This window comes from Streptomyces sp. NBC_01454 (genome assembly GCF_036227565.1).
GTDB lineage: Bacteria > Actinomycetota > Actinomycetes > Streptomycetales > Streptomycetaceae > Streptomyces.
Genome location: NZ_CP109460.1, coordinates 1,704,333 through 1,760,346, shown reverse-complemented (window position 1 = coordinate 1,760,346; position 56,014 = coordinate 1,704,333). Strand labels below are relative to the sequence as shown.

The window sequence follows — 56,014 nt, the reverse complement described above, 5'->3', positions numbered from 1 at the left end:
AACGGCTTGTTACCGCCTTTCCGGATGGCGAACGCAGAATACACGATGGCCGGTCTTTTGCGCCGTGAAAAATGTAATTGCCGCTTCCGGGGCCCTGACGTGCGAATTCTCCGGAGAAATTTTGGGGAATTGTTTTCCGGTTTATCTCGGCGGAAACTTCCATCGTCACATGCCCGCCTGGAGGGCCGCTCGGATTCCGCTGGAGTCGCGGGCTCGCCACCTCGATCGGGCGCCGGTGTCGCGCCGGGCGCTCTTGCCGGCGGGCCGTGTGCTGTGCCTGCGTGCCTGGTCGGCGCCGGTCGCACGGACGGGTGGCGGAGTCCGGGGCGGATTGAGGCAGGAGAGGGTGCGGAAGGGGCTGATGCGCGCCCCTGTGGCTCGCTCGTCAGGGCGCAGGGCGCGGGACGAGAGGAGGGCCGGCCCCGGCCCCCGCCTCAACCTCCCGTCGGTGGGGGCGCCGTGCTGCCGCGGGGGACGAGTTCGGTGGGCAGGACGATGTGGCGTTCGTGGGCGCCGTCGGAGTCGTCGATCACCGAGCGGGTGAGGCGTATGGCGGTGCGGCCGAGTTCCACGGCGGGCTGGGCCAGCGTCGTCAGACCCAGCACTCCCGCCATGACGTGGTCGTCGAACCCCATCACCGAAACCTGCCCCGGAACCGAGACGTTGGCCGCGCGCAGGGCCGCCAGCAGCCGGAACGCCAGATCGTCGGTCTCGGTGAACAGCGCGGTCGGCGGGGCCTGGAGGCTCATCAGCCGCCCCACGGCCGTGGCCATGCCGCTGCCCTTCCAGCCGGGCACGCTCATCACCAGGGAGGGGTCGTGCTCCAGCCCGGCGTCGGCGAGGGCCCGCAGATGCCCGGCGAGCCGGTTCTTGCTGCTCCAGGCGAAGCCGGTCTCGTCGAAGGTCTGGAGGAAGGCGATCCGCCGGTGGCCGAGGTTGATCAGATGGCGGGTGCCGCGCAGTGCGGCGTCCTCGTCGTCGACGTAGACACTGGGGCGCCCCGGTGCGTGCTGGCTGACGAACACCAGGGGCATCCCCAGATCGTCCAGCCGGGCGCGTTCGGCGGGGGTGAGCGCGAAGCTCACCACGAGGAGGGCGTCGGCGTTGCGGCGGGCGGGCAGCCGGTCGAAGAAGTCGGCGCGTTCGTGTACATCGCTCACGCTGTAGACCAGCAGGTCCAGGCCCGCCTCGCGCAGCGCGGGGGCCATGCCGGACAGTGCCGAACTCAGAAACCACGAGGCCAGGTTGGGCATGAGGACGGCGACCCGGCCGGTGCGGCCGGTGACGAGACTGGACGCACTGCGGGTGATCGCGAACGAGAGCTCGCGGGCCGCCGTTTCGACGCGGGCGCGGGTCGTGTCCGAGACGGTGGACAGCCCGCGCAGCGTGCGCGACACCGTGGACACCGAGACCCCCGCCCGATGGGCCACATCGGCCATCGTGGCCTCGCTCCGAGCTGAGGACATGCCGGGACGCTAGCACAAAATCGCGATGACAGCGTTGCCAAGAGGATCGCTCGCGAAATCTGTTGTTCACCACCCGTTGACCTGGCGACAAGGCCACTTCTAGCCTGCAAGCGCTGTCATCGAAGTCAGCCAAGACGTGAGGAGCACTCATGGCCTTGCGCCGCAGAACCCTGCTCGCGAGCGGTCTCGCCCTCGGAGCCGGGTTCACCAGCGGTTGCGCGGGCAAGTCCTTGGACACCCTGTTGACCCAGGCTGCCCACACTCCGCGTACCCCGGCCACTCTCACCTGGTGGGTGTCCGAAATCCCCGCCCGGAACGGTCCGGTGGTGGCCGACCTGATCATTCGTGCCTTCCAGCGCCGCCATCCGAACATCCGTGTCCGGAAGTCGAACGCCCTGAGCACCACCGACGCCAATCGCGCCGCGGTCACCACCCAGCTCGCGGGCGCCTCACCCACTCCGGACGTCTATCTCGGCGACACCACCTGGCCCGCCCAGTTCGGCGCCAACTCCCTTGCCCTGCCGCTGCAGAAACTGCTGCCCAAGGACTTCTGGGCGGACTATCCGCCGGCGCTGCGCAGGGTCAGCGAATACCGCGGTGCCGTCTACGCGCTGCCCTTCTTCACCGACAGCGCCTTCCTCTTCTACCGGAAGGACCTGCTGGCCAAGCACGGGCTGCCGGTGCCCCGTACCTGGGAGGAGTTGCTGCGCACCTCCCGGAAGATCCAGCGGGCCGGTGACGCCGCCTACGGCTTTCTCTGGCAGGCCAATGTCTCGGAGTCGCTGACCTGCAATGTCGCCGAGTTCCTGGCCGACGCCGACGCCCCCGTACTGGATCACGCGGGCGGTGTGGCGCTGAACGGGCCGGGCGCGGAGCGGGCGTTCGCGCTGATGCGGCAGTTCACCGAGACCGGCGTCTCGCCCTCCACGGTCACCACCTACGTGGAGGCGGACTCGCAGGACGCCTTCGTCGGCGGCCGCGGCGTCTTCCTGCGCAACTGGTCCTACGCCTGGGGCAACGCGGCCGACCGCTCGGTCTCCAAGGTCGCGGGCCGGGTCGGCGTGGCCCCCCGGCCCGGCTTCGACGGCGGCGGCCCGCCCGGGGTGAGCTGCGCCGGCGGCTGGAGCAACTTCGTCAATCCCAACTCCCACCACCTCGGGGCCGCGGTCACCTTCGCCCGCTTCTGCGCCGGCGAGGAGGCACAGATGATCCTGCTGAAGAACGCCGGGGTGATCCCGGCCCTGCAAGAGGCGCTCACCAGACCCGAGGCCCACAAGGTCGGCGACCCCACGCTCACCATGGCGCACGAACTGCGCCTGGTCGCCCGCCCGGTGCAGACCCCCTACTACTCCCAGGTCAGCAAGGCCCTCTACACCCAGGGCAATGCGGTGACCGGCGGCCGGACCTCCCCGGCCCGGGCCGTGCGCGCGGCCCGCGACGACATCCGGACCGCACTGGAAGGCAGGGCCCTGTGACCGCCGTGCCCTCCGCCGCGACCGCGTCGCGGGACACCGCCCCCGAGCCGGCCGGCCCGCGGAGCACACCGGCCCCGCGCGACGGCGGTCCGGCCCGTACGAGCCGGCGCCGCAAGGCGCGCACCGGCTGGGTCTTCGCCTCGCCGGCGCTGCTCACCATCGGCGCGGTGACGGTCTTCCCGGTGCTCTTCTCCGTGCTGCTGAGCTTCGCCGATGTCCGCCTGGAATACGGCGGGTTCCGCATCGAGTCCCTGACGGGTGACCACTACGCCGCCGTGCTGAGCAGCCCGGAGTGGCGCGAGGCGCTCCTCTTCACCTTCGGGTTCACCGTCGTCACCGTCGTGCTGGAGCTGGTGCTGGGCACGGTGGCCGCGCTCGTACTGGACCGGCTGGGCGCCGCCCGCGGCTGGGTGCTCGCCGTGCTGCTGCTGCCCTGGGCGCTGATCAATGTGGTCGCCGCCCAGCTGTGGGGATATCTCTACAACGGCACCTACGGCGGACTGACCTGGTTCTTCGAGCAGTTGCTCGGCCACCAGCCGGACATTCTCGGGCAGCCCGCCTCCGCCATGGGCGCCATGGTGGTGGTCGATGTATGGAAAACCACGCCCTTCGTCGCCATTGTCGTCCTCGCCGGGCTGATGCTGATTCCCGACGACGTCTACGAGGCAGCAGAGATCGACGGGGCCAATGCCTGGACCACGTTCTGGAAGGTGACGCTGCCGCAGCTGCGCCCGATCATGGCCATCGCCGTGCTCTTCCGCATCCTGCAGGCCTTCGGCATCTTCGACCTGCCCTTCGTGCTGACCCAGGGCGGCCCCGGCACCGCCACCCAGTCGCTGGCGATCCTGGGCTACAAGACGCTCTTCCAGAATCTCGAAATCGGCCGGGGCGCGGCGGTGGCGACCACCACCGCGGTCATCGTGATCGGCTGCTGTCTGCTCTTCCTGCGGCTCTTCAAGGCCCAGGCCGACGAAGGGGGGCGGGGATGAGCCGCCGCGCACCGGCGTCCGGCATCCGCCGGTACCTCAACGTCGTCAATCTCGGCGGTCTGACGATCGTCGTGCTGTCGACGCTCCCGCTGTACTGGATGCTCGCCTCGTCCTTCAAGGGCCCGGGGGAGATCAGCGCGGCCCCGCCGTCGCTGGTCCCCAAGTCGCCGACGCTCGGCAACTACGCCGAGGCGTTCGTCCGCAACGGCATCGGCCGCTATCTGCTCAACAGCGTGCTGGTGGCCTCGGTGTCGACGGTCCTCGTGCTGGGGCTGTCCTTCTTCGCGGGGTACGCCCTGGCCCGCACCCCGCTGCGCGGCCGCGGCCCCCTGATGACCGCGCTGCTGATGCTGTCCGTCTTCCCGCCGATCGCGCTGGTCGTCCCGCTCTTCCTGCTGGAGCGGCAGGCGGGGCTGCTCAACAGCTACGCCGGTCTGATCGTGCCCTACGTCGCGCTCAACCTGCCGTTCGCCATCTGGATCATGCGCAACTATCTCGTCGGCATCCCCCAGGAACTGGAGGAGGCGGCCACCGTCGACGGCGCGGGGCCACTGCGCATCGTCCTGACCGTCATCGCCCCCCTCGCCAGGCCGGGGCTGTTCACCGCGGGCATCTTCACCTTCACCGCGACCTGGTCGGAGTTCCTGCTGGCGCTGACCTTCAACAGCGAGGACGGCCACCGCACCGTTCCGGTCGGCATCGCCCTGTTCACCAGCCAGTACACGGTCCCCTACGGGACGCTCTTCGCGGGGGCCGTCGCGGCCACCCTGCCGATCGGCATCCTGGTCCTGATCTTCCGCCGCTCGATCGTCTCGGGCATGACCTCGGGGGCGGTCAAGGGGTGAGCCCCCGGCCCGGGGACCGGCGCCGCCGGTCCCGCCCCGCCCCACCGCGCCCGGCGCCGCACCGCGCCGTATCCCGTCACGCGTCCGCCACAGCAACCGCCACCGCCACCGCACCGAAGGGTATCCACGTGACCGCACAGCACCTCGGCTCCGACAGCAACACCACCGACTGGTGGCGGCAGGCCGTCGTCTACCAGGTGTATCCGCGCAGCTTCGCCGACTTCGACGGCGACGGTCTCGGTGACCTCCCCGGCGTGACCTCCCGGCTGCCCTACCTCGCCGACCTGGGCGTGGACGCCGTCTGGCTGAGCCCCTTCTACCCCTCACAGCTGGCCGACGGCGGCTATGACGTCGCCGACTACCGCGACGTCGACCCCCGGCTGGGCACCCTCGACGACTTCGACGCCATGGTCGCCGAGGCCCACCGCCTCGGCATCAAGGTGATGGTCGACATCGTGCCCAACCACTCCTCCGACCAGCACGTCTGGTTCCAGGAGGCGTTGCGCGCCGCCCCCGGGTCCGCCGCCCGGGAGCGTTACGTCTTCCGCGAGGGCCGGGGCGAGCGGGGCGAGGAGCCGCCCACCGACTGGGTCTCCTGCTTCGGCGGCCCGGCCTGGACCCGGCTGCCCGACGGCTGGTGGTACCTCCACCTCTTCGCCCCCGAACAGCCCGACTTCAACTGGGACAACCCCGAGGTCCGCGCCGACTTCCGGCAGACCCTGCGCTTCTGGTCCGACCGCGGCGTCGACGGCTTCCGGGTCGATGTGGCCCACGGCCTGGCAAAGGATCTGGCCGCGCCGCTGCGCAACATCGGAGGCGTGGAGAGCTACCGGCCACAGGACCTGCCCGAGGACGGCAGCCACCCCTTCTGGGACCGGGACGAGGTGCATGACATCTTCCGCGAGTGGCGCAAGGTCTTCAACGAGTACGACCCGCCCCGCATCGCCGTCGCCGAGGCCTGGGTGCGCAACTCCCGCCGCACCGCCTACGCGACCCCCCAGGAGCTGGGCCAGGCCTTCAACTTCGACTTCCTCAAGGCGAAGCTGGACGCGCCGGAGCTGCGGGCCTCCATCGACCTCGCGCTCGCCGACGCCCGGGCCGCCGGCGCCACGGCCACCTGGGTGCTCTCCAACCACGACGTGATCCGGCACGCCTCGCGCTACGGCCTTCCGGACGGCCGCGACGAAGAAGCCTGGCTGCTCTCCGACGGCCAGGAGCCGTCGCTGGACCGGGACTTCGGGCTGCGCCGGGCGCTGGCCGCGACCCTGCTGATGCTGGCGCTGCCCGGTTCGAGCTACGTCTACCAGGGCGAGGAACTGGGGCTGCCCGAGGTCGCCGACCTGGCCCGCGAGAGCCTCCAGGACCCGGTGTCGGTCCGCAGCGCGGGCCGGCTGAAGGGGCGTGACGGCTGCCGGGTGCCGCTGCCGTGGCGGCGCGAGGGCAGCTCGTACGGGTTCGGCAGCGGCGGCGCATGGCTGCCGCAGCCCACGGGCTGGGGCGAGTTGTCCGTCGAGGCCCAGCAGGGCGTGGCCTCCTCGCCCCTGGAGCTGTACCGCGCGGCGCTGGCCACCCGCCGCCGGCTGATCGCCGATGAGGCGCTGGAGTGGGCCGACGACGCGGCGGCCGCCGACCCGGGGATACTCCACTTCCGCCGCTCGGGCGGCTGGGAGTGTGTGGCCAACCTGTCGGACGAGCCCCGGCCGCTGCCGGCCGGCGAACTGCTGCTGTCCTCCGCACCGGTCACCGGCGGTCAGCTGCCGCCGTGGACCACGGTCTGGCTGCGCACCGCGGCCGGCTGACCGGCACACCGTGCGGGACCGGTCAGGCGATCAGCGCCGTCCGGTCCCCGCGGGCCCGCTCCACGACCGCGTCGTCGTAACGCCGCAGCAGCAGCCGGGCCAGCTCGGGCGCGGCCCCCAGGACCGGCGCCAGCGCATCGGCACCGGCCTCACGGGCCCCGGCGGCGATCCGGTCCGGCAGGAAGCCGGGGGCGATGACGTACGGGGCGACGGCCACCCGCTCGATGCCCTCGGCGCGCAGCTCCCGCACGGCATCGGCCGTGCGGGGAAGGGATGCGGAGGCGAACGCAGGTCGCACGGCACACCATCCGGCGGTGCGCCGCCACTCCCGCGCGGTTTCAGCGAGCACTGCGCCCGCCTCCGGGTCGGAGGAGCCCGCCGAGGCCAGGACGACCCCGGTCGGGCGGGGGTCGCCGGGCCGCACCCCGGCCTGGGCCAGCCGGCGCTCCAGCGCGGCCGTCAGCAGGGCGGAGGGGCCGAGCACTGCCGCCTGGCGGAGGCTCAGCAGGGGCAGCCGCGCTTCCGCCTCCCGCAGCACCGCCGGGATGTCGGACTTCGCATGGAAGGCCCGGGTGAGCAGCAGCGGCAGCGCCACCACCTCCCGCACGCCCTGTCCTCGCCCGCCGGCCCGCTCCCACGCCGCGGCCTCGGCCGACAGCCGCTCCAGCAGCCGCGGCACCCGGGGCGCACAGAAGTCGAGATAGCCGACCTCCACGCGCAGCCCCGGCCGCAGCGCCCGCACCCGCGCGCAGAGCGCGGAGACGGTCGCCGGGTGCCGCGGGTCGCGGCTGCCGTGGGCGATGACGACGAGCGTGGGGCGCGGGTCCATGGGTCAGCCCTTGACCAGCAGGCCGCGGCTGCGCAGCACCCGGCGCTCGATCGGGGCGAAGATCAGCAGCTCGATACCGATGCCGACGATCAGGATCAGCAGGATCGCGGCGAGCACCCAGGACATGTCCTGGAGCTCACGGCCCTGTTCCAGCAGCTGGCCCAGGCCGGTGCCCAGATCCGGCGCGTTGACGATGAGTTCGGCGGCCATCAGGGAGCGCCAGGAGAACGCCCAGCCCTGTTTGAGTCCGGCGATGTAGCCGGGCAGTGCGGCCGGCAGCAGCACATGCCGTACCCCGGCGAGCCCGGTCGCGCCGATGGTGCGGCCGGCCCGCAGGGAGAGCGGGGAGATCTGGTCGACGCCCGCCACCAGGCCGTTGGCGATGGACGGGACCGCGCCGAGCAGCACCACCGCGTAGATCGTGGCGTCGCTCAGCCCGAACCAGATGATCGCGGCCGGGACCCAGGCCACCGAGGGCAGCGACTGCAGACCGCTCAGGATCGGCCCGATGGCCGCCCGAACGACCTTGACCTGGGCGACGATCAGCCCGAGCACCGTACCGATGGCGACCGAGGCCACGAAGCCGAGGGCGCCGCGCGAGACGCTGGTCCACACGAAGCTCAGCAGCGTGCCCTCCAGCCACTTCTGCCGGAGCGAGCCGAACACGTCCACGGGGCTGGGCAGCAGATAGTGCGGCTTCAGCTCGAAGTGGTAGGCGAGCTGCCACAGGCCGAGCACGATGACGACGGCGACGACGGGCGGCAGCGCCTTCGCGGCGGCGGCCCGCAGCCACGGCTGCCGGTCGACGACCCGCGATTCGAGGGCGTCGAGCCCGGCCTCCAGACCGGCGAGGTCACCGGTGGTGTCGCCGCCCGCGGGGGCGGCGGCGGTGGTGGCGGCCGCGGTGCCCCCGCCGTCCGGGGTGGTGGCGGGGTCCTCGGTCTCAGTGCTGGCCATGGCGGCGGATCTCCCCCCGGAGCTGTTCGGTGATCTCGACGGACAGGTCGGCGACCGCGGCGTCCTCGATGCGGCGCGGCTGCGGGATGTCGACCTGCCACTCGCGGGCGATCCGACCGGGCCGGGAGGACAGCAGCACCACCCGCTCGGCGAGCCGGACGGCCTCGCGGACGTTGTGGGTGACGAAGAGGACCGAGAGGTGGGTCTCGCGCCAGATGCGGGTCAGTTCGTCGTGCAGGACGTCGCGGGTGATCGCGTCCAGCGCGGCGAACGGCTCGTCCATCAGCAGCAGCTGGCTGTCCTGGGCGAGCGCCCGGGCCATCGCGACGCGCTGGCGCATCCCGCCCGACAGCTCGTGCACCCGCTTGCCGTGGGCGCCCTTGAGCCGGACCAGTTCCAGCAGCCGCTCGGCCTTGTCCCGGCGCTCCGCGCGCGGCACCCCGCGCAGCCGCAGCGCCAGTTCGATGTTGCGGCCCGCGGTCAGCCACGGGAACAGCGCGTGTTCCTGGAACATCAGGGCCGGCCGGCCGCCGGGCGTCTCGATGGCGCCGGCGGACGGCGCGTCGAGACCGGCCACGAGGTTGAGCAGGGTGGACTTCCCGCAACCCGAGGCCCCCAGGAGGCAGACGAATTCGCCGGGCGCCACATCGAGGGTGATGTCGTCCAGGACATGCTGCTGGGCGCCGCTGCGGCCGAACGACTTCGAGACATGGTCGATGCGGGCCGCGTACGGAACGGTGGTGCCTGTGTCCGCCGTGGCGGGCTGCTGGGTGAGCGTGGTGGTCGTCATCGGTGTCACCTCCTGGGGAGTGCGGTGCTGCGGGCTACTTGCTGCCGAGTCCGGCATCGTCGACCGGCTTCTTGCCCTGGGATGTGAGCACCTTGTTCAGCAGCGTCAGGTCGTAGATGCCCTTGAGGTCGGGCTTCTTCAGCAGGCCCGCCTTGACCGCGTGGTCGGCCTCCTGCTGGAGGGTGGCGGCCAGCGGGTCGTCGGTGATCTGGACGTTTCGGAACGCCGGGTCGATGACGTTGCCGGGCAGCGCCTTGCCGGCGATGTCCGGGGAGGCGAGCTTGTCGTTCAGGTCCTTCTTCGCCTGGGCGGGGTGCGAGCGGATCCAGTCGTTGGTCTTGACCGAGGCACGCAGCACCGCCTCGACGGCCTTCGGGTGCTGCTTCAGGAACTTCTGCGAGACGATCATGTTCGTGATGACGAACTTGCCGTCCTTCCACAGCTTCTTCTCGTCCAGGAGCGTCTTGCCGCCCTCGGCGACGAGCTTGGCGGCGGTGGGCTCGGGCACCCAGGCGCCGTCGATGGAGCCCTGCTGGAAGGCGGTCGGCGTGACCTTGTTGTCGGTGCGCTGGACGGTGACATCGCCCTTGCCGGTGGTGGGGTCGACCTTGTAGCCCTTGCCGCTCAGGTAGTTCAGCAGCGCGACGTCCTGGGTGTTGCCCAGCTGCGGGGTCGCGATCGTCTTGCCCTTGAGATCGTTCAGGCTCTTGATCTTCTTGGGGTTGACCACCAGCGACACCCCGCCGGAGGCCGAGCCCGAGATGATCTTCAGGCTCTTGCCGTGCGACTTGGCGTAGCCGTTGATCGCGGGGGAGGGGCCGATCCAGCCGATGTCGATGGCGCCGGAGTTGAGCGCCTCGATCTCGGCGGGGCCCGCGTTGAAGACCGAGGACTTCACCTCCGTGCCGCCCAGTTCCTTCTGGAACCGGCCGCTCTGGAGGCCGATCAGGGGGGTGGCGTGCGTGGTGTTGCCGAAGAACCCGATCGTCACGTGATCGAGCCCGTCGGTCCTGGGTCCCTTGGGGGCGACGCCGGCCGCTGTGTCCTTCTTGGCCTCGGAGCCGTAGCTGCAGGCGCCCAGCGCCCCGACCAGCAGCGGGACGGTGACAGCGGCCGCCAGCAGGCGGTGTCGAATGGCAGACACGGAAGGTGTTCCTCTCGGAGGGCCGGGTCGGTGTGCCCCTACGGCACGCCCGGCAGAGCGAAGGATCTTCGGGGGAAGGGGAGGGGGAAGAGGGAGAAGGGGACGGCGGGAGCGGAGCGGTACGTCAGCGCACACATCGGCCGACTCCGCCCTGCCCGCTGCCCAGGGCGCCGCTGCCGATGCGGCCGCCCTCCTTCGCGAAGGTCGAGAACACGTCCTGGAGCATGCTCAGAAGTCCCATCCCTCATCGCCGGCGCCGTCAGCGCCGTCGTCGGCCCGCACGGCCCCGGCCGCCGCCTGCGTGAAGGCGTGGCCGGCCATCCCCGCGGTCAGCGTCGTGCCGTCCGCCGGGTCGATCAGCAGGAACGAGCCGGTGCGGCGGGAGTCGGCGTAGGCGTCCAGGGGAAGCGGCTCGGCGGTGCGCACGAGGATCCGGCCGATGTCGTTGGCCACCAGCTCACCGGGCTCCGGGTGCGGGGAGAGGTCGTCCAGCGTCAGCCGGGACGGGATGTCCTTGACGATCGCCTTGACCGTGCGGGTGGCGTGCTTGAGCAGCACCCGGTCGCCGACCTTCAGCGGCCGGTCCGCCACATGGCAGATGGTCGCTTCGATGTCCTGCGAGACGGCCGGCGCGGTGGCCGTCGGGGCGATCAGGTCACCGCGCGAGATGTCCAGGTCATCGGCGAGCCGGACGGTGACCGACTGCGGCGCCCAGGCCGCGTCCACGCTCCGGCCGAGCGCGTCGATCGCCTCGATGGTGCTCGTGCGGCCCGAGGGGAGCACGGTGACGGCGTCGCCGACGCGCAGCACACCGGAGGCGATCTGGCCCGCGTAGCCGCGGTAGTCGGGGTGCTCGGCGGTCTGCGGACGGATGACGTACTGCACCGGGAAGCGGCCCGGGTCATCCGAGGGGTCGGCGACGACGGACACCGTCTCCAGGTGCTCCAGCACCGTCGGGCCGCCGTACCAGTCCATGTGGGCGGACGGCGCCACGACGTTGTCGCCGGCCAGCGCCGAGATCGGGATCGCGGTGATCTCCGGGACACCCAGCGAGGCCGCGTAGGTCGTGAACTCCTCGGCGATGGCGGCGAAGACGGGCTCGGCGTAGTCGACCAGGTCCATCTTGTTGACCGCCAGCACCACGTGCGGGACCCGCAGCAGGGCGGCGACCGCGGCGTGCCGGCGGGTCTGCTCGACCACGCCGTTGCGGGCGTCGACCAGCACCACGGCCAGTTCGGCGGTGGAGGCGCCGGTGACCATGTTGCGGGTGTACTGCACATGCCCGGGGGTGTCCGCCAGGATGAACCGGCGCCGCGGGGTGGCGAAGTAGCGGTAGGCGACATCGATGGTGATGCCCTGCTCGCGCTCGGCGCGCAGTCCGTCGGTCAGCAGCGCCAGGTCGGGCGTGTCCTGCCCGCGGCCCAGGGAGGCGCGTTCGACGGCCTCCAGCTGGTCGGCGAGCACCGACTTGGAGTCGTGCAGCAGCCGTCCCACCAGCGTGGACTTGCCGTCGTCGACGGATCCGGCGGTGGCGAACCGCAGCAGCGAGGCGGCACCCGCGTCGACGGCGTCGATCGCGCCCGGGTTCGTGGTCGTGCTCATGGTTAGAAGTACCCCTCGCGCTTGCGGTCCTCCATGGCGGCCTCGGACAGCTTGTCGTCGGCCCTGGTCGCGCCCCGCTCGGTGAGCCGGGACGCGGCGATCTCCGCGATGACCGCCCCGATGGTGTCCGCGTCGGAGTCGACGGCACCGGTGCAGGACATGTCGCCGACGGTGCGGTAGCGCACCCGCCGCGTCTGAAGGCTCTCGCCGTCCTTCGGGCCGCCCCACTCACCGGGCGCCAGCCACATGCCGCCGCGCCCGAAGACCTCGCGCTCGTGGGCGTAGTAGATGGCGGGCAGTTCGATCTTCTCGCGGGCGATGTACTGCCACACGTCCAGCTCGGTCCAGTTGGAGAGCGGGAAGACCCGCACATGCTCGCCGGGGGAGTGCTTGCCGTTGTAGAGCTGCCACAGCTCGGGGCGCTGCCGGCGCGGGTCCCAGCCGCCGAACTCGTCGCGCAGCGAGAACACCCGCTCCTTGGCGCGGGCCTTCTCCTCGTCCCGGCGGCCGCCGCCGAAGACCGCGTCGAAGCGGCCCTTGTCGATGGCGTCCAGCAGCGGGACCGTCTGCAGCGGGTTACGGGTGCCGTCCGGGCGCTCGCGCAGCTCACCGCGGTCGATGAAGTCCTGCACGGAGGCGACGTGCAACCGCAGACCGTGCCGCTCGACCGTGCGGTCGCGGTAGTCGAGGACCTCGGGGAAGTTGTGCCCGGTGTCGACGTGCAGCAGCGAGAACGGCACCGCGGCCGGCGCGAACGCCTTCAGCGCGAGGTGCAGCATGAGGATGGAGTCCTTGCCGCCGGAGAACAGGATCACCGGCCGCTCGAACTCGCCCGCCACCTCGCGGAAGATGTGCACCGCCTCGGACTCCAGGGCGTCCAGGTGGGAGAGTGCGTACGGGTTGTCGGCGTCCCCGGCGCTCTCGGTCACGGCAGTGACGGTCGTCATGCGACGCCCCTTTCGGTGAGCAGCGCGTGCAGCGCCGCCGCGGACTCCTGCACGGTCTGGGTGTGCGACTCGATGCGCAGATCGGGCGACTCGGGAGCCTCGTACGGGTCGTCCACGCCGGTCAGCCCGGAGATCTCGCCGGCCGCCTGTTTGGCGTACAGGCCCTTCACATCCCGCTCGGAGCAGACGTCGACGGGGGTGGCCACATGCACCTCCAGGTAGGCGGTGCCCTCGGCCTGGTGGCGCTTTCGCACCGCCTCCCGGCTGTCCGCGTACGGCGCGATCACCGGCACCAGCGCCTTGACGCCGTTGCTGGCCAGCAGCTCGGCGACGAAGCCGATGCGCTGGACGTTGGTGTGCCGGTCCTCGCGGCTGAAGCCGAGGCCCGCGGAGAGGAACTCGCGGATCTCGTCGCCGTCGAGCACCTCGACACGGTGGCCCTCGCCGCGCAGCCGGCCGGCCAGCTCGTGCGCGAGGGTCGTCTTGCCCGCGCTCGGCAGCCCGGTCAGCCAGATCGTGGCGCCCGTCATGGATATCTCCTGATGGTCCGTCATCCGTGCAGCCCGCACTCGGTCTTGTTGCTGCCGGCCCAGCGGCCGGCTCTGGCGTCCTCGCCCTGCAGCACCTGCCGGGTGCAGGGCGCACAGCCGACGGAGGCGTAGCCGTCCATCAGCAGCGGATTGGTGAGCACCCCGTGCTCGGACACATAGGCGTCCACATCGGCCTGCGTCCAGCGGGCGATCGGTGAGATCTTGACCTTCTGCCGCTTGGGGTCCCAGCCGACGACGGGGGTGTTCGCCCGGGTCGGCGACTCGTCCCGGCGCAGCCCCGTCGCCCAGGCGTCGTAGCCGGCCAGACCCTCTTCGAGGGGCTGGACCTTGCGCAGTGCGCAGCACAGGTCGGGGTTGCGGTCGTGCAGCTTCGGCCCGTACTCGGCGTCCTGCTCGGCCACGGTCTGCCGCGGCGTCAGGGTGCGGACGTTGACGTCCATCACCTCGGCGACCGCGTCCCGGGTCCCGATCGTCTCGGGGAAGTGGTAGCCGGTGTCCAGGAAGACCACATCGACGCCTGGCCGGGCCCGTGCGGCCAGATGCGCGACGACCGCGTCCTCCATGGAGGAGGTCACACAAAAGCGCGCGCCGAAGGTGGCGGCGGCCCATTGAAGGATCTCCAGGGCCGGGGCGTCCTCCAGTTCGCGGCCCGCCCGCTCGGCGAGCTGCTGAAGATCGGCTGCGGTGGTGGCGGTGGTCACGACTCACCTCCGTGGGGTGCGGCAGCGGATGTGCCGGTCGGCCCCTGGGCCAGCAGACCCAGGAACGACAGCCGGAACGCCCGGCTGCACGAACGGCATTCCCAGGCGCCATGGCCCTCCTCGGAGGGCTGCAGGTCCTCGTCGCCGCAGTAGGGGCAGTAGAAGGGCGCGGCACGCTCGCTCACTGGGCCTCCCGCTCAGCCACGGCGCGCTCGGGTGCGCCGGCTTCCCTCGTCACTGCTCGTTCCTTCGTCACTGCGCGGCTCCTCACTCCAGCCGGCGCCGCGCGCCGAGGCTCGCTCACTTCAGCGCTCCTTCTTCCGCACGGGCCGCCCACTGGGCGAACCGCTCGCCGTCGGTGCGCTGCGCCTCGAAGGCGCGCAGCACCCGCTCGACGTAGTCGGGGAGTTCGTCGGCGGTGACCTTCAGCCCGCGGACCTTGCGGCCGAAGCCGGGCTCCAGGCCCAGCGCGCCGCCCAGGTGCACCTGGTAGCCCTCGACCTGGTTGCCCTCGTCGTCCAGGACCAGCTGGCCCTTGAGGCCGATGTCGGCGACCTGGATACGGGCGCAGGCGTTGGGGCAGCCGTTGAGGTTGATGGTGACCGGCTCCTGGAAGTCCGGCATCCGGCGCTCCAGTTCGTCGATGAGCCAGGAGCCCCGGCCCTTGGTCTCGACGATGGCGAGCTTGCAGAACTCGATGCCGGTGCAGGCCATCGTGCCGCGCCGGAACGGCGAGGGGGTGACCTGGAAGTCCAGCGCCTCCAGCCCGGCGACCAGGGAGTCGACCTGGTCCTGCGCGACGTCGAGGATGAGCATCTTCTGCTCGACGGTGGTGCGCAGCCGGTCGGAGCCGTGGGTCGCGGCCAGTTCGGCGATCTTGGTCAGGGTGGTGCCGTCGACCCGGCCGACGCGCGGGGCGAAGCCCACGTAGAAGCGGCCGTCCTGCTGCTGGTGCACCCCGATGTGGTCGCGCCAGCGGGAGAGCGGCTCCTCGGGCGCGGGCCCGTCGGTCAGCTTGCGCTCGAGGTACTCGTCCTCCAGCACCTGGCGGAACTTCTCCGGGCCCCAGTCGGCCATCAGGAACTTCAGCCGGGCGCGGTTGCGCAGGCGGCGGTAGCCGTAGTCGCGGAAGATGCCGACGACGCCGGCCCACACGTCGGCGACCTCGTCCAGCGGCACCCAGGTGCCCAGGCGCTGGGCCAGCTTCGGGTTGGTGGACAGGCCGCCGCCGACCCAGAGGTCGAAGCCGGGGCCGTGCTCGGGGTGGACGACGCCGACGAAGGCCACGTCGTTGATCTCGTGGACCACGTCCTGGACGGGCGAGCCGGAGATCGCCGTCTTGAATTTCCGCGGCAGGTTGGAGAATTCCTTGCTGCCGATGTAGCGCTCGTGGATCTCCTCGACGGCCGGCGTGCCGTCGATGATCTCGTCCGCCGCGATGCCGGCCACCGGGGAGCCGATGATCACGCGCGGGCAGTCGCCGCAGGCCTCGGTCGTGGACAGGCCCACGGCCTCCAGCTTCTCCCAGATGGCGGGGACGTCCTCGATGCGGATCCAGTGCAGCTGGATGTTCTGCCGGTCGGTGATGTCCGCGGTGCCGCGGGCGTACTCCTCGGAGACCTCGCCGATGGCGCGCAGCTGGGCCACGCTCAGCCGTCCGCCGTCCACGCGCACCCGCAGCATGAAGTGCTTGTCGTCCAGCTCCTCGGGCTCCAGGATCGCGGTCTTGCCGCCGTCGATCCCGGGCTTGCGCTGGGTGTACAGGCCCCACCAACGCATCCGTCCGCGCAGGTCGGTGGGGTCGATGGAGTCGAATCCGGCCTTGGAGTAGATCGTCTCAATGCGTGTCCGCACATTGAGACCGTCGTCGTCCTTCTTGAACTGCTCGTTGCCGTTCAGCGGGGTGTAGTGGCCCACGGCCCACTGGCCCTCGCCGCGGTGGCGGCCGGCCTTGCGGCGGGTCGTGGCAGCTGCGGGCGATTCCGGGGTGGCGGCCATGGATGTCTGTCCTTCTGGGCGGGCTCAAGGAGGCGGACGGGGATGCCGGACACCCGTCCGGCCAGCGCAGACACACCGAAGAGCGGCGCGTGGCGACGCGTCGGTGAGGGCTGCGGGACAGGGGGTGTCAGTGCGTCCGCGACAGTGGGGACGGTGGTCGGAGATACGGTGGTGCTGAGTGCTGCCAAGGACCGAAGGCCCTGGTGAATGCGACCTCAGCCCGCCCGACAAATGGCGCTGGACATGCGGCCGAGGTCGACGTGCCGCCGACTCACCAAGGCAATTCCAGCTCGAGACATGACGGAAGCCTGTCACGCCGTTCTCCGGCCAGTCCACCGCCATCCAAAATCTGGACAACTCTGTCCCGCATGGCGAGACAGTGTGCTGCCGGTCACTTCCCGGCGGTCGCGCCGGCCGTGAGCGGGCCCGCGCCGGGCCACGGGCCGGGGGATGCCACGTCGGGTTCGTCGGCCACCGTGGTGTCGTACACCCGGAAGCCGCGCCGCAGGTAGTTGGCCTTCGCGTGCCGGCCGTCCTTGCTGCAGGTGTGCAGCCACACCCGCTTCGTCGGGGCCGCTTGCGGCCACCGCTCGGCGAGGTCCCAGGCCCGCTCGATCCCGTACGCGAGGAGCAGTCCGCCGATCCGGCGCCCCCGGAAGGCCGGGACGAGCCCGAAGTAGACGATCTCCACGGACCCGTCCGGGCCCGCCTCCAGCTCGATGAACCCGGCGGGGGTGCCGCGCTCGTACGCCACCCAGGTCTCCCTGCCCGGGCGCCCGACGTACTCCGCCCAGCGGGCGTACGGCCAGCTCAGCCGGTCCGTCCAGCTGATGTCCCCGCCGACCGCCGTATAGAGGAAGCGGCTGAACTCCGGCGACGGCACCTCGGAGCGGACGATCCGGACGCCCTGCTCGGGCGGCGGCCCCTCCACGGAGGCCAGATCGGCGCGTGAGGTCTGCTCGAGGTACCAGGTGGTGACCGAGATGCTCATGCGGTCAGCACATCACACCGGGACCGGGCCCGACCACGGGCCGGGGGAGGGGACGGGAAGTGCCTGCCCGGGCGGGCGGGAGCGCGTCCGCATCATGAGAGCTGCGCCCGCCGGCCCCTGGCTGCCGCCCGCCTACGCGGTCCCCGTCATCCGGGCGAAGACCACCACGTTGCCCGCGTAGCCGGAGCCCGCCGCATAGGTGCCGCCGCAGGTCAGCACGCGCAGCTCGGGCCGCCCGGTGGTGCCGTAGACCTTCCGGGCGGGGAACTTCCGCTTGTCGAAGACCTGGATCCCGTAGACCTCGAAGACCGCGGTCCGGCCGTCCTTGCGGGTCACCCGGATCGTCCGGCCCTTCTCCAGGGCGCCCAGCCCGTAGAACACCGCGGGTCCGCCGGCGCTGTCGACATGCCCCACCAGGACTGCGGTGCCGTTCTCCCCCGGGGCCGGGGCGCCCGCGTACCAGCCCGCCAGCCGGGGCTCCCCGGCCGGCGGCGCCTCGATCCAGCCCTGCCCGTCCAGACCCAGCGGCATCAGCGGTGCCGACACCCCGAGCGAGGGAATCGCCACCCGGGAGGGCGCGGAACGGGGCAGCGGCCGCGGCGCCGGGCCGGTGGGCGGGAGGTCGCCGGGGAAGAGCGCGCTGCCGTCCGCCGGCTGCGGCGGCCCGTCCGCCTCACCGGACAGCCCCTGGCGCACCATGCCGAGGCCGATCAGCCCGGCCAGGGCCAGCACGCCCCACCGGGGCCGGCGCGGTGCGGCCGGTTCCCCGGGCGCCGCGTCGGGCGGGCCTGCCGGGCTCATCGCTCACCTCCCGCGGCCGCGCGCCCCGCGGTCCGCAGTCGGCACGCTAGGCGCGCCCGCGGGCCGGCGGCGAGCGCAGCCGGCCGAACGGGTGGCGGGCGGCGGCACCTCGACCGCCCCGGCCCCGCGGCACGCCGCTGCACCGGCTACGGGCCCCGAACACCGCACCGGCCACTACGCTCCGCACACCGCGTCGGCCAGCCGCTCGACCTGGTCCGGGTCCGGGGACCAGCAGTAGAGCATCACTTCGTCCGCCCCGATCGCCCGGTACGCGGCCACCGCCGCGCCGATCTGTGCGCCGGTGGTGAGCAGCCCGTCCACGACGTGGTCGGTGTAGCTGCTCGGCCGGTAGTACGCGCGCAGTTCCCGGCGGGCACGGTCGATGACGGGCGGCCCGCCGAGCGCCACATTGACCTGGGCCGGCAGCCGCGGCCGTCCCGTACGCCCGGCCCAGGACCAGGCTTCCTCCACGGCGCGGAACATGCCGTCCATGTGCGCGGGCGGCAGGGCGGCGCCGAGGAAGCCGTCGCCGTAGCGGGCGACGCGCTCCCGCACGGCGGGCACGAAGCCGCCGAACAGCACCTCGGGCCCACCGGGCCGCGCGGGCGCGGGACCGACCGGGCCGACTTCCGCGGAGAGCGGCTCGCCCGACCAGAGCCGCCGCAGGGTCGCCATCTGTGCGTCCGGCCGCCGGCCGCGGGTGCGCCAGCGTGATCAGCGGTTCGGGGTGGTGGAACACCAGCCGGTCGAGCACGGCGACCGTGGTGAAGGGGCTGGCTTCGGCGCGCCGGGCCCAGCTGAGCAGCTGTGCGGGGTCGCCGAGGGGAAGGCCGAGGCCGACGGACATGGGGTCCTCCGGAAAGACGTGCGGGCATGACGGATCTCGGTGTCGCCCACTCGTCCTCTTCCGCGCGCGGTGGCGCGGGCTGCTCCCGTTCTGCGACGTCCTTCTGGAGAGCTGCGGTATGAGTGCAGCCACCCTAGGAGAGGGGAACGCACGTCCGCCCCCGAATTTCCGTCCCGGCCCCGCGCCGCCCGGCTCACCCCGGCCCCGCGCCGTCGGCTCCTCCCCGCCCGCCCGCTCACCCCCGGCGCGCCGCCGCCACCGCGGGCGCCGACGACTGCGGGAGCAGATGTGCCCGCGCCGCCGGCAGCCGGAGGTCCACCTCCACCCCGTCCGCGAAGCGGTACGGCCGGTGCGTCAGCACGCTGCCGAGATGGCGGCGCAGCCGGGACAGTTCGGCCCGCACCGTGACCGCGCGGCTCGCGTCGCCGAACAGGTCCCGGGCGAGTTCGGCGGCGCTGCGCCCCCGCGGATGCGCGGCGAGCACGAACAGCAGCTCGGCATGGCGCGGCGTCAGCTCGTGCGTCCAGCTGCCGGCCGGGCCGCTGACCGTGAGTGCCGGGCCGTCCGGCCCGCCGACGTCCAGCACCACCCGGCTCGGCGCGAGGTCCCGCTCCCGGCCCCCGACCCGGATCAGCCAGCCGCCGGGCAGCGGCTCCAGCGCGCACCTGCCGTAGCGCGGCAGCCACAGCGGCCCGGCCTGGGGCTCCTTGGGCAGCGCCACCCGGTCCGGCGGTGTCAGGCCGGTGACCCCCACGACCCAGCCGCTCGGGTCGACGGCCAGCGCCCGCCCGCCGAACCGGGCCAGCACCGGCGCCGCGCTCGACCGCAGCCGCTCCAGGGACAGCTGGTGGCGGGTGCGCAGCTCGCCCTCCGCGAGCCGGGCGACCGCGGACACCAGGGAGAGCGTCGTGGGGTGGAAGGAGGGCGCCGGACCGCTGATGTCCACCGTGCCCAGCAGCCGCCCGTCGCGCGGATCGTGGAGCGGCGCCGCGGCACATGTCCACTGCTGGTGGCTGCGGACGAAGTGCTCCGCGGAGTGCACCAGCACCGGGCGGCGGGCCACCAGTGCGGTGCCGATGGCATTGGTGCCGACGACGCCCTCGCTCCAGTCGGCGCCCTTGTCGAAGCCCAGCCGGTCGGCCATCCGGCGGACCGGCGCACTGCCCTCCCGCCACAGCACCCGGCCCTCGGCGTCGGTGACGACCATGATCTGCTGCGCGGCGTCGGCGGCCGGCAGCAGCCCCTCGTGGAGCACCGGCAGCACCGCCGTCAACGGGGACGCCTGCCGGCGGTGCTCCAACTCCGCGACGGACAGCGGGTTTTGCGGTCGGTCCCGGTCCGGGTCCACGCCCGAGACCAGCACCCGGCGCCAGGATTCGCCGATCACCGCGCGGGGTGCGGCGAGCGGCGCGCCGCCCGTCGCCTCGCCCGTGAGCGCGGCCTCGTGGACCGTGGCGAGGCGGCGCGCGGTGGCCCGGACATCACGGTCCGGCCGGATGGCGCTGTCGATCCGTCTGTCGCTCACGCTGCTCTCCGTCGTGCACTCCTGCGGGCGCCGCCCGGCGTGCCGTCATCGGGCCGTCCTGGGCGCACCATTGTTCCGGTCCGCCGCTACGCACTGCAACGCTTTGCAACCGTTGTGACCCCTGATGCCCACCGGGGAATCTGTTGTCGGCGGCCGATGGCGCCTCGCCACCGCGGGCTCGCCGGTCACCCGTCGGAGACCCCGCCGGTTGTCGCCGGGACTCCATCGGCCGCCGCACGATGTCGGCACGGTGCGGGAGGGGCTCACCATGGTGTCCGCCGCTCCGCGCCTCGTGGTGATCGGTGCGCACGAAGGGGTGCGCGTCGTGCGCGCCGTCCGGCTGGCGGGCCACTACGGGGTCCCCCGGCTCCCCGCGACCGACCTGCTGAACCAGCGTCAGCCGCTGCCCGCCGGCGGCTATGTCCTCGACAGCGCCCCGCACCTCCTCGACGAGGCGAACGGCATCGGCTCGCTGCGCCCCGCGCTGGCCTTCGCCGACCTCGTCGTGCTGCTGCGCGGCGCGGAGTGGACCGGCGCGGACGAGTCCTGCCGGGTGCTGCGCTACTACGAGGCGCGCGGGATGCTGGCCGCCTTCGCGCCGGAGGCGCCGGACGGCGACCTCATCGTGGCGGTGGACGCGGTGCTGCGCGGGCGCACCCAGGACCCGTCGGACGGGCCGCCGGACGGCCCCTGAGACCGGGAGCGGTGCCGAGTCGGCGCGGCACCGCTCCCCGACCGTCGCGGCGGCGGGTCACCGCCGCGGTCAGCCGCCGGTCTCCGGCCGGGCCCGCGCCACCACCGCCGCGAGATCCAGCGTGTGCGGCAGCGTCCCGAACGCCGCGCCCGCGTCGCCGCCGAGCCGGGAGGCGCAGAAGGCGTCCGCGACCTCGGGCGGCGCGTGGCGCACCAGCAGCGACCCCTGGAGCACCGTCGCCATCCGCTCCACCAGCCGCCGGGCCCGGGCCTCGATCCCCTCCAGATCGGCGAGTTCGGTGAGCATCGCCCGGATCGCCCGGTCCAGCCGGTGGTCCGCGCCGCGCGTCGTCCCGATCTCGGTCAGGAACGCGTTCAGCGCCTCGGGTTCGCGCCGCAGGGCCCGCAGCACGTCCAGCGCCTGGACATTGCCGGCGCCCTCCCAGATCGAGTTGACCGGTGCCTCGCGCAGCAGCCGCGGCAGCCCCGACTCCTCCACGTAGCCGTTGCCGCCCAGACACTCCAGCGCCTCGGCCACCAGGGGGGTGCAGCGCTTGGTCACCCAATATTTCGCGGTCGGCACCGCCAGCCGCAGGAAGTGCCGGTCCTGCTCGGTGCCGCCGTCGTACGCCGCCGCCAGCCGCAGCGCGAGGGTGGACGCCGCCTCCGACTCCAGCGCCAGATCGGCCAGCACATTGCGCATCAGCGGCTGGTCGGTCAGCCGGCGGCCGAACGCCTCCCGGTAGGCCGTGTGGTGCGTCGCCTGCGCCACCGCCTGCCGCATCAGCGCCGCCGACGCGGTGACACAGTCCAGCCGGGTGGCCGCGACCATCTCGAGGATCGTCGCCACCCCGCGGCCCTCCTCGCCGACCCGGCGGGCCCAGGTCCGCCCGTCGAACTCCACCTCCGCCGAGGCGTTCGAGCGGTTGCCGAGCTTGTCCTTGAGCCGCTGGATGCGCAGCGCGTTACGGCTGCCGTCCGGCAGCACCCGGGGCAGCAGAAAGCAGGTGAGCCCTCCCGGTGCCCGGGCCAGCACCAGGAAGGCGTCCGACATCGGCGCCGAACAGAACCATTTGTGCCCGGTCAGGACGTATTCGCCCGGTGCGTCCAGCGGCTCGGCGCGGGTGGTGAGGGACCGCACGTCGCTGCCGCCCTGCTTCTCCGTCATGGCCATCCCGGCCAGCGCCCCGCCCTTCTCGGCGACCGGCCGCAGCTCCCGGTCGTAGATCTGCGAGGTCAGCAGTGGCTCCCACTCGGCCGCCAGCTCCGGCTCGGCACGCAGCGCGGGCACCGCCGCATGGGTCATCGACAGCGGACAGCCGTGCCCCGCCTCGGCCTGGGTCCACACCAGGAATCCGGCGGTGCGCCGGACATGACCGTCGGGCCGCGACCAGGCGGCGGTCAGCCCGGCGGTGACGGCGTGGCCGAGCAGCCGGTGCCAGGCCGGGTGGAACTCCACCTCGTCGATGCGGTGGCCGTAGCGGTCATGGGTGTGCAGGACCGGGGGGTGGGTGTTGGCCTGCTCGCCCCACTGCCGGGCCTGCACGGAGCCGGCCGCCCGGCCCAGGGTGTCCAGTTCCTCGCGTACCTCGTCGAGCCGTGCCGCGGCGACGTGCCGGGTGATGCCCTCGGTGAGGACCGGGTCGCTCGCGAAGACGTTGTATCCGACCAGCGGCGGGGGCTGGTTCGTGACGGTGTGAGTGGTGACTGCCATGCCGGATACGGTAAGGAGGTGCAGCCGGCAAACGAACCAACCGAGCGGCCCGCGGGGCGCCTGACCAAGGCCCGTGCCCTCTACCGCAATGTCTCCAAGCGCCGGCTGGCCTGGCTTCTGCTCAAGGACACCGTTGGCTCCTGCATGAAGTACCGCGTCACGGGACTGGCCGCCGAAGCCGCGTTCTGGAGCCTGCTGTCGCTGCCCCCGCTGATCCTCGGCCTGCTCGGTGTGCTGGGCTACACGCAGGCGTGGATCGGGAACGACACCCTCAACGACGTCCGCCGGCACATCCTCGCCGGCGCCGGCACCGTACTCTCCAGCCGCGGCGTGAACGAGATTGCCCGGCCGCTGCTGCACGATGTGTTCACCGGCCGCCGCCCGGACGTCATTTCCATCGGCTTCGCCATCGCCCTGTGGTCCGGCTCCCGGGCGATGAATGTCTTTGTCGACACCATCACCATCATGTACGGCCTCGACGGCCGCCGCGGCATCGTGCGGACCCGGCTGCTGTCGTTCGCGCTGTACCTCGCCGCGCTCGTCGTCGGCGCCGTCGCCCTGCCGCTGATGGTCGCCGGCCCCGACACCGTCGTGAGCTGGCTGCCGGCCGGCGAACAGATCATCCGGGCGCTGTACTGGCCGGTCGTCCTGCTCCTGTCGGTCGCCTTTCTGACCACGCTTTACCACGCGTCCGTACCGGTCCGTTCGCCCTGGCCCGAGGACATTCCCGGCGCGGTGGTCGCCCTCGGCATGTGGGTGCTCGGCAGCTTTCTGCTCCGCCTCTACCTCACCTCGACGGTCGAGGGCCCCACGATCTACGGCTCGTTGGCCGCACCGGTCGCGGTACTCCTGTGGATCGGGGTGTCCGCCTTCGCGGTGCTGGTCGGCGCCGCGATGAACGCCTCGCTGGACCGCGTGTGGCCCTCGGTCGCCACGGCCGCGGCCCGCGAGGAGGCCGCCCGCCGGCTGGAGGCCAAGGCGGCGGCGAAGCCGGGCGCGGGCGAGCGCGGGAAGGGCGCGGGCGGCGGCGAGCGGCGCCGCGACGGCGGACGGGACGAGGCCGGCGGCGAGGAGCCCGGTACCGACGAGGGCCACGGCAGCGGCGGCCGGCGCGACGGCTGAGCCGGGCGCGGCGCCCTACCCCCGGCCGCCCCGGACCAGGACCCGGATCACTGTTCCTCCCGGTGGCGGACCAGCAGCATGGCCGCGTCGTCGTGCAGCGGGCCCTCGGCGTGTTCGACGAGGTCCTCGCGCACCGCGCGCAGAGCGGCTTCCGGATCGGGGTCCTTCAGCAGGGCGGCGCGCTCGTCGAGGGGGTAGAAGCGGCCCGCCGCGTCGCGGGCCTCGGTGACCCCGTCGGTGTAGAAGAGCATCTGGTCACCGGGGGCGAACGGCACCGTGTAGGGGGCCGGCGCCCCGGCGCCCGGGAGAGTGAGGCCCAGCGGGAGGGCGCGGTCGGGCGGGGCGGCGAAGGCGACCGTGCCGGCGGGGCGGACCACCAGCGGCGCCGGATGCCCGAAGTTCAGCAGCGTGGCCTGCGGACCGTCACCGATCTCGGCGAGCACCGCGGTGACGAACCGTTCGCCCGCCAGATGACGGTTCAGCGCCCGCTCGACCCGCTCCCCGACGGCCGGCAGATCCGGTTCGTCGTGCGCCGCCTCCCGGAAGGCGCCCAGCACCACAGCCGCGCTCTCCACGGCCTCCAGGCCCTTGCCCTGCACATCGCCGACGATGATCCGGACCCCGGCGGGCGAGGTCACCACCTCGTACAGATCGCCGCCTATCCGGGCCTCGGCCACCGCCGAGGTGTAGGAGACCGCGATCCGCAGCGGCCCCGCGCTGCGCGGCACCGGCCGCAGCAGGACCCGCTGGGCGACCTCGGCGATCGAGCGGACGCTGGCGAGTTCCGCCTCGCGGCGCTGGCGCATCACCGCGGCGACCACGCCGGCCGCGGTCACCCCGGCCACCGACAACAGGGCGGTCAGCCCGCGCCGGCTCTCGAACAGGCCGCTGTGGACGCCCAGACCGACGCAGAGCACGAACGCCGTCAGCCCGACCACGGCGGTGCGCCGCCAGCCGCCGACCAGCCCGGCGAACGCCGGCCCCAGGGACACCAGGGGGAGGAACCCGACCCCCGGGCCCGCGGTGAGGTCGACCGCGCTGACCACGGCCATGACCGTGTAGGGAAGCGCGGCCAGCACACGGGAGCCGGTGCACTGCTCCCCGTTCTCCACGGCCAAGGTGTTCTCCGACGGTGTCATATGAGGTGAGCGGGCAGGGGACCGCCGGCCGTCGACCGTTCGCACTGTCCGGAAGCGTCCCCCGACCCCCGGCCTGAGCATATGCAGCATATGCCGTACCGAAATACCTCGAATGCGCCCTGTTACCGAATCGCAGTGGCCGGACGCGACCGCGCCGCGGGGACGCGGATCTTACGGACCCATGACACGGCGCTCCGTGCACGGGCCGGAAGGCCCCCTGCCGCTTAGCGTGATCGGCATGCGTGTATTGGTCACCGGCGGTGCCGGCTTCATCGGATCGCAGGTCGTCGAGGCACTCCTCGCGCGCGGACACGAGCCCGTCGTGCTCGACGCGCTGCTGCCCTCGGCGCACCCCGAGCCCCCGCCCGCACACCCGCAGGTGCGGCGGATCGTCGCCGACGTACGGGACCGGGCGGCCGTCGACGCGGCGCTCGACGGGGTGCGGGCGGTCTGTCACCAGGCCGCGATGGTGGGCCTGGGGAAGGACTTCGCGGACGCGCCCGACTACGTGAGCTGCAACGACCTGGGCACGGCGGTGCTGCTGGCCGCGATGGCCGCGGCCGGCGTACGGCAGCTGGTGCTGGCCGGGTCGATGGTGGTCTACGGGGAGGGGCGCTACACCTGCCCCGTCCACGGCACGGTGCGCCCCGGGCCTCGGGCGGAGGCCGAGCTGGCGGCGGGACGGTTCGAGCCGCGCTGCCCGCGGTGCGGCGCCCAGCTGCGGCCGGGGCTGGTCGGTGAGGACGCGCCCACCGACCCGCGCAACGTCTACGCGGCGACCAAGCTCGCCCAGGAGCATCTGGCCGCCTCCTGGGCGCGCGCGTGCGGCGGCCGGGCCGTCTCACTGCGCTACCACAACGTCTACGGGCCGGGGATGCCGCGCGACACCCCGTACGCGGGGGTGGCCTCGTTCTTCCGCTCGGCGCTGGCCCGCGGGCAGTCGCCGACGGTCTACGAGGACGGCGGCCAGCGGCGGGACTTCGTCCATGTGCGGGATGTCGCTGCGGCCAACGCGGTGGCGCTCGCGGCCCTGCCGGACCGGGCGCCGGGCACGCTGACCGCGTACAACACCGGCAGCGGAGTGCCGCACACCGTCGGGGAGATGGCACAGACCCTGGCCGCGGCGTGCGGCGGGCCGCCGCCCGTGGTGACCGGGGAGTACCGGCTGGGCGACGTACGGCACATCACCGCGTCGTCCCGGCGGATCTCCGAGGACCTCGGCTGGCGGGCGCTGACCGGATTCACCGACGGCATGGCGGAGTTCGCCCGCGAGGGGATGCGGGCGGCCCGGCCCGCGGCGTCCCCGCTGTCCACGCCGTCCACGCCGTCCGCGTGTCCCACGAACCCGATGTCCTGATGTCCCGCTTCCCAGCTGTAGGTGACGGCATGACCCACCCCCCTTCCCACGACCCCCGGCCCGGCTCGGTGGATGTCGTACTGCCCTGCCTCGACGAGGCCGCCGCACTGCCGTGGGTGCTGGCCCGCATCCCGGCCGGCTGGCGGGCGATCGTCGTGGACAACGGCTCCACCGACGGCTCGGCGGAGATCGCCCGCGGCCTCGGTGCCACCGTGGTGCACGAGCCGCGCCGCGGCTTCGGTGCCGCCTGCCACGCCGGACTGCTGGCCTCCGACGCCGACATCGTCTGCTTCTGCGACTGCGACGCCTCCCTCGACCCGGCGCTGCTGGCCCCGTTCGTCCGAGCCGTGCGCGACGGCGCCAGCGACCTGGTGCTCGGCCGCCGTCGCCCCGAGTCATCCGGCGCCTGGCCGCTGCACGCCCGGCTCGGCAACGTCGCGCTGGCCCGGATGCTGCGCCGGCGCACCGGACTGCGGCTGCACGACCTCGGCCCGCTGCGCGCCGCGCGGCGCACCCAACTGCTCGGCCTCGACCTGACCGACCGCCGCAGCGGCTACCCCCTGCAGATGGTCGTCCGGGCCGCCGACGCCGGCTGGCGCGTCGAGGAACGCGAGGTGCCCTACCTGCCGCGCACCGGCCGCTCGAAAGTCACCGGCACCTGGCGCGGCACCTGGCACGCGGTACGCGACATGCGCACCGTCCTGCGGCAGCCGCCGCTGACCACCCGTACCGAGGAGACGGTCCGATGACCGAGCCCACAGCGCAGGCGGTGCCACCGGGGCCGACGACGGTCCTGGTCATCGCCAAGGAACCGGTGCCCGGCCGGGTCAAGACCCGCCTCACCCCGCCCTACACCCCGCAGCAGGCCGCCGGGCTGGCCGAGGCCGCGTTGTACGACACTCTCCAGGCCGTCCGTGCGATGCCCGCCCGGCGGCGGGTGGTCGTCCTGGACGGCCGCCCGGGGAGCTGGCTGCCGGCCGGCTTCGACGTCCGGCCGCAGTGCGCCGGCGGTCTCGACGAGCGGCTCGCCGCGGCCTTCGCCGGCAGCACCGGCCCCACCCTGCTCATCGGCATGGACACCCCGCAGGTCACCCCCCAACTCCTCGCCCCGGCACTGGACATCGGTGCCTGGGACGACTGTGACGCCTGGTTCGGGGCGGCCGACGACGGAGGGTTCTGGGCGCTCGGCCTGGCCGCCCCCGACCCCCGGCTGCTGCGCGGCGTCCCGATGTCCACCGACCGCACCGGGGCCGCCCAGCGCGCCCGGCTGACCGCCGCCGGACTCCGGGTGCGGGAGCTGCCGCCGCTGCGCGATGTCGACACCGCGGCCGATGCCGCGCAGGTCGCGGCCGCGGCACCGGACGGACGCTTCGCCGCCACCCTGGCCCGCCTGACGGGAGACACCGGACGATGAGCACCGCCGTACCGCCCACCACCCGCACCGACCGCCCACACCCCGTCTCCTGGGGAGCGGACCCCTACGCCGACGCCCTGCGCAACGGCCGCGGCCCGCTGTTCCTGCGCCGCACCGACGGCTGGCTGCTGCCGCTGGAGGTCGAGCGCTGGTGCGCCCGGCCGGACGCCGCCGATCTGTCGGCGCTGCGCCGCTGCGAGGGCGCCGTCCTCGACATCGGCTGCGGTCCCGGCCGGCTGGTCGCCGCGCTCCTGGCCCGGGGCCGGCGCGCGCTCGGCATCGACGTCAGCGCCGCGGCGGTGGCCCGCACCCTGGCGACCGGCGGTGCCGCGGTGCGCCGCTCGGTCTTCGACTCCCTTCCGGACGAGGGGAGTTGGGGCACCGCGCTGCTGCTCGACGGCAATATCGGCATCGGCGGCGACCCCGGCACGCTGCTCGCCCGCAGCGCCGAACTGGTCGACCGGGGCGGCCTCCTCATAGTGGAGACCACCCCGGCCGACGTCGATGAACAGGTCCGGGTCCGGGTCGAGGGCGGCCCCCACACCCCGGGCGGCGCACCCCGGACGCCGGACGACACCTTCCCCTGGGCCCGGGTGGGCACCCCGGCGCTGCTGCGGTACGCGGCAGCCGCCGGGTGGACCCTGGTCGAGCAGTGGACCGTCACCGGCCGGGTGGATCAACTGCCGGCCGGTGAGCGCTGCTTCGTCTCCCTGCGCCGCCGGGCCGTCTCCCGCAGCCGCTGCTGAACCGTACGGCCCAGCAGCCACAGCGCGGACAGCGCGAACAGCCCGGCGGTGAGCAGCAGCCACCGCGCCAGGAACTCCCCGCCGGGCAGCGCGGTCGTGGCCTCGTAGTGCGCCACCCAGGTGGGGTCCGTCGACCCCGCGATCAGCGGGAGCCACACCAGCAACAGCAGCCCGGACACCGCGGCCGGGACCCGGACGTACCCGGTCCGGGCCCGGTGCCGGGCCTGCGCCGTCAGACAGCGGACCAGCACCCGGTCGGCGGCCGCGTACAGCGGCAGCAGCACCAGGTCGTGCAGCAGCGCCGCCCCGGCGAACCACACCAGCACCAGTGGCCACTCTCCGCCGGCCAGCAGCCGCAGCCCCGCATAACCGGCGAGCGCGAACGAGGCCAGCATCAGCAGCAGATGCAGCGGCCCCTCGCCGTACCGCGGCCGGCGGCGCGGCGCGCCCCGTACCCCGGCTCCCCGCGCACGCCCCACCACGAGCCGCTCGCGCATCCTCACCACTCCCCGAACGTCAGTCGCGAGACCCACTTGGTGCTGAGCACACCGGGTGCCGCCGGGACGATGATCCGTGCCGGATAGCCGTGGTCCGCGGACAGTTCCGCACCGCCCACCCGCAGCGCGAGCAGGGAACGCGGATCGCGCACCTGGTTGTCGCGCAGCGCGGCCCGGCGGAACGCCCCGTGCAGCTGGAGCGATTCGACCAGCACTCCGGGCGGCTCCGTACCGTGCCCCACCAGCGCGGCCAGGTCCCGCAGCCGCACCCCGCTCCAGAGCTGGTCGTCGGTCGACCAGCCCTCGACGCAGGCGATCGGCAGGGCCGCCTCGTGCTGGGGCAGTGCCAGCAGGTCGGCGCGGCCGAGCCGCACCCGGCGCCCGCCGCCCTCGATCGTCAGCCGCCAGTCGTCGCCGGTGTCCCGGGCCCGGATGCCGACGGCCGCCGCGGTCTTGTTGATCTGGAAGGCGTTCGGGCCGCTGCCCGGATCGCCTGCCCCGTGCGGCGCCAGCAGGGCCGTGCGCCGCCACCATCCACCGATGCTCTGTCCGGCCGTCGTCACGAACAACGCCAGCGAACCGGCGCCGATCAGCCCCAGCGCACCCCGCCGGGACACGGTCGGCCGGTCCGGGCGGGCCGCCACCAGCCCGGTGTCGTCGGCCGCCGCCTTCGGGTCGCGGCGCTCACGCAGCGCCCGCACGGTCCGCGGCAGCCGCAGGACCACATGGGCGGCGAACGCCCCCATGAACACCCACGCGCCGTAGAAGTGCAGCGGATAGAAGGAGCCCGGGAAGAGGTACTCCAGCTGAACGTTGAGCACCCCCGTGACGAACTCGAACAGCACCCCGCCGACGAGCAGCAGCAGCGAGATCCGCTCCAGCGCATGGCCGACGGAGCGCACCGGCGGCAGCGTGAACAGCTTGGGTATCACCGACCACAGCTTCGCCAGCACCACGGGCACCAGCGTGATGCCCACGGTGACGTGCAGTCCCTGGGTGAGGCGGTAGAGCCAGTGCGGACCGGTCGGCCAGGGGAAGAGGTAGAAGCCCAGCAGGCCCTTGGTGGGTGTTTTGTCGTTGAGGCCGCCGGCCAGATCCGGGTTGTACGCGGCGTACGACAGCAGACCGGTCACGAACAGCAGCGTGATGCCGGCCAGCAGAACGGTGCCGAGCACCGCGGTCAGCCACGGTCCGCGCAGCGGACTGCGCCAGAACGACGGCGATGTCGGGGGAGTGAAAGGGGGATGGGCACCCATGGTGTGTCCTCGGCGGTCGGTGCGACGGCGGTCCGTCGCGCGGGAACTGTCCGGCGGATAACGGCCGGACGACCTGCTGCCGACGGTATGCCGCGACCGGGGCGCCCAGGGGGCCGTGACGGATGACGAAACTCTGACGTCGTCGGGGACGCGCCGCGGGGGCCGGGAGAATCTGACGGAACGGTGACGCCCTGGCCGCCGAACGGCCCCAGCCGCCCGCCGGCGCTTAGCGTGCGGCTGTGAACTCCCGTGTGACCACCGAAGAACGCGCCCCTCACCGCGCCGATCTGCGGGCCGCCGCGGCCGGCGCCCTCCTCGTCGTGGCCGCCGCCGTCGTCGGCACCGTCATCGAACGGACCCAGGGCAGCCTGCACGTCAGCTGGCCCCCGCTGTACGCCTCATGGTTCCCGCACCTGGGCCCCGGCACCCCGGCCGCGCTGGCCGTGGCCGCCGCCGTGATCCTCCACGGGCCGTCCCTCGCGGCCCGGCTGCCCTGGCGCCGCCTCGTCCTGGTGGGCTGGGCCGCCGCCATGGCCTGGACCTGGTCGCTTGCGCTGATCGACGGCTGGCAGACCGGCATAGCCCGCCGCCTCACCACCGCCTACGAGTATCTGACCGTCATCCACCGCTTCGACGAACCCGGCGCGACGCTGCGCGACTTCACCCACCACATCCTCAACAACGGCCCGGCCCCCTGGCCCGCCCATGTCGCCGGGCACCCCCCGGCCGCCGTGCTCACCTTCGTCGGCCTGGACCGCATCGGTCTGGGCGGCGGTGGCTGGGCCGGTGTCTGGTGCCTGACCGTGGGCACCTCCGCGGTGGCCGCGGTCCTCGTCGCGCTGCGCGTCCTCACCGATGAGCAGACCGCCCGCCGGGCCGCCCCGTTTCTCGTCCTGGCCCCGTCCGCGGTCTGGGTGGGCACCTCGGCGGACGGCTATTTCGCGGCGGTGGCCGCCTGGTCCCTGGCCCTGCTCGCCCTGGCCGCCACCCGCCGCACCCGCCATCCCTCCGCCGCCGCCCTCGCCTCCGGGTTGCTGTTCGGCCTGACCTGCTACCTCTCCTACGGCCTCACCCTGATCGCGCTGATCGCCGCTGCGGTGCTGCTGCTCACCCGGACCGTGCGCCCGCTACCGCTCCTGGCGGTCGGTGCCGCGGCCGTCGCGGCCGCCTTCACCCTCGCCGGATTCTCCTGGTGGGAGGGGTATCAGCTGCTGGTCGAGCGCTACTACCAGGGCGCCGCGGCGGTCCGCCCGTACACGTACTGGGTGTGGGCCAACCTCGCCTGCACCGTGCTGATCACCGGTCCGGCGACGGTGGCCGGGGTGCGCCGCACCCTCGCGGCGGCCCCCACCGCCCTGCGGGAGCTGCGGCCGTCCGCGGGAGGGCTGCCCGGCCCCACCGGCCGGCTGGTCGTCCTGGTGCTGGCCGTGCTGCTCGCGGTGCTGGCCGCCGATCTCTCCGGGATGAGCAAGGCGGAGACCGAACGGATATGGCTGCCGTTCGCCGCCTGGCTGCCGGCGGCCTGCGCCCTGCTGCCCGCGGTCCGCCACCGCCACTGGCTGACGGCCCAGGCGGTCCTGGCGCTGCTCCTCAACCACCTGCTGTACACCGGATGGTGACGGGGGCGGGTGCGGCAGGGAGGGCTCAGGCGAGGTAGGGGCGGGTCGAGTTCACCCGGCCGGGCCGCAGGATCCGCAGCGGTCCGCGATTGCAGGACGGGCACTCGGCACGGGCCAGCGGGGAGGCGACTCGGGCGCCGCGGGTGAAGTAGTCGGCGCGCCGGTGGCCCGCCAGATCCGTGGTGTGCCGGATCTCGTACTCCTCTTCCCAGCCGTGCCCGCAGTGCAGGCAGACGAAGGAATACGCCTCGTGAACCGTCTCGGTGTCCCGTTCCATGGTGATCACGTCCTCTCCCCGGCCCTGCACGCGCACCGGGGCCGGATGCATGCCGCACCTCCCATTATGACGCCCGTCGACGGCCGGCGGGCGGCCGCGGGCCCGGACCGTTGATCGCCCCCGACAGGGCCCGCGACCAGGCACGATGTCGGCACCGGGTATAAAGGCGCCATGGGGCACGACGCGCACGGCGCACCGCGGGCGGCCGGGGTGGCCGCGCCCGGCGAGAATCTCGACCATGACGTCGAGGAGGTCATCGCCGCGGTGCTGACCGCCTCCCGGCTGCTGGTGGCGGTCTCCGCCCGGGCGCTCGGCCGGACCGCCCCCTCCCTCACCCTGCCCCAGCTGCGAGCCCTGGTGGTGCTGGACAGTCAGGGGCCGGTCAAGCTGGCCGCGCTGGCCGGTGCGCTGGGCGTCAATCCGTCCACCGCGATGCGGATGGTCGACCGACTGGAGGCGGCCGGCAGCGTCACCCGGCAGGCCAACCCCGGCAACCGCCGCGAGGTCGTGCTGAGCCTGACCGCGCGCGGCCGCGCCCTCGTCGAGGAGGTGCTCGCCGGCCGGCACGCGGAGATCGCCGCGATCGTCTCCCGGCTGCCGGCCGACGCACGCGCCGGGCTGATCGGCTCGCTGCGTGCCCTCACCGACGCGGTCGGTGAACCTCCGGTGACCCCGCGACCGGCCCCGCCGCCGGAGTCGGCCGCGCCCTAGGCCGGCCGTCAGCTCCGGACGGGCTCCAGGGCCTGGTACACGGCCCGGACCAGTCCGGCGTTGCGCGGGTCGTGGCCCGTCGTGCCACCGCCGTACTTGTTCATGGTGTACGCGTACGACAGCCGGTTCTCCGGGTCCGCGAAGGCGTACGAGCCGCCCGCGCCGCCGTGCCCGAACGCCCGCGGGTTGGGCCCCGCCTGGCCCTGCTGATTGAGCATGTAGCCCAGCCCCCAGCGGTGTTCGTAGCCCTGCGGGGCGAGCGCGCCGATGGTCAGATCCCGTTCACCCGGCAGGCTCTGTGAGCGGCGCATCTCCTCCAGGGTGGCGGGCTTGACGAGGGTGCTGCCCGCCAGCGCGCCGTAGACGGTCGCCAGCCCGTGGGCGGACGCGTGCGCGTTGCCCGCGGGGATCTCGGCCGACCGGTAGGCGGCGCTGTTGACGTCGCCCGTGGGGACGTACGTCAGCGCCAGCGCCACGGCGGCCTGCGGATGGTCGGAGAGCGCCGTGAACGGCGGCTTCGGCAGGCCGGGGAACTGCTGGGTGAGCCGCGCCTCGTCCAGCTGCCCGACCATGTCGGCGCAGCGGGTGTGCTCCTCGGCGGGCGTCCCGATGAACACCCGCGCGCCCAGCGGCCCGGTGATCTCGCTGCGCAGGAACGTGCCGAGCGACTGCCCGGTGATCCGCCGGACGACCTCGCCCACGAGGTATCCGAAGGTCACGGCGTGATAGCCCTGTGCGGTGCCCGGCTCCCACCAGGGCGGGGTGGCCGCCAGGGCGGCGCACACCCGCTCCCAGTCGTAGGCGTCCGCCACGGACAGCCGCTCACGGGGCGCGATCAGACCGGCCCGGTGGCTGAGCAGCCAGCGCACGGGCAGCTCCCGCTTGCCGGCCTGTCCGAACTCGGGCCAGTAGCGGGCCACCGGCGCATCGAGGTCCAACTCACCCCGGTCCACGAGGAGATGGGCGCACAGTGCGGTCATCCCCTTGGACGTCGAGTAGACGTTGACGAGGGTGTCGCGCTCCCAGCCGCGGGTGGCGGCCGCGTCCGCGTGGCCGCCCCACAGGTCGACCACCGCCTCGCCGTCCACGGTCACCGTGACCGCCGCGCCGATGTCGCCGTGCGCGTGGAAGTTCTGTGCGAAGGCTTCCCGTACGCCGGCGAACCCCGGTGCGCAGTGGCCGTTGACAGTGGCTGTTCCCACGGTGGCTCTCCTCGGGTCGTCCGTGTGCGGTCATCCCGTGCTTCCGTACGTGCGTGCGGCGTACGTATCGGATGATCCGCCCGGGTCGATGCCCGTGGCAACCATGTGAGGCCGGACGGCGGAGTGTCGGCGTGGTGCGGGGCCGCGGCGGCCGGGGGAGGGGTGTCCCGGTGCGGCCGTGATCGGTGAAACCGCAGGCCGATGGCCCGGACGAGCGGCCCGCCGCCGGGAATCCGACGGGCGGGGCCCCGGGAGGACGGGGGCCGGTAGCGTCGGCCCTGCCGCCGGGATCCGTTCTGCCGCCGCAATCCGTGTCAGGTCATCCCGGCCCGGCCGATGAATCGGCACCCCGGGAGGGGTCTACCGCACCGAACCCGCAGGTCCCACCACCGGAGGACGCCATGTCTGACCACCCGCCGCCCGCCCCCGCCGCCGTCCAGCCGGTGATCGTCACCCCTGACCTCGACCGGCTGCGGGACTTCTACCGTGAGCTGGCCGGCGCCGAGGAGTTCACCCGGGTGCCCGAGGAGGGCCCGGCCTTTTTCGTCGGGCTGCGGATCCGCGAGGCGGAGCTGGGCCTCGTCGCGGACCCGAGCGTGGAGACCGGCACCCCGACCCGCATCCTGCTCAGCCTCGCCGTCGAGGACGTCGACGCCCTTCTGGACCGGGTCGAGCCCCTCGGTGGCACGGTGCTCGGCCCGGCCAATGACATGCCCTGGGGGCAGCGGGTCGCCCACATCCGGGACCCGGACGGCAACGCCGTCAACCTCACCCAGCAGATCTGACCGGGGCGGCGGCCGGCCGACGGGGCGGCGGGCCCGGCGGGGGTGACGCCGGGCCCGGGCCCGGCCGCCCCGGTCGTGCCCGGCCGACCGCTCAGTTCTGGTTCTGCTCCAGGGCGTGGAGGTAGGCGTCCATGACATGGTCGCGCACGCCGTCGGAGGCGGGCGCGAGAGCATCGGCGGTGAGGCCCCTGGCGTGGTCGAGCATGCCGCTGAGCAGCGGCATGGTGTGGTGGATGGCGCCCTTGGCGTCGATGTAGCGCAGCGCGGAGACGTGGTGGAAGGTGGGCTCGGGGGGCAGCTGCGGCACGATGTCGTTGTTGTTGACGAAGCGGTACATCCGGTCGGAGAAGGCCGTGTTGAACTCCTTGGACAGCTGCCGGTCACAGGTGCGCGGCTGGCCGAAGGTGTAGACGCCGTTGGCCGTCACATACGGCTCCTCGAAATGCAGCCGGGCGCCCGCCAGCATCGCCAGCGCCCCGCCCAGGCTGTGGCCGGTGAACCACACCGTCTGGCCGTTGTCGCGGAACTCGTCGATGGTGGCGCGGACCTGTGGCCAGACGGCCTGCAGGGCCTCGGCGAAGCCGTGGTGGACGTACCCCTTGCCGCCGGGGCCGGGCCACGGCGGGGTGGTGGCGTCGGAGAGCCAGTCGCGCAGCTCGGCCGGCTCCGTCCCGCGGAAGCTGGTGATGATCATGCTGTGGCCGCCGAGGGTGTACGCCTGGGTGTCCTCCAGCGGGAACGGCGGCCGGAATCTGGTGTGGTGAGCGCGCACCCGGTCGAAGCCCCAGGTCCGGGCGGTGGCGTCGATGGCCGCCTCGTCCTGGTAGGCGAGCGCGGCGGCGCGTGCCATCGCGAGCGCGTGGCGGACGGTGTAGCCGGTGGCTTTCTGGTCGATCGCGGTGCTGGTCAACGAAGGCTCCTGGTGGTCGACGGTGGATGCGGTGGATGCCGGGCGAGGCGCGCACTCCGCCCCTGATTACAGAGAGCTTGCAGTGGCTACACAGCGTAACTCCGGCGTCGGGTGCCGGGCCCCGCCGCCCGTTCAAACCACTCGTTCGAGCCTCCGGTCGCACACACCGGGCCGCCGGGCGAGCCTGGAAGCGTTCGGCTCCCGGAGGACGGTCCACGAAGGAAGGCGGCCCCACAGTGAACGGCGCACAGCAGGCGGCACACCCGGAACACGTACCGGCCGAGGTGATGGTGGAACTCGAGAGCTGCGCGACGCAGGACGCACATGCCGTCTTCAGCGCGCTGCGCACCACCTTCCGCTCCGACCGGGAGGCGGACGACGTGCCCGAGGAGATGGCCGGCCCGGGCGCGACCGTGTGGACCTCGACCTTCGACGTGAGCGACCACAAGGCGGCGGCCGAGCCCCGCCGGCTGTCCGGGCCCGTCGTGGTCAGCCTCCAGGGCGGCTACTGGGCGGTCGACGAGCTGTGCAGGGGCCTGGAGACGGCGTTCGCGGTGCACGTCCTCGGCACCGCCGCCGGCGACCAGGAGAAGGAGGTCGAACTGCGGCTGGAGACCCGCTAGGCCGCGGCTCCGCCCAGGAGGGAATCGGGGGAGCGGGACCACGACCACGGCACACGGCGACGGCCAGGGCACGCACCACCTGCCCCGGGCCCGGAGCGGAAAGGCAGGAGCGAGTGGAGTCCACCCGGCACCCGGCGGACGGCGGCGGCACGGCGCCGGCCGCCGAGCAGCGTTCCGAGCTGGTCCTGTACGTCAACGACGTGGCGTACACCCTGACCGTGGACCACCGGACCACGGTCCTGGACCTGCTCCGCGAACACCTCGGTCTCACCGGCGCCAAGAAGGGCTGCGACCACGGACAGTGCGGCGCCTGCACCGTGCTCGTCGACGGGCGGCGCGCCAACAGCTGTCTGCTGCTGGCCGTGGCCCAGGGCGGCCGGCGGCTCACCACCGTCGAGGGCCTGGCCGACGGGGAGCGGCTGCACCCCCTGCAGGATGCCTTCCTGGAGCGGGACGCCTTCCAGTGCGGCTACTGCACCCCGGGCCAGCTCTGTTCGGCCGCCGGGGTGCTGGCCGAGGCCGCGGACGGCTTCCCGTCCCATGTCACCCCGGCCACCGTTGACCCCGCGGCACCGGTCGAGCTCACCGCCGAGGAGATCCGCGAGCGGATGAGCGGCAACCTGTGCCGCTGCGGGGCGTATCCGCGGATCGTCGAGGCCGTCGCGGACGCCGGTGCCCGCCCCGGCGGCGCCGCGTCGCCCGCGCACCAGGAGGTGGCGCAGTGAAACCGTTCGGATATCTGCGGCCGACCGGCGTCGAGGAGGCGGTACGGGCCGCCGCCGAAGCACCCGGCGCCCGCTTCCTCGGCGGCGGCACCAACCTCGTCGATCTGATGAAACTGGGCGTGGAGACACCTCAGTTGCTCATCGACATCACCCGGCTGCCGCTCGCGGACATCGAGGAACTGCCCGACGGGGGGCTGCGGATCGGTGCGACGGTCCGCAACAGCGATCTCGCCGCGGCCGCCCCCGTGCGCGACCGCTACCCCGTCCTGTCGCAGGCGCTGCTGGCCGGCGCCTCGGGGCAGCTGCGGAACACCGCGACCACCGGCGGCAATCTGCTCCAGCGCACCCGCTGCCTGTATTTCCAGGACGCCACCAAGCCCTGTAACAAGCGCTCCCCGGGCACCGGCTGTCCGGCCCGCGACGGTGTCCACCGCGATCTGGCCGTCCTGGGCCACTCCGTGCACTGCGTCGCCACCCAGCCCTCCGACATGGCGGTGGCGCTGGCCGCGCTGGACGCCGAGGTGCTGCTGCTCGGCCCCGACGGGGAGCGCACGGTGGCGGCGGTCGACTTCCACCGGCTGCCCGGCGACCGGCCCGAGCAGGACACCGTGATCCGGCCCGGTGAACTGCTCACCGCCATCCGGCTCCCGCCGGCCGCCCCCGGCGCCCGCTCCCGCTACCGCAAGGCCCGCGACCGCGCCTCCTTCGCGTTCGCTCTGGTCTCCGTCGCCGCCGTGCTGGAGGTGCGGGACGGCGTCGTGGGGCGGGCGGCGCTGGCGTTCGGCGGGCTCGCGCACCGGCCGTGGCGCGCCCGCGCGGCCGAAGAGGTGCTCCGCGGCGCACCCGCCACCGAGGACACCTTCGCCCGTGCCGCCGACGCCGAACTCGCCGCCGCCCGCCCGCTGCGCGACAACGCCTTCAAGGTCGAGCTCGCCCGCAACCTGGCCGTCAGCGTGCTCACCGGCCTGGCGGACCCGGCCGGCGACCGCTGACCGACGACCGCTGACCGACGAGCGACGACCCCACGACGTCCCGAGCGTCCCCCGCCCCCGACCCACCGTCCCCGACCCACCGTCCCCGACCCAAGGACGCGAGCCATGAGCCCCGACCCGTTCCCGCTCGGACCACCCCCCTACCCCCTGGGCGCACCGCTCGTCCGCCGGGAGGGCCGGGAGAAGGTCACCGGCACCGCCCGTTACGCGGCCGAACACACCCCGCCGGGCTGCGCCTACGCCTGGCCGGTGGCCGCCACCGTCGCCCGGGGCCGGGTCACGGCCGTGGACGCCACCGGGGCGCTCGCGCTGCCGGGGGTGTGCGCGGTGCTGACCCACGAGAACGCGCCCCGCCTCGCGGCCACCGGCGACCCGACGCTGGCACTGCTCCAGGACGACCGGGTGCCGCACCGCGGCTGGTATGTCGCGCTCGCCGTCGCCGACAGCCTCGAAGCCGCCCGCGCCGCCGCCGCGGCCGTCCGCGTCACCTACGCGGCCGAGGACGCCGACGTGCTGCTCACGGCCGGCCACCCCCGCCTCTACGCGCCCGAGACGGTCAACGGCGGCTACCCCGGGACCCGCGAACGCGGCGACTTCGACGCGGCGTTCGCCGCCGCACCGGTCACCCTCGACGCCACCTACACCGTGCCCCCGCTGCACAACCACCCCATGGAACCGCACGCCGCCACCGCCCACTGGAGCGGGGGCCGGCTGACCGTCCACGACTCCAGCCAGGGCTCCAGCAAGGTCTGCGAGGACCTCGCCGCGCTGTTCTCCCTGGACCCGGGCGACATCACCGTCGTCTCGGAACACGTCGGCGGCGGCTTCGGCTCCAAGGGGACGCCCCGCCCCCAGGTCGTCCTGGCCGCGATGGCCACCCGGCACACCGGGCGCCCGGTCAAACTCTCCCTGCCCCGCCGTGAGATGCCCGCGGCCGTCGGCCATCGCGCGCCCACCGTCCAGCGGGTGCGCCTCGGCGCCGGCGACGACGGGGTGCTCACCGCCCTCGCGCACGAGATCGCCACCCACACCTCCACCGTCAACGAGTTCGTCGAGCAGGCCGCGGTCCCGGCGCGCATGATGTACACCTCGCCGAACAGCCGGACCGTGCACCGCGTCGTCCCGCTCGACGTCCCCACCCCCTCCTGGATGCGCGCACCGGGCGAGGCCCCCGGGATGTACGCCCTGGAGTCGGCCGTCGACGAACTCGCCGTGCTGCTGGACATCGACCCCGTCGAACTGCGGATGCGCAACGAGCCGGACACCGAGCCGGACAGCGACCGCGCCTTCAGCAGCCGGCATCTCATCGGCTGCCTGCGCGAGGGCGCCGAACGCTTCGGCTGGCAGCCCAGGGATCCCCGCCCCGGCGTCCGGCGCGAGGGCGATCTGCTGCTCGGCACCGGCGTCGCGGCCGCCACCTACCCGGTCTACGTCGCCCCCTCCAGCGCCGAGGCGCAGGCCACCGCCGACGGCGGCTTTCTGATCCGGGTCAACGCCACGGACATCGGCACCGGCGCCCGCACCGTCCTCGCCCAGATCGCCGCCGCCGCGCTGACGGTTCCGGAGGACCGGGTCCGCATCGAGATCGGCAGCAGCGACCTGCCGCCCGCGATGCTGGCCGGCGGCTCCATGGGCACCGCCTCGTGGGGCTGGGCCGTCCACAAGTCCTGCATGGCGCTGCGGGCACAACTGCGCAACCACGACGGACCGTTGCCCGCCGACGGGCTGACCGCCGCCGCGGACACCCGGCAGGAGACGGCCGAACGCTCCCCCTACGCCCGGCACGCCTTCGGAGCCACCTTCGCCGAGGTCCAGGCCGACACCGTCTCCGGCGAGGTCCGGGTGCGCCGGATGCTGGGCGTCTACGCGGCCGGCCGGATCCTCAACTCCCGTACGGCGCGCTCCCAGTTCATCGGCGGGATGACCATGGGGCTGGGGATGGCGCTCATGGAAGGCAGTCGGCTGGACCCCGCCTTCGGGGACTTCGCCGAGCGCGACCTGGCCTCCTACCACGTGCCGGCCTGCGCCGATGTCCCGCGGATCGAGGCGCACTGGCTCGAGGAGGAGGACCCCCACCTCAACCCCATGGGCAGCAAGGGCATCGGCGAGATCGGCATCGTCGGTACCGCGGCGGCCGTCGCCAACGCCTTCCGGCACGCCACCGGCATCCGGCTGCGGGACCTGCCGCTCACCGTGGACAAGGTCCTGCCCCGGTTGCGGGCCGCCCGGGAAGGTGCTGTGTGAAGGGGGGCGGTGCGCGGTCCGGGATCTGTTGCGGAACCCGCCCCGCCGGGTCACCATGACAAATGACCCATACGTGATTATTGCTCACTCTTCGTGTTCGGGGTTCGTTGGTCCAACGAGGTGAAGGGCGTGAGCCTCGCGGTGAGGAGCCACGACATGACACTTCCCGGCGACCGGCACTACACGGTCGAACTGCATGCTTCGGCGGAGCGTGTGCCGCAGATCCGGCGGATTCTCGCCGCGCATCTGCGCTACTGGGATCTTGAGCTGCATATCCCGCCCGTGTGCCGGGGAGTGGCGGAACTCCTGACCAACGTCCATCGCCATATCGGGCCGGACGCCCGCTGCGTCGTCGAACTCCGCTGGTCCGGCCGCCACCTCACGACCTCCATCGCCGACGACGGGCCCCGGCTGCCGAAGCTGCTCAGCGCGGCCGGCGGCGGGCTCTCCACGGTGGCGGCGCTGAGTGACAGTTGGGGCACCTGCGGCACCCCGGAGGGCAAGGTCATCTGGTTCACCCGCCGCGTCGAGGCGGCCGGCAAGTCCCGCCTGACGGCCCGCACACCGCTGCGCAGCGTGCCCGACACGAAGGGCCGCCCCGAGACGCCGCCCACCCTCCCCGTCGAGCCCCTCGCCGAGCCCGTACCCGAGCCCGCCGCGGTCACCCCGGAGCCGGCGTCGGTGGCCGTCGCCTGACGTACCCTCACCCCGCCCGGTGGCCCGCCCCCAGGAGGCCGGCGGCCCGCCCCCTTCCCGTCCGTGCGTGCGGGAGGGCGCGGGCCGTCTTCAGCCGGACGCGGCGGACAGCAGGACGTCCACGAGCCTGTCCGCCGCGTCCGGCCGTCCGTGCGCCCGGGCCGCCTGCGCCATCGCCGCCCGCCGCGCGGGGTCCGTGAGCAGCGGGCCGAGGGCCTCCCGCAACCGCTCGGCGGTGACCTCACCGGGGAGAGCGACGGCGGCGCCGGCCTCCTCCAGGTGCCGCGCGTTGTGTGCCTGTTCGTTCCCCGCCGCCGAGGCGAGCGGGAGGAACACGGCCGGTTTGCCGAGGGCGGTCAGCTCCGCGAGCGTGCCGGCACCGCTGCGGGAGACCACGAGGTCGGCGAGCGCCAGGACGTCGGGGAGCTCCGGCCCGACGAATCCGGTGAGGTGGTACCTGCCCGCGAGCCCGGCGGGCAGCGCCGCGGCGTGCCCGCGCAGGTCCCCGACGTTGGCCGGACCGCATTGGTGCACGACGTTCGCGCGCGCCAAGAGCCAGCGGAGCGTGTCCCGCACGACGCCGTTGATCTGCTGGGAGCCCTGTGCGCCGCCGGTGACGTAGACGGTCGGCAGGCCCCGGTCGAAGCCGTGCAGCCCCAGCGCGGCGACCGCCTCGTCCGCGTGCCCGGTGAGCACCTCGGGCCGTACCGGGTTCCCGGTGACGACCGCCAGCGGCCGGACGGACTCCGGCAGGAGCGCAAGCGTCGACTCCGACGACACGGCGATACGCGTCGCCGAGGAGGCCAGCCGGCGGTTCGCCAGCCCGAGCCGCACGGTCTGTTCGTGCAGCACCAGCGGACGTCCGGCGAGGCGCGCGGCGAGCCCCGCCGGGACGGCGACGTAGCCGCCGGTGGCCAGGACGACGTCCGGCCGGAACTCCGCGACGACCTTGCGGGCCTGCGCGATGCCGAGCGGCACCCGTGCCATGTCCCGCACGTTCGCCGGGCCGAGCAGCTTGAGCGGATTCGAAGAGCGGCGGATCTTTCCCGTCGCGACCGTCGTGAAGGCGATGCCCTCGGCCGGGGCGACCCGGGCCTCGAGTCCGTCAGGGGTGCCGATCCAGAGGACGTCCAGCGCGTCGCCGTCCGCCGCCAGCCGAGCCTGCAAGGTGCGCACCGCGGTCAAGGCCGGATAGGTGTGGCCGCCGGTACCTCCCCCCGTGACGATCAGACGGAAGGTGCGCGGGGGACGGGAAGCATGGGTCACTCCGCGCACCCTAGTGGCTCCACCGGCCCGCGCCCGGGCGGTGTTGCCCGTGGCCGGTTCGCGCCGCCTTGCTCCGATCCGGTCAGGGTGTTCGTCGCGCGTACCGCGATATGTCACACCGGTGACACCCCCCCTTCCCCGATGCTCGTTCCTCTTGGAACACTCTGCTCACGTTGTATGTCCCACCGATCCCTTCCGACCGCACGGCACCATCCCCCCCATCGCGATTCCCCGAACACCACGAGGTTCCCCATCTCATGCCTGAACTGAATCGGCGGCGTTTCCTCCAGATCGCCGGCGCGACCGCGGGCGCATCGGCCCTGTCGAGCAGCATCGCCCGTGCCGCGGCCATCCCCGCCGCGCGACGCTCCGGATCCCTGCACGACGTCGAGCACGTGGTCGTCCTGATGCAGGAGAACCGTTCCTTCGACCACTACTTCGGCTCGCTCAAGGGCGTCCGCGGCTTCGGTGACCCGCGGCCGCTGCAGCTCGACAACGGCAAGTCCGTCTGGCACCAGTCCGACGGCTCCAAGGACGTCCTGCCCTACCACCCGGACGCCGACAACCTCGGCATGCAGTTCATCGAGGGCCTCAACCACGACTGGGCGGGCGGCCACAAGGCCTGGAACAACGGCAAGTACGACAGCTGGGTACCCGCCAAGGGCACCGGCACCATGGCGCACCTGACCCGCAAGGACATCCCGTTCCACTACGCGCTCGCGGACGCCTTCACCATCTGCGACTCGTACCACTGCTCGATCATCGGGGCCACCGACCCCAACCGCTACTACATGTTCTCCGGCCATGTCGGCAACGACGGCTCGGGCGGCGGCCCGGTCCTGGGCAACGAGGAGGCGGGGTACGGCTGGACCACGTACCCGGAGCGGCTGGAGAAGGCCGGGATCTCCTGGAAGGTCTACCAGGACATCGGTGACGGCCTGGACGCCGACGGCAAGTGGGGCTGGATCGAGGACGCCTACCGCGGCACCTACGGCGACAACTCCCTGCTCTTCTTCAACCAGTACCGCAACGCCAAGCCCGGCGACCCGCTCTACGACAAGGCCCGCACCGGCACCAACGCCAAGCAGGGCGACGGCTACTTCGACCACCTCAAGGCCGATGTGAAGGCCGGCAAGCTGCCCCAGATCTCCTGGATCGCCGCCCCCGAAGCCTTCTCCGAGCACCCCAACTGGCCCGCGAACTACGGCGCCTGGTACGTCTCCCAGGTGCTGGACGCGCTCACCTCCAACCCCGAGGTGTGGAGCAAGACCGCGCTGTTCATCACCTACGACGAGAACGACGGCTACTTCGACCACGTCCTGCCGCCGTTCCCGCCGGCCTCCGCCGACCAGGGCCTGTCCACCGTGGACAGCTCGCTCGACTCCTTCGGCGGCAACGCGACCTACTCCGCCGGCCCCTACGGGTTCGGCCAGCGCGTCCCGATGCTCGTCGTCTCGCCCTGGAGCACCGGCGGCTACGTCTGCTCCGAGGTCTTCGACCACACCTCCATCATCCGGTTCATGGAGCGCCGGTTCGGGGTGCACGAGCCCAACATCTCGCCCTGGCGCCGTGCCATCAGCGGCGATTTGACCTCCGCCTTCGACTTCGGCCTGGAGAACACCAAGCCGGCCGCGCTCCCGGCCACCGACGGCTTCCGGCCGCCGGACAAGGACCGGCACGACAGCTATGTGCCGAAGCCGCCCGCCAATCCCGTCCTGCCCAAGCAGGAGCCGGGCTCCCGGCCGTCCCGCCCGCTGCCGTACGAGCCGCTGGTCGACGGGTCCGCGACCCCCTCCACCGGGCGTTACACCCTCACCTTCAAGAGCGGTGACAAGGCCGGCGCCTGCTTCACCGTCACCGCGGGCAACCGCACCGACGGCCCCTGGACGTACACCACGGAGGCCGGCAAGAAGATCTCCGACACCTGGAACACCGCGTACTCCAAGGGCAGCTACGACCTGTCGGTCCACGGCCCGAACGGCTTCCTGCGCACCTTCCGGGGCGACGGCAAGAAGACCGGCCCCGAGGTGACCGCCCGCCACGAGGCGACCGCCGGCCGCCTCGTCCTCACCCTGACCAACCACGGCAGGACCGACTGCCACCTCACCGTCACCCAGGCCTACGGCGGGGCGCGCGAGACCTACCCCGTCCGCGCGGGGGCCACCGTCACGAAGCCGCTCGACCTGCGCGCCAGCAAGCGCTGGTACGACCTGTCGGTCACCTCCGACACGGACAAGACCTTCCTGCGCCGGTTCGCCGGCCATGTGGAGAACGGTGAGCCGGGCGTGAGCGACCCGGCGATCATCACCGGCTGAGCGGAGCGGGCACCTCCGCCCGCCCGCAGTCCGGCAACGGGGCACCCACCGTCCAGGGAGGGTGCCCCGTTCCCGTTCCCCGGTGCCGTCGGCCGGAGTGACGAGGCGTCAGTTCTCTGCCGGGTCAGGTGTAGGTGTAGGGCTGGGGAGCCGTGGCGCTGCCGCCGGGGGAGGTGACGGTCACCGGTACCGCTCCCGGGACGTGCGCCGGGGCGATGGCCTGGATCAGGGAGTCCGAGACGGGGGTGAAGGGGGCCGGGGTGGTGCCGAAGAGCACCTCGGTCGTCGGCGCCAGCCCGGAGCCGACGAGGGCGACGACGGTGCCGCCGGCCCGGGGACCGGCCGCCGGGACCAGGCCGTTGACGTCGGGCGGGCCGGCGTAGGTGTAGGTGCCGCCCACGGTGACCCCGCCGATCGTGGTGACCGTGACCGGCACCCCGCCGGCCGGCCCGGGCGGGGCGGCCACGGTGATCCTGCTGTCGGAGAGGACCACCGGAGTCACCGCGGTGCCGCCGAAACCGACCGTCCGGGCGGTGGACAGCGAACTGCCGGTGAGGGTCACGGTGGTGCCGCCCGAGACGGGTCCCGCGGCGGGGGAGAGCCCGGTCACCCGGGGCGGCGGGATGTAGTAGAAGGGCACCGGGCCGCTGGTGCCGCCCGGTGTGGTCACGGTGACGTCCACGACGCCATGGCCTGCCGGGGTGACGAGAGTGATCTCGTGGTCGCTGACGACGACCACGTCGGTGGCGAGCCGGGGGCCGAAGTGCACGGCGGTGGCCCCGGTCAGATGGGTGCCGAGGAGGGTGACCCGACTCCCGCCGCCGGACGGCCCCTGGTAGGGGTGCAGGCCCGTCAGTCCGGGCAGGACGGTGACGGTGCTGTTGCCGTTGTTGACCACATAGACGCTCTGCTGGTCCGGGGTGATCGCGACCCCGTACGGCACGTTCAGCCCGGCGTAGTGGGCGACGACGCGGTAGCTGTCGGTGTCGATGACCTGCACGGTGCTGTCGCCGTTGCAGGAGACGTAGGCGAGCAGCCCGTCCTTGGTGAGCGCCACCGCGAACGGCAGCGAGAAGCCCGGGAGCGAGGCCAGGACCGTGCCGGTCGCGGTGTCCAGGACGTGCACGGTGTTGCCGCCGTAGTTCGGGACGAACAGCCGCCGTCCGTCCGGGGTGACGGCGGACGACCGGGGGAAGTGGAACCCGGTCAGTTCGTCGATGACGGTGCCGGCGGCGGTGTCGATCACACTGATCGTGTGCGTGGCCTCCTCGCCCACGTAGGCCCGGCGGCCGTCCGGAGTGATCAGGACGGTCCGCGGCCCGATGCCGACCGGGATCTCCTCAATGACCGTGTGGGCGGCGGTGTCGATGACCCGTACGGCGTTGAGCGACTGGCAGGCCACGAACAGGCGCGCGCCGTCCGGGGTGACGGCCAGTTCCACGGGGTTGCCCATGTCGTTCACCGTGCCGATGAGGGCGTTGGTCGCCGTGTCGATCGTGCTGACGGTGCCGGCACCGAGACTGGCCACGTAGAGCCGCCGCCCGTCCGGGGAGACCGCGGCACCCCAGGGCCCGGGTGCCACCGGGATGGTGGCGGTGACCGCCTTGGTGACCGTGCTGAGCACCGAGACCGCGCTCGACCCGTAGTCGGTGACGTACGCCCGGCTGCCGTCCGGGCTGATCACCACGGTCACCGGGCCGTTCCCCACCGGCACGGTGACCGCCGGCGGCGGTGCGGCGGACCTCGGGCCCGGTACCGCCGCGGAAGAACGGAGCCTCGGCGGCGATGCGTGGCCGAGGGCGAGGGCCCCGGGGGGTCCGGTTCCCGTCTGCAGTGCAGGCATCCGCTTCTCCCTTCCCGACGACGGGCGCCGGGGGTTTCCCGTGCTCCCGGAGGAAGGCCTGTACCGGGATCGCCCGGAATCCTCCGTCGCAGAGGGATGGGCAACCCGCCGGCTCGAACCCGACAAGTAACCCAATCGGCTTTGTCGCCCCACAACAGCCGTCGGCCGAATTCACCCGGACGGAGCAGACGGGCGGTCCCGGCCGGGGCGCACCCCGGGGCCGCCGGCCGGCCGCGCCTTGCGCTGGAGCGCACTCCAGCTCCTAGCGTGGGCGCACGATCCGACCAACTGTCGCTGAACGAAGGGGACATCGTGCGCTACACACTGTTCGGCAGGACCGGCCTGCGGGTGAGCGAGCTGAGCCTGGGGACCATGACCTTCGGCGGTGACCCTGCCTGGGGCACCGACAAGGACACCAGCGGCCGGATCCTGGACGCCTACGCGGACGCGGGCGGCAACTTCATCGACACCGCCAACATCTACGCCGACGGCTCCTCGGAGCGGATCCTGGGGGAGTTGCTCGAAGGCCGCCGGGACAGCTTCGTGCTGGCCACCAAATACACCTGCGCGACCCGCAAGGGCGAGGTGAACTCCGCGGGCAACCACCGCAAGAGCCTGGTCCGTTCAGTGGAGACGAGCCTGGAGCGACTGCGCACCGACCACCTCGATGTGCTGTGGGTGCACGCACGCGACAACTTCACCCCCGTGGACGAGGTCATGCGGGCGCTCGACGACATGGTGCGGTCGGGAAAGGTGCTCCACATCGGCGTCTCCGACTGGCCGGCCTGGGAGATCGCCCAGGCCAACACCCTCGCCGAGCTGCGCGGCTGGACCGCGTTCGCGGGCTCGCAGCTGCGCTACAACCTGCTGGAGCGGACGCCGGAGCGCGAATTGCTGCCGCAGGCCCGCGCCTTCGATCTGGCCGTACTGGCCTGGGCGCCGCTCGCGGCCGGCAAGCTCACCGGCAAGTACCGCCGCGGGGAGAAGGGCCGGCTGGACGGCCTGGCCGCGGACGACGCGCACGACCGGCGGGCGGCGGAGACCGTCACCGCGGTGCTGGAGATCGCCGAGCAGGGCGGCTGGAGCCCGGCGCAGGTGGCGCTGGCGTGGCTGCGCAGCCGGCCCGGCACCGTCATCCCGATCATCGCCGCCACCAAGGAGAGCCAGCTGCTCGACAATCTCGCCGCGGTCGGGGTCACGCTCGACGCCGACGCCCTGGCGCGGCTCGAGGGGACCAGCGCGGTCTCCCTCGGCTTCCCGCACGACTTCCTGCGCGAGCCGCAGATCGTCGAGAACGTCTACGGCGACCGCTGGCAGCGGATCGAGGACCGCCGCTCCACCCACCGCCGGACGACCGACGGGATCCGCTGACCGCCCGCCATTCGGCCCGGCAGCCGGCCGGGTACGCCGAACGCCGCCGCCCGGATGGCCGGGCGGCGGCGTCTGCGGTCTATTGAGTCAGGAGGTGGCCCGCCCGGGGCCGGACCGGACGGACCGAAGGAGAAGGACCCCGATGAGGAGAACCGCCGGCCCGGCCGCCGTGGCCACCGTGGCGCTGTGCGTCGTGGCCCTCGGCGGCTGCACCAACAGCGGCGGGGGCACCGCCCCTTCCCGCTCCCACACCCCCGCCGGGCCGACGGTGACCGCGGGGGCGAGCACCGGGATCCCGGCCGCCGCCCGCCTGACCGTCAAGGACTTCACGTTCCGGCCGGCTGCCCTGTCCGTACGGCCGGGCGGCACGGTCATCGTGGTCAACCAGGACTCCACGGCCCACACCGTGACGGCCATCGGCGCCAAGGCCTTCGACACCGGCAGCATCCGCCCGGGCCGAACCGTCACCTTCACCGCTCCGGCCAAGACCGGCAGCTACCCCTTCCGCTGCACGATCCACCCGTACATGAAGGGCACGCTCACCGTCCGCTGACCGCCATGAGGTGGGGAAGTGCCGTGGCAGCAGAGGGATCCGTACCACCGCGCGGGCGGGGCCGCCGGGTCGCCCGCGGTATCGCGCGCCTGCTCGCGGCGGCCGGTCTGGCCGTGGACGCCGCCGTGCATGCCCGGATCGCCGCGCAGTACGACGCGGTCACCGCGACCGTCGGCCAGGGCACGCTCTTCCGCGTCGAGGCCGTCCTCGCAGCCCTGGCCGCCCTGCTGGTGCTGGTCTGGCGCCGTCCGGCGGCCGACCTCTTCGCCTGGCTGGTCGCCACGGGCGGCCTCGCGCTGCTGCTCCTGTACACCTATGTGGACGTCGGCAGGCTGGGGCCGGTGCCGGACATGTACGAACCGGCCTGGAGCGGCGACAAGAAGCTCGCCGCCCTCGCCCAGGCCGTCGCCGTCCTGGCCACCGTCTTCCTGCTGGCCACCCGGGCCCGGCCGCCGGGCAGACACCGCCGATGAGCGCCGGCGGTGCCTGCGGGGCGGTGCCTGCGGGGCGGTGTCTGCAAGGCGGTATCAGCAGAGAGGTGTCAGCCCTGCAGCGCGCTGCGCTGCTGCCACTGCTGCCAGCTCTCCTGCCAGACCTCCAGGCCGTTGCCGACATCGGTCTTGTCGGTGCTGCTGGTGCCCTTCACCTCGACCGTGGAGCCGATCGGGAGGAAGTCGTAGACCTTCTTGGCGTCCGAGGTGGTCATACCGAAGCAGCCGTGGCTGTTGTTCTCCACGCCGAGCGACTTGTTCCACGGGGCGGAGTGCAGGAAGGTCCCGGACGCGGTCATGTGGGTGACCCACTTGGAGTCCAGCTTCCACTGGTTGCCGTACCCGATGGTGGCGGAGTCCATCGTCTCGGCCGCGTTCTTGCTGCGGACGGTGTGCACCCCGCCGCGGGTCGGGGCCTCCGGGGAGCCCGCGGAGCCGCGGATGGTGCCGACGCTCTTGCCGTTCTCGTACATCGTCAGGGTGTGTGACGGGACGTCGATGACGGCCTTGTGGTCGGCGCCGATGCGGAAGCCGAAGTTGTAGTCCCGGGCGAACCAGCCGCCGTCCGTGCCGGAGTCGATGCCGGACAGCGCGCCCTTCACGGAGACCTTGGTGCCGGTCGGCCAGTAGTCCTTGGGCCGCCAGTCGATCCGGTCCTTGCCGGAGTAGTCCTTGACCCAGCCCCAGGCACCCTCGACCTTCGGCTGGGTGGTGACCGTCAGCGCCTTCTCGATCTCGGCGCGCCGGTCCTTGGCTATGGGGTGGTCGAAGAGGATCGACACCGGCATCCCGGTGCCCACGGTCTGGCCGCCGCCGGGGGTGTTGGTGAGCTTGTTGACCTTGTCGGCCTGCTCCGTGGTGAATTCCGAGGTGGCGGCCGATTCCTTGCCCTCGGTCGACTTCGTCTTGGTGCGCACGGTGTAGGTGGTCTTCGGCGTCACCTTGGCGTCCGAGGTCCATGACGTGCCGTCACCGGCGAGGCGGCCGCCGACCGTGCCGCCCTGGTCGTTCTTGACCTCGACCGAGGTGAGCTTTCCCCCGTCGGCCCGCACGGATATGCGCGAGCCGAGCTTGGCCGACTTGGTTCCGGCGGCCGGGGTGACGGTCACCTTGGCCGCGGGCTCGTCCGCCTTCGTCGCGTCCGAACCCGGCCCGCACGCGGTCAACATCGCGGCGGCCGCGGTCAGGGGTATCAACCGGGCAAAGTGGCGGCGTGGTCCGGCGTGCACGAGCGTCCCTCCAGAGCAGAACAGCTGACAGTGGCGGAGCCCGGCCCTGTGCGGGGTCCTCGTCCAGGGCTGTCATTGCACCCGCCGCATATGCAGAGGGTGTGTCTGCTCAAGTGGTTGTCCGGTACACCGGATCATTAGGACACAGTTCGATATCGGGACATCGGGGCATTGCATCGGGGCATCGGGGGAAGACGGCGGTGGCCGGCCACGGGGAGTGGCCGGCCACCGGCACACGGCGGACGCGGCCGCCCGCGGAAGGTCGCGGGCGGCCGCGTCAGCCGGTCGTCAGGGTCAACTGGACGGCGGTGTTCCGCCGCCACCTCCTCCGGGCGGCGTCCCGCCCCCGCCGCCGGGCGATCCGCCACCGCCCGGTGTCCCCCCGCCGGTCGTGCCGCCGCCCGGACTGCTGCCGCCGCCGGTCGACGCGGACTCGCCGCCGGTGGTGCTGCCGCCCCCGGTGCTCCCCGGCGGCTGCCCGGGCGAGGTCGTGCCGCCCCCGGGGGAGCCGGTGGTGCCGGAGGGCGTCTCGCCGGACGACGGTGACTGGTTCGGCGGCGGCTGGGAGTTGGCGGGTCCGCTGGGGGTCTGGGACGGCGGGGAGGTCGGGCTGTCGGTCGTGCCGGTGGTGCCCTGGGGGCGCTTGAACCAGGTGCCCGTCCGCGGGTTGCGCAGCGTGAAGTCCTTGATCTTGGACTTCGAGGGCGTGACCACGACCACGTTCGAGGGCCGGTATCCGGGCCACGTCGTGCCGGACGTCTTCACGTCCCCCTTGAGGGCCTTCGGCTTCGCCAGCGGGTTCCCGCACTTGCAGCGCACCCGCGGCACCCCGTACGCGTCGACCATGACGGCGGTGCCGGCCTGCAGCACCGACTGGAACTCGGTGGTCTTGCCGTCCTTGTAGCCGTGGTTGGTGACCCGGGTGTCATAGCTCAGCTGCACGGGCGTCAGCGACCGCAGATAGCGCGGGACATCGCCCGGGGCCACGCCCACGGCGCCGGCGAACGCCTTGTTCTTGGCGGGGGCGTCGGTGAGGTAGGTGATCTGCTGCTCGACATCGCAGGCCGCGCTGTTCTGGGTCCCGCCGTAGAGGCCGGGGGTCGCCCCCGAGAATTCGCTGTTCGAGCCGCTGGACTGCTTGGGCGTGGCGGACGGGGACGGGGTCGAGTCGTTCGCCGACGACTTGGTCACCGGGTCCCGGCCGGTGGAGGCGGCCGGCTCGGCGAAGACCTCACTCGTGCCGGAGCCGCCCGGCCGGGTGAGCACGACGGTGATGATCACGGCGGCGACCACGGCGGCCGCGATGATCGCGACCCGCGGCGCGGACCGCCACCAGGGCTTGCCCTCACCGCCCCCGCCGCCACCGCCGCCTCCGCCCCCGCCACGTCCGCCGGGGCCGTCCGGGCCGCTCGGTCCGCCCGGGCGGGTGGCGGTGTCCGGCGTCGTGGGCTCCCGCGGCTGCCGTGGTTCCGGTTGCGGGGTCACCTGTGTCGGCTCGTGCGGGGGGCCGGAGAGCGGGCCCGACGGCGGTCCTGTCGGGTGACTGTCAGGCGGTGGAGAAGTCACGGGTGCCCTTCCGACGCGAGTGGGCCATCCGGCTATGCGAATTTTGCCCGTGTTTGTCGATGTCAAGGACATTGTGTGCCCGGGTTCGGTACGGTCCGCAAGCGGGGCGGTACACAGAGTGCTTACCGTGGTGGGGACAGCCGTCCGTGCAGGCGGGGCACCGGGCTGCGGGGCCCCGCCGGAGCGTCACGGATCCCGGTGCACCGCGGTCGCGGCGCTCACCAGGCGGATCGCCGGCAGGCGGTCCCGTACCGGCAGGAGAGAGCGTGAGCCAGCTGCGAGGTCCCACGTCGGCCGGCCCGCCGCCCGGCCCGGTACCCGTCCACGGCGCCCCGCCCGCCCTCCGGGCCTGGGCGCACGCGCTGGGGACGGCCGTGGCGGGCTTCCTCACGATGCTCGTGGTCGCCACGCTCGGCCTGTGGGCGGCCGGCGCCGCGGACCTCCCCGACGGGGCGCTCCCCTCGGTGATCGCGGCGACCGTGGTGATCGCCGCCGGCGGCTCGGTCGGCCTGTCGGGCAACGCCGGAGTCCTCGCCCAGGCACACGCGGACCTCGACGCCGTACCGCTGTCGGTCACCCTCGCGGGGGCGCTGGTGACCGCCGCCGTCTTCCTGCTGCCGCTGCGCCACCGGGCGGTGGCCGGCACCGGGGAGCTGCTCGCCCGGATCGCCCGGACGACGGTGTGCTGGCTGGTGATTCTGCTGCTGTTCGCGCTCGCGGCCTCGCACGACTTCCGGATCTCGGTCGGCAACGACATCGCCGATCAGCTCGGCGCCGATCTGGGCGCCACCCCCGTCGTCGGCTTCCGCGCCGATGTGCCCGCGACGCTCGGTGTCGGGCTGCTGTGGGTGCTGGCGCTGCTGGTGCTGACCTTCCTCATCTCGCGCCGGGCCCCGCTCTCCCCGCAGCTGCTGCACTACCAGGACTCCGTCCGGCCGCCCGCCTTCGCGATGCTGCTGACCCTGCTCGCCTACGCCGTGATCGGGCTGGTCATCGGCATCGTCGAGCTGTTCACCCGGGGGGATCCGGCACGGACCTTCGCCGTGATCTTCCTCGGGCTGCCCAACCTGGCCTGGATGGCGCTGGGCATCGGCACCGGCGGCGGCTGGGTGGGGCATGTCGACAAGGCCGTCGGGCTGCCCGTGCCGTCCGCGCTCGACCAGGTGCTGCGCACCCGTGGGCAGCGGACCCTGGACCTCGGCGCGCTCACCGCGCACGACGGCCGGGCCTGGCTGCTGGTGGCGGTGGCGGCCGTGGTGCTGCTCGGCGCCGCCTTCGCCGCGGCGGTCCGCTCCCCGGCCCGGCGCCCGGCCTGGCGGCACGCCGTCGAGATGGCCGTGGCACTGGCGCTCACCCTGCTCACCGTCGGACTGCTCACCCGGATCTCCGCACGCTTCGGGCTCTCCCTGATCGGCGTCGGCAACCTCGGGGGCGGCCTCGGCAACGCGGTCACCCTGGAGCCGCAACTCCTGCGGCTGGTGGGGGTGGGCCTGTTGTGGGGGCTGGTCACCGGCTTCCTCGGCAGTCTGCTGGCGCGGCGCGTACGGCACCCGGGTGAGGTGGCGGCCCCGGAGCCGCCGCGGGAGCCCTGACCTCTCAGGCCGCCGGCGGCTGCTCCGCGCGGCCCGGGAACACCGGGGTGGCCCAGCGCGGTGGCGGCGGTGGCGCCGGGCTGCGCCGGCCGCCCGGGTCGGCCTGGGCGTCCACCTGCGTCGGCGGATGCGCGAGGGCCGCGCCCGCCGCCGCCCCGGGCCCGGCGGTCCGGCCGGCGGCCCGCAGCGCCGCCACAAAACCCCGGCAGGTCTCGTAGCGGTCATCGGGCGCCTTGGCCAGGGACTGGGCGAACACCGCGTCGACGGACTCCGGCAGATCCGGCCGCTGCTGCGTCACGGCCGGCGGCGGATCGTACTGGTGGGCCCACAGCAGTGCCATGTCGTCGTCGCGCCGGAACGGCGGCGCCCCCGTCAGCATCTCGAACAGCACGCAGGCCAGGCTGTAGACATCGCAGCGGCCGTCCACCGGGCGGCCCGAGATCTGCTCCGGCGCCACATAGTCCAGGGTGCCGACGAACTGGCCGACGCTGGTGAACCCGGTCAGCGACAGGGACTTCTTCGTCAGGCCGAAGTCGGTGAGGTAGGCGTGCTCGGGGCGGTCGCTGTCGGTGCCCTCGGCGATCAGGATGTTGCCCGGCTTGACGTCCCGGTGCACCAGGTCGTGCGCATGGGCGGCGTCCAGCGCCGAGGCCACCTGGAGGGCGATCCGGCAGGCGGTCTCCAGTGGCAGCGGGCCGTCGCGGTCGAGCAGCGCCCGCAGGTCCCGCCCCTGGACGTAGCGCATCGCGATGTAGAGCACGCCCTCGGTCTCCCCGGCCTCGAAGACCGGGACGATGTGCGGGTGGTCGATCGCCGCGGCGACCCGCGACTCATGGGCGAAGCGCTGCCGGAAGGTGTCGTTCCGGGCGAGTTCGGGCGCCAGCAGCTTGACCGCCACGGTGCGGCCCAGCCGCAGATCCTCCGCCCGGTAGACCACGGCCATCCCGCCCCGGCCGATCTCGTCCTGGAGCAGATACCCGGCGAGCTGCCGCCCGCGCAGCGTGGGGGAGTCGGGGGCCGTGGCACGCTCCTGGCCCCGGCCCGCCGCCTCCTGCCCGTCGTTCACCGGAGGTCACCCGCGTCCGGCGGCCGGCGGCGGGCCCCCGGGGTCCATGGCCCGGGTCCGGTCGGGGTCCGGCGGGGGCGGCTGCCCGTCCGGCGGCGCGGGCCCCGGGGGCGGTTCGGGCGCGGCGGGCCGGGGCGCGGCGGGCTCGGGGCCGGCCGGCGCGGGCGCGGCCGGGGCGGCAGTCACCGCCGGATCCGCCGTGGCGCCCGGCCCGCCCGCCGCGGCCTGCCGCCCGTCCGGCTCGTCCCGCGCCCCGGAGCCCGGCTCGGCCGGCGACTGCCGCCCCGGCCGCGAGGAGGGCTTGGACGCCACGGCGTACGTCTGCAACGACACCCCGTCGCAGTAGCACCAGCGCTCGTGCCGGGCGTCGTACAGCCAGACCGCGTCACCGTCCACGACGACGCCCAGCCGGTTGCCCCGGGTGCGCCGGGCGAATGACTCGCCGTCCAACTGCCCGGCGGCCAGCTCCTCCACCAGGTGCCGGTACCGGGTCAGTTCCCCCTCGACGGCGCCCAGCAGCGGCCGGGGGTCCGCGGTCCGGGCGGCGGGCTGTGCGGCGGCCGGCGGCTCGCGCGGGACGGACAGCAGCAGCCGGCCGTCCACCCAGGTCGACCAGCCGTTGGAGCACAGCGCCAGCGCCCAGTCGCCCCGGCGGTCGATGACCTGGACGGGAAGCAGCGGGTCGAGCGGCGAGGCCGGGCGGGTGGAGTCCGGCGCCGACCAGGTCGCCATCCCCTCCGGTGGGACGACATGGCTGGGGAGGAAATCGGGCGAGGTCATCGGCGACTCCCGGGCGCTAGTCACGCATGATCTCGGGCTCGTGCCGCCGCAGCAGCCGGAGCACCAGGAAGCCGAGGATCAGCGAGAGCACGACCATCATGCCCATGTTCAACAGCCAGATCCCCAGGGAGTGCTGGAACAGCGGGTCGGAGGTCCCCTGCGGAACGAGGTGGTGCAGATCGATGGTGCCCGCCATGGCGCCGAGCGCCCACCGGGACGGCACCAGCCAGGCCAGCTGCTCCAGCACCGGCACGCCGGTCAGCTTCAGCAGCGCACCGCAGAACACGACCTGGACGATCGCGAGGAGGACCAGCAACGGCATGGTGACCTCCTCCTTGCGCACCAGGGCGGACACGAAGAGGCCGAGCATCATGGCGGTGAAGGCCAACAGGGCCACCGCCAGGGTGATTTCGAGCAGGGGTGGCAGCAACACGCCCTTGCCGCCGGGGGCGTTCAGTTTGACGCCGAACAGTGCCACCAGGGTCAGCACCACTGCCTGGACGACCGTGATCACACCCAGCACCAGCACCTTGGACATCAGATACGCGGAGCGGGACAGGCCGACGGCTCTCTCCCGCTGGTAGATCGTCCGCTCCTTGACCAGTTCCCGTACCGCGTTGGCGGCCCCGGTCAGCACCGCACCGACGCACAGGATCAGCAGCGCGTTGATCGCGGCCGACCCCTTGGCGAGCGAGGACCCGGCCAGGGCGTGCGCCATCGCCCCCATCACGAACGGCAGCGCCACCATGATGACCAGGAAGGTCCGGTCGGCGGTCAGCGCCGCCGCATAGCGCCTCACCAGCGTGTTCAGCTGTTTGCCCCAGCTCTGCGCCTTGGGTGCGGCCACCGGCCCGCGCGGCGCCTCGGGGGCGCGTGGCGGCTGGTGGGACTCCATGGCGATGTGGCGGCGGTGCTCCGGCGAGGCGCGGAATTCGCCCGCCCAGTCACGGTCCTTGTCGTTCT

The 56,014-nt window shown here is 73.3% G+C and carries 52 protein-coding genes and 1 pseudogene (1 of these 53 running past the window's edge); 23 read left to right on the top strand and 30 right to left on the bottom strand.

All coding sequences use genetic code 11. The annotated features are described in order from the left end of the window. Window positions 1-434: 434 nt before the first annotated feature. Complete coding sequence (locus OIU81_RS07560; RefSeq protein WP_329145144.1) at window positions 435-1,466, bottom strand: LacI family DNA-binding transcriptional regulator; 1,032 nt, start codon at window positions 1,464-1,466, stop codon at window positions 435-437. 149 nt (window positions 1,467-1,615) lie between these two features. Here OIU81_RS07560 and OIU81_RS07555 point away from each other — a divergent pair, with 149 nt between their 5' ends. The 4 genes from OIU81_RS07555 (at window position 1,616) to OIU81_RS07540 (ending at window position 6,574) form a co-directional block, all read left to right on the top strand. Then, window positions 1,616-2,941, top strand: a complete 1,326-nt coding sequence (locus tag OIU81_RS07555; protein WP_329145142.1) for an extracellular solute-binding protein — start codon at window positions 1,616-1,618, stop codon at window positions 2,939-2,941. Continuing rightward, window positions 2,938-3,930 carry a carbohydrate ABC transporter permease gene (locus tag OIU81_RS07550; protein ID WP_329145141.1) on the top strand — a complete coding sequence of 331 codons (993 nt, stop codon included), beginning with the start codon at window positions 2,938-2,940 and terminating at the stop codon, window positions 3,928-3,930. Before OIU81_RS07555 ends, OIU81_RS07550 begins: the two co-directional genes overlap by 4 nt. Next, window positions 3,927-4,775 carry a carbohydrate ABC transporter permease gene (locus OIU81_RS07545; protein ID WP_329145139.1) on the top strand — a complete coding sequence of 283 codons (849 nt, stop codon included), beginning with the start codon at window positions 3,927-3,929 and terminating at the stop codon, window positions 4,773-4,775. The genes OIU81_RS07550 and OIU81_RS07545 overlap by 4 nt, the downstream gene beginning before the upstream one ends. Before the next feature lie 128 nt (window positions 4,776-4,903). After that, window positions 4,904-6,574, top strand: a complete 1,671-nt coding sequence (locus OIU81_RS07540) for a glycoside hydrolase family 13 protein (RefSeq protein ID WP_329145137.1) — start codon at window positions 4,904-4,906, stop codon at window positions 6,572-6,574. A gap of 22 nt (window positions 6,575-6,596) precedes the next feature. Here the strand turns inward: OIU81_RS07540 and OIU81_RS07535 are convergent, their stop codons facing one another. The 15 genes and pseudogenes from OIU81_RS07535 to OIU81_RS07470 all read right to left on the bottom strand — a co-directional run bounded on the left by OIU81_RS07535 (window position 6,597) and on the right by OIU81_RS07470 (window position 20,257). Then, window positions 6,597-7,403: a sirohydrochlorin chelatase gene (locus tag OIU81_RS07535; protein WP_329145135.1), complete on the bottom strand. Its 807-nt coding sequence runs from the start codon at window positions 7,401-7,403 to the stop codon at window positions 6,597-6,599. 3 nt (window positions 7,404-7,406) lie between these two features. Beyond that, window positions 7,407-8,360, bottom strand: coding sequence for an ABC transporter permease (locus OIU81_RS07530; protein WP_329145133.1), 954 nt, complete (start codon window positions 8,358-8,360; stop codon window positions 7,407-7,409). Further along, window positions 8,347-9,150 carry an ABC transporter ATP-binding protein gene (locus OIU81_RS07525; RefSeq protein WP_329145131.1) on the bottom strand — a complete coding sequence of 268 codons (804 nt, stop codon included), beginning with the start codon at window positions 9,148-9,150 and terminating at the stop codon, window positions 8,347-8,349. The genes OIU81_RS07530 and OIU81_RS07525 overlap by 14 nt, the downstream gene beginning before the upstream one ends. 34 nt (window positions 9,151-9,184) lie before the next feature. Next, window positions 9,185-10,294 (bottom strand): aliphatic sulfonate ABC transporter substrate-binding protein, encoded by a 1,110-nt coding sequence (locus OIU81_RS07520; protein ID WP_329145130.1) that lies wholly within the window; start codon window positions 10,292-10,294, stop codon window positions 9,185-9,187. Window positions 10,295-10,522: 228 nt separating this feature from the next. After that, on the bottom strand, window positions 10,523-11,896 hold the full coding sequence (locus tag OIU81_RS07515) for a sulfate adenylyltransferase subunit 1 (RefSeq protein WP_329145128.1): 1,374 nt from the start codon (window positions 11,894-11,896) through the stop codon (window positions 10,523-10,525). Window positions 11,897-11,898: 2 nt separating this feature from the next. Beyond that, window positions 11,899-12,843 carry a sulfate adenylyltransferase subunit CysD gene (cysD, locus tag OIU81_RS07510; RefSeq protein ID WP_329145126.1) on the bottom strand — a complete coding sequence of 315 codons (945 nt, stop codon included), beginning with the start codon at window positions 12,841-12,843 and terminating at the stop codon, window positions 11,899-11,901. Further along, a complete protein-coding gene (gene cysC, locus OIU81_RS07505; protein ID WP_329145124.1) occupies window positions 12,840-13,373 on the bottom strand; it encodes an adenylyl-sulfate kinase in 534 nt (177 codons plus the stop codon). Before cysC ends, cysD begins: the two co-directional genes overlap by 4 nt. A 20-nt stretch (window positions 13,374-13,393) precedes the next feature. Further along, window positions 13,394-14,095: a phosphoadenylyl-sulfate reductase gene (locus OIU81_RS07500; protein ID WP_329145122.1), complete on the bottom strand. Its 702-nt coding sequence runs from the start codon at window positions 14,093-14,095 to the stop codon at window positions 13,394-13,396. Continuing rightward, window positions 14,092-14,280, bottom strand: a complete 189-nt coding sequence (locus tag OIU81_RS07495; protein WP_329145120.1) for a hypothetical protein — start codon at window positions 14,278-14,280, stop codon at window positions 14,092-14,094. The genes OIU81_RS07500 and OIU81_RS07495 overlap by 4 nt, the downstream gene beginning before the upstream one ends. 115 nt (window positions 14,281-14,395) lie before the next feature. Then, a complete protein-coding gene (locus tag OIU81_RS07490; protein ID WP_329145118.1) occupies window positions 14,396-16,093 on the bottom strand; it encodes a nitrite/sulfite reductase in 1,698 nt (565 codons plus the stop codon). Between the two features lie 215 nt (window positions 16,094-16,308). Beyond that, window positions 16,309-16,392 (bottom strand): putative leader peptide, encoded by an 84-nt coding sequence (locus tag OIU81_RS42285; RefSeq protein WP_350257049.1) that lies wholly within the window; start codon window positions 16,390-16,392, stop codon window positions 16,309-16,311. A gap of 92 nt (window positions 16,393-16,484) precedes the next feature. Then, a complete protein-coding gene (locus OIU81_RS07485; protein WP_329145117.1) occupies window positions 16,485-17,084 on the bottom strand; it encodes a GNAT family N-acetyltransferase in 600 nt (199 codons plus the stop codon). Between the two features lie 132 nt (window positions 17,085-17,216). Beyond that, entirely contained in the window at window positions 17,217-17,885 is a 669-nt protein-coding gene (locus OIU81_RS07480; RefSeq protein ID WP_329145115.1) for a class F sortase, read from the bottom strand. Between the two features lie 174 nt (window positions 17,886-18,059). After that, a pseudogene (locus OIU81_RS07475) lies at window positions 18,060-18,732 on the bottom strand (LLM class flavin-dependent oxidoreductase). A 235-nt stretch (window positions 18,733-18,967) separates the two neighbouring features. Next, the gene (locus OIU81_RS07470; protein WP_329145112.1) at window positions 18,968-20,257 is read right to left on the bottom strand and encodes a helix-turn-helix domain-containing protein; all 1,290 of its coding nucleotides are present in this window, start codon (window positions 20,255-20,257) and stop codon (window positions 18,968-18,970) included. Between the two features lie 268 nt (window positions 20,258-20,525). Between OIU81_RS07470 and OIU81_RS07465 the strand changes: the two genes are divergently transcribed. Next, on the top strand, window positions 20,526-20,951 hold the full coding sequence (locus tag OIU81_RS07465; RefSeq protein WP_329145110.1) for a hypothetical protein: 426 nt from the start codon (window positions 20,526-20,528) through the stop codon (window positions 20,949-20,951). A 69-nt stretch (window positions 20,952-21,020) separates the two neighbouring features. Here the strand turns inward: OIU81_RS07465 and OIU81_RS07460 are convergent, their stop codons facing one another. Next, window positions 21,021-22,664 (bottom strand): acyl-CoA dehydrogenase family protein, encoded by a 1,644-nt coding sequence (locus OIU81_RS07460; protein ID WP_329145108.1) that lies wholly within the window; start codon window positions 22,662-22,664, stop codon window positions 21,021-21,023. A gap of 18 nt (window positions 22,665-22,682) precedes the next feature. Here OIU81_RS07460 and OIU81_RS07455 point away from each other — a divergent pair, with 18 nt between their 5' ends. Beyond that, window positions 22,683-23,786: a YihY/virulence factor BrkB family protein gene (locus tag OIU81_RS07455; protein ID WP_329145106.1), complete on the top strand. Its 1,104-nt coding sequence runs from the start codon at window positions 22,683-22,685 to the stop codon at window positions 23,784-23,786. A gap of 47 nt (window positions 23,787-23,833) precedes the next feature. Here OIU81_RS07455 and OIU81_RS07450 read toward each other — a convergent pair whose 3' ends face one another. Continuing rightward, on the bottom strand, window positions 23,834-24,925 hold the full coding sequence (locus OIU81_RS07450) for a PP2C family protein-serine/threonine phosphatase (protein ID WP_329145104.1): 1,092 nt from the start codon (window positions 24,923-24,925) through the stop codon (window positions 23,834-23,836). 238 nt (window positions 24,926-25,163) lie between these two features. Between OIU81_RS07450 and OIU81_RS07445 the strand changes: the two genes are divergently transcribed. From OIU81_RS07445 to OIU81_RS07430, 4 genes are read left to right on the top strand one after another with little or no spacing between them, the layout of a single operon-like run. Then, entirely contained in the window at window positions 25,164-26,282 is a 1,119-nt protein-coding gene (locus OIU81_RS07445; protein WP_329145102.1) for an NAD-dependent epimerase/dehydratase family protein, read from the top strand. Between the two features lie 29 nt (window positions 26,283-26,311). Beyond that, entirely contained in the window at window positions 26,312-27,031 is a 720-nt protein-coding gene (locus OIU81_RS07440) for a glycosyltransferase family 2 protein (RefSeq protein WP_329145100.1), read from the top strand. Further along, window positions 27,028-27,696, top strand: coding sequence for a TIGR04282 family arsenosugar biosynthesis glycosyltransferase (locus tag OIU81_RS07435; protein ID WP_329145098.1), 669 nt, complete (start codon window positions 27,028-27,030; stop codon window positions 27,694-27,696). The genes OIU81_RS07440 and OIU81_RS07435 overlap by 4 nt, the downstream gene beginning before the upstream one ends. Next, window positions 27,693-28,442 (top strand): class I SAM-dependent methyltransferase, encoded by a 750-nt coding sequence (locus tag OIU81_RS07430; RefSeq protein ID WP_329145096.1) that lies wholly within the window; start codon window positions 27,693-27,695, stop codon window positions 28,440-28,442. The genes OIU81_RS07435 and OIU81_RS07430 overlap by 4 nt, the downstream gene beginning before the upstream one ends. Here the strand turns inward: OIU81_RS07430 and OIU81_RS07425 are convergent. Together OIU81_RS07425 and OIU81_RS07420 are read right to left on the bottom strand one after the other, a co-directional pair. Beyond that, window positions 28,373-28,939, bottom strand: coding sequence for a hypothetical protein (locus OIU81_RS07425; RefSeq protein ID WP_443073941.1), 567 nt, complete (start codon window positions 28,937-28,939; stop codon window positions 28,373-28,375). The two genes, OIU81_RS07430 and OIU81_RS07425, sit on opposite strands and share 70 nt — an antisense overlap. A gap of 2 nt (window positions 28,940-28,941) precedes the next feature. Next, entirely contained in the window at window positions 28,942-30,195 is a 1,254-nt protein-coding gene (locus OIU81_RS07420) for a molybdopterin-dependent oxidoreductase (protein ID WP_329145094.1), read from the bottom strand. A 251-nt stretch (window positions 30,196-30,446) separates the two neighbouring features. On the opposite strand from OIU81_RS07420, the gene OIU81_RS07415 reads away from it, so the two are divergent. Further along, a complete protein-coding gene (locus OIU81_RS07415; protein ID WP_443074127.1) occupies window positions 30,447-31,814 on the top strand; it encodes a hypothetical protein in 1,368 nt (455 codons plus the stop codon). Window positions 31,815-31,839: 25 nt separating this feature from the next. Here OIU81_RS07415 and OIU81_RS07410 read toward each other — a convergent pair whose 3' ends face one another. Continuing rightward, window positions 31,840-32,142, bottom strand: coding sequence for a hypothetical protein (locus tag OIU81_RS07410; protein WP_329145090.1), 303 nt, complete (start codon window positions 32,140-32,142; stop codon window positions 31,840-31,842). A gap of 120 nt (window positions 32,143-32,262) precedes the next feature. Between OIU81_RS07410 and OIU81_RS07405 the strand changes: the two genes are divergently transcribed. Further along, window positions 32,263-32,802 carry a MarR family winged helix-turn-helix transcriptional regulator gene (locus OIU81_RS07405; RefSeq protein ID WP_329145089.1) on the top strand — a complete coding sequence of 180 codons (540 nt, stop codon included), beginning with the start codon at window positions 32,263-32,265 and terminating at the stop codon, window positions 32,800-32,802. Between the two features lie 8 nt (window positions 32,803-32,810). Here OIU81_RS07405 and OIU81_RS07400 read toward each other — a convergent pair whose 3' ends face one another. Beyond that, complete coding sequence (locus OIU81_RS07400; protein ID WP_329145086.1) at window positions 32,811-34,004, bottom strand: serine hydrolase domain-containing protein; 1,194 nt, start codon at window positions 34,002-34,004, stop codon at window positions 32,811-32,813. Between the two features lie 401 nt (window positions 34,005-34,405). Between OIU81_RS07400 and OIU81_RS07395 the strand changes: the two genes are divergently transcribed. Beyond that, on the top strand, window positions 34,406-34,789 hold the full coding sequence (locus OIU81_RS07395; RefSeq protein WP_329145084.1) for a VOC family protein: 384 nt from the start codon (window positions 34,406-34,408) through the stop codon (window positions 34,787-34,789). 91 nt (window positions 34,790-34,880) lie between these two features. Here OIU81_RS07395 and OIU81_RS07390 read toward each other — a convergent pair whose 3' ends face one another. Then, the gene (locus tag OIU81_RS07390) at window positions 34,881-35,699 is read right to left on the bottom strand and encodes a lipase family protein (RefSeq protein WP_329145082.1); all 819 of its coding nucleotides are present in this window, start codon (window positions 35,697-35,699) and stop codon (window positions 34,881-34,883) included. Window positions 35,700-35,935: 236 nt separating this feature from the next. On the opposite strand from OIU81_RS07390, the gene OIU81_RS07385 reads away from it, so the two are divergent. The 5 genes from OIU81_RS07385 to OIU81_RS07365 all read left to right on the top strand — a co-directional run bounded on the left by OIU81_RS07385 (window position 35,936) and on the right by OIU81_RS07365 (window position 40,979). After that, window positions 35,936-36,322, top strand: a complete 387-nt coding sequence (locus tag OIU81_RS07385; RefSeq protein ID WP_329145080.1) for a hypothetical protein — start codon at window positions 35,936-35,938, stop codon at window positions 36,320-36,322. A gap of 113 nt (window positions 36,323-36,435) precedes the next feature. Next, window positions 36,436-37,047, top strand: coding sequence for a 2Fe-2S iron-sulfur cluster-binding protein (locus OIU81_RS07380; protein WP_329145078.1), 612 nt, complete (start codon window positions 36,436-36,438; stop codon window positions 37,045-37,047). Further along, entirely contained in the window at window positions 37,044-38,039 is a 996-nt protein-coding gene (locus OIU81_RS07375) for an FAD binding domain-containing protein (RefSeq protein WP_329145075.1), read from the top strand. The genes OIU81_RS07380 and OIU81_RS07375 overlap by 4 nt, the downstream gene beginning before the upstream one ends. Window positions 38,040-38,144: 105 nt before the next feature. After that, window positions 38,145-40,283 carry a xanthine dehydrogenase family protein molybdopterin-binding subunit gene (locus tag OIU81_RS07370; RefSeq protein WP_329145073.1) on the top strand — a complete coding sequence of 713 codons (2,139 nt, stop codon included), beginning with the start codon at window positions 38,145-38,147 and terminating at the stop codon, window positions 40,281-40,283. A gap of 156 nt (window positions 40,284-40,439) precedes the next feature. Continuing rightward, entirely contained in the window at window positions 40,440-40,979 is a 540-nt protein-coding gene (locus tag OIU81_RS07365; RefSeq protein ID WP_329145071.1) for an ATP-binding protein, read from the top strand. Window positions 40,980-41,069: 90 nt separating this feature from the next. Here OIU81_RS07365 and OIU81_RS07360 read toward each other — a convergent pair whose 3' ends face one another. Further along, on the bottom strand, window positions 41,070-42,245 hold the full coding sequence (locus OIU81_RS07360) for a UDP-N-acetylglucosamine--N-acetylmuramyl-(pentapeptide) pyrophosphoryl-undecaprenol N-acetylglucosamine transferase (protein WP_329145069.1): 1,176 nt from the start codon (window positions 42,243-42,245) through the stop codon (window positions 41,070-41,072). 257 nt (window positions 42,246-42,502) lie between these two features. Here OIU81_RS07360 and OIU81_RS07355 point away from each other — a divergent pair, with 257 nt between their 5' ends. Further along, window positions 42,503-44,560 carry a phosphocholine-specific phospholipase C gene (locus tag OIU81_RS07355; RefSeq protein ID WP_329145067.1) on the top strand — a complete coding sequence of 686 codons (2,058 nt, stop codon included), beginning with the start codon at window positions 42,503-42,505 and terminating at the stop codon, window positions 44,558-44,560. A 124-nt stretch (window positions 44,561-44,684) separates the two neighbouring features. Here the strand turns inward: OIU81_RS07355 and OIU81_RS07350 are convergent, their stop codons facing one another. Next, window positions 44,685-46,403, bottom strand: a complete 1,719-nt coding sequence (locus tag OIU81_RS07350) for an IPT/TIG domain-containing protein (protein WP_329145066.1) — start codon at window positions 46,401-46,403, stop codon at window positions 44,685-44,687. A 312-nt stretch (window positions 46,404-46,715) separates the two neighbouring features. On the opposite strand from OIU81_RS07350, the gene OIU81_RS07345 reads away from it, so the two are divergent. The 3 genes from OIU81_RS07345 to OIU81_RS07335 all read left to right on the top strand — a co-directional run bounded on the left by OIU81_RS07345 (window position 46,716) and on the right by OIU81_RS07335 (window position 48,800). After that, a complete protein-coding gene (locus OIU81_RS07345; protein WP_329154952.1) occupies window positions 46,716-47,774 on the top strand; it encodes an aldo/keto reductase in 1,059 nt (352 codons plus the stop codon). Between the two features lie 142 nt (window positions 47,775-47,916). Beyond that, window positions 47,917-48,327 (top strand): cupredoxin domain-containing protein, encoded by a 411-nt coding sequence (locus OIU81_RS07340; RefSeq protein WP_329145064.1) that lies wholly within the window; start codon window positions 47,917-47,919, stop codon window positions 48,325-48,327. A 23-nt stretch (window positions 48,328-48,350) separates the two neighbouring features. Continuing rightward, window positions 48,351-48,800 (top strand): hypothetical protein, encoded by a 450-nt coding sequence (locus OIU81_RS07335; RefSeq protein WP_329145061.1) that lies wholly within the window; start codon window positions 48,351-48,353, stop codon window positions 48,798-48,800. 68 nt (window positions 48,801-48,868) lie between these two features. Here the strand turns inward: OIU81_RS07335 and OIU81_RS07330 are convergent, their stop codons facing one another. Together OIU81_RS07330 and OIU81_RS07325 are read right to left on the bottom strand one after the other, a co-directional pair. Continuing rightward, window positions 48,869-50,014: a L,D-transpeptidase family protein gene (locus tag OIU81_RS07330; protein WP_329145059.1), complete on the bottom strand. Its 1,146-nt coding sequence runs from the start codon at window positions 50,012-50,014 to the stop codon at window positions 48,869-48,871. A 327-nt stretch (window positions 50,015-50,341) separates the two neighbouring features. Next, window positions 50,342-51,532 carry a DUF6777 domain-containing protein gene (locus tag OIU81_RS07325; protein ID WP_329145057.1) on the bottom strand — a complete coding sequence of 397 codons (1,191 nt, stop codon included), beginning with the start codon at window positions 51,530-51,532 and terminating at the stop codon, window positions 50,342-50,344. Between the two features lie 347 nt (window positions 51,533-51,879). Between OIU81_RS07325 and OIU81_RS07320 the strand changes: the two genes are divergently transcribed. Next, window positions 51,880-53,205, top strand: coding sequence for a streptophobe family protein (locus OIU81_RS07320; protein WP_329145055.1), 1,326 nt, complete (start codon window positions 51,880-51,882; stop codon window positions 53,203-53,205). 4 nt (window positions 53,206-53,209) lie between these two features. On the opposite strand, the gene OIU81_RS07315 is transcribed toward OIU81_RS07320, so the two are convergent. The 3 genes in view from OIU81_RS07315 to OIU81_RS07305 are tightly spaced (at most 16 nt apart) and all read right to left on the bottom strand, a layout consistent with a single transcriptional unit that may run on beyond the window. Continuing rightward, complete coding sequence (locus OIU81_RS07315) at window positions 53,210-54,271, bottom strand: serine/threonine-protein kinase (RefSeq protein ID WP_443073940.1); 1,062 nt, start codon at window positions 54,269-54,271, stop codon at window positions 53,210-53,212. A 6-nt stretch (window positions 54,272-54,277) separates the two neighbouring features. Continuing rightward, on the bottom strand, window positions 54,278-55,051 hold the full coding sequence (locus tag OIU81_RS07310; RefSeq protein ID WP_329145053.1) for a hypothetical protein: 774 nt from the start codon (window positions 55,049-55,051) through the stop codon (window positions 54,278-54,280). Between the two features lie 16 nt (window positions 55,052-55,067). After that, a protein-coding gene (locus tag OIU81_RS07305; protein WP_329145050.1) for an ABC transporter ATP-binding protein/permease crosses the window boundary here: on the bottom strand, window positions 55,068-56,014 show its 3' end. It continues 1,396 nt past the right edge of the window; only the last 947 of its 2,343 coding nucleotides appear in the window; its start codon lies off the right edge, out of view; it ends in the stop codon at window positions 55,068-55,070.

Bases quoted from the DNA above. Each gene is read 5' to 3' on its own strand.
- OIU81_RS07490 (WP_329145118.1), bottom strand. From the start codon at position 16,093: ATGGCCGCCACCCCGGAATCGCCCGCAGCTGCCACGACCCGCCGCAAG.
- OIU81_RS07535 (WP_329145135.1), bottom strand. From the start codon at position 7,403: ATGGACCCGCGCCCCACGCTCGTCGTCATCGCCCACGGCAGCCGCGAC.
- OIU81_RS07460 (WP_329145108.1), bottom strand. From the start codon at position 22,664: ATGGCAGTCACCACTCACACCGTCACGAACCAGCCCCCGCCGCTGGTC.
- OIU81_RS07525 (WP_329145131.1), bottom strand. From the start codon at position 9,150: ATGACGACCACCACGCTCACCCAGCAGCCCGCCACGGCGGACACAGGC.
- OIU81_RS07340 (WP_329145064.1), top strand. From the start codon at position 47,917: ATGAGGAGAACCGCCGGCCCGGCCGCCGTGGCCACCGTGGCGCTGTGC.
- cysD (WP_329145126.1), bottom strand. From the start codon at position 12,843: ATGACGACCGTCACTGCCGTGACCGAGAGCGCCGGGGACGCCGACAAC.
- OIU81_RS07365 (WP_329145071.1), top strand. From the start codon at position 40,440: ATGACACTTCCCGGCGACCGGCACTACACGGTCGAACTGCATGCTTCG.
- OIU81_RS07350 (WP_329145066.1), bottom strand. From the start codon at position 46,403: ATGCCTGCACTGCAGACGGGAACCGGACCCCCCGGGGCCCTCGCCCTC.
- OIU81_RS07555 (WP_329145142.1), top strand. From the start codon at position 1,616: ATGGCCTTGCGCCGCAGAACCCTGCTCGCGAGCGGTCTCGCCCTCGGA.
- OIU81_RS07410 (WP_329145090.1), bottom strand. From the start codon at position 32,142: ATGCATCCGGCCCCGGTGCGCGTGCAGGGCCGGGGAGAGGACGTGATC.
- OIU81_RS07405 (WP_329145089.1), top strand. From the start codon at position 32,263: ATGGGGCACGACGCGCACGGCGCACCGCGGGCGGCCGGGGTGGCCGCG.
- OIU81_RS07445 (WP_329145102.1), top strand. From the start codon at position 25,164: ATGCGTGTATTGGTCACCGGCGGTGCCGGCTTCATCGGATCGCAGGTC.
- OIU81_RS07465 (WP_329145110.1), top strand. From the start codon at position 20,526: ATGGTGTCCGCCGCTCCGCGCCTCGTGGTGATCGGTGCGCACGAAGGG.
- OIU81_RS07450 (WP_329145104.1), bottom strand. From the start codon at position 24,925: ATGACACCGTCGGAGAACACCTTGGCCGTGGAGAACGGGGAGCAGTGC.
- OIU81_RS07370 (WP_329145073.1), top strand. From the start codon at position 38,145: ATGAGCCCCGACCCGTTCCCGCTCGGACCACCCCCCTACCCCCTGGGC.
- OIU81_RS07420 (WP_329145094.1), bottom strand. From the start codon at position 30,195: ATGGGTGCCCATCCCCCTTTCACTCCCCCGACATCGCCGTCGTTCTGG.
- OIU81_RS07440 (WP_329145100.1), top strand. From the start codon at position 26,312: ATGACCCACCCCCCTTCCCACGACCCCCGGCCCGGCTCGGTGGATGTC.
- OIU81_RS07355 (WP_329145067.1), top strand. From the start codon at position 42,503: ATGCCTGAACTGAATCGGCGGCGTTTCCTCCAGATCGCCGGCGCGACC.
- OIU81_RS07430 (WP_329145096.1), top strand. From the start codon at position 27,693: ATGAGCACCGCCGTACCGCCCACCACCCGCACCGACCGCCCACACCCC.
- OIU81_RS07480 (WP_329145115.1), bottom strand. From the start codon at position 17,885: ATGAGCCCGGCAGGCCCGCCCGACGCGGCGCCCGGGGAACCGGCCGCA.
- OIU81_RS07435 (WP_329145098.1), top strand. From the start codon at position 27,028: ATGACCGAGCCCACAGCGCAGGCGGTGCCACCGGGGCCGACGACGGTC.
- cysC (WP_329145124.1), bottom strand. From the start codon at position 13,373: ATGACGGGCGCCACGATCTGGCTGACCGGGCTGCCGAGCGCGGGCAAG.
- OIU81_RS07515 (WP_329145128.1), bottom strand. From the start codon at position 11,896: ATGAGCACGACCACGAACCCGGGCGCGATCGACGCCGTCGACGCGGGT.
- OIU81_RS42285 (WP_350257049.1), bottom strand. From the start codon at position 16,392: ATGTCTCGAGCTGGAATTGCCTTGGTGAGTCGGCGGCACGTCGACCTC.
- OIU81_RS07530 (WP_329145133.1), bottom strand. From the start codon at position 8,360: ATGGCCAGCACTGAGACCGAGGACCCCGCCACCACCCCGGACGGCGGG.
- OIU81_RS07485 (WP_329145117.1), bottom strand. From the start codon at position 17,084: ATGAGCATCTCGGTCACCACCTGGTACCTCGAGCAGACCTCACGCGCC.
- OIU81_RS07425 (WP_443073941.1), bottom strand. From the start codon at position 28,939: ATGCGCGAGCGGCTCGTGGTGGGGCGTGCGCGGGGAGCCGGGGTACGG.
- OIU81_RS07560 (WP_329145144.1), bottom strand. From the start codon at position 1,466: ATGTCCTCAGCTCGGAGCGAGGCCACGATGGCCGATGTGGCCCATCGG.
- OIU81_RS07395 (WP_329145084.1), top strand. From the start codon at position 34,406: ATGTCTGACCACCCGCCGCCCGCCCCCGCCGCCGTCCAGCCGGTGATC.
- OIU81_RS07545 (WP_329145139.1), top strand. From the start codon at position 3,927: ATGAGCCGCCGCGCACCGGCGTCCGGCATCCGCCGGTACCTCAACGTC.
- OIU81_RS07310 (WP_329145053.1), bottom strand. From the start codon at position 55,051: ATGACCTCGCCCGATTTCCTCCCCAGCCATGTCGTCCCACCGGAGGGG.